This window comes from Janthinobacterium psychrotolerans, assembly GCF_001677885.1.
GTDB lineage: Bacteria > Pseudomonadota > Gammaproteobacteria > Burkholderiales > Burkholderiaceae_D > Janthinobacterium > Janthinobacterium psychrotolerans.
Genome location: NZ_LOCQ01000062.1, coordinates 399,038 through 455,706 on the forward strand (window position 1 = coordinate 399,038; position 56,669 = coordinate 455,706).

Genomic DNA, 56,669 nt, shown 5'->3' on the forward strand with positions numbered 1-56,669 from the left:
TTTTTTGGCACGGCCTCGGCCGCCAGTTTTTTCTTCTGTTCTTCCGGCAACTGCTGGTATTGTTCCCATTGCGCGGACTTCTGGCCTGGATCAATCTTTTTGGCGCGCGCGTAGTTTTCGCGCACCGTGCGGCGCTGTTCGGGCGTGAGCTTGACCCATTCGCGCATGCGTTCGTGCACGCGCGCCTGTTCATCGGGTTTCATTGCGGCAAAGCGGTTGGCGATATCGAGCCATTTCTGCTTGCGCGTCGCGTCGAGCTTGTTCCATTCGCCGGCCAGCGGCTGCAAGGCTGCCTGTTGCGCCCGCGACAGATTGGCCCACTGCGACTTGCCGGCATTGTTCACCAGTGCGGCAGGCGCGGCAGCTTTGGCGGCGGGCGCGGCAGTGGCGGCAGGGGCCGGCGCATCCTGATTGGCGTAGACCCAGGACGCACCGGCCAGCGCGCAGGCGCCCAGGGCGGTGCCGCCGATGATCCAGCCCTTGCGGGCCTTGCTGGTGGTGGCGTCAGCCATTATTGCGCGCTTTTCGTCAGGTAGGCGTTGAAGCCATGGTCCATATACGCCGACAGCGGCAATTCGTCCGACAGCACGGCCGCGTCGAGTTCGGCCAGTTCGGCGACCTGCTGCTCCTGCTCGAACTGGTAGATGCCGACGCCGCCCAATACCAGCACCAGCAGCGGAACCATCACGCTCATGCGGCCCAGCCATGACAGCGGCTCGGCAAACAAATGGGTGCCGATACCGGCCAGCACGTTCTGTCGCGCCGACACGCGCGCAGGCGCGTCGGCCTTCTTGCGCGCCATGGCCGCCTTGCGCGCGGCCGCCAGGCGGTCGGTGGTCGAGGCAGGCAGCTCGTCGAGCTTTTCGTTGAGCGCGTGGCGCACTTTGTAGGCGAAATTGAGGTCGTCGGTATTCATAGTTGTATTCCCTTGGCTTTCAGCGATTCGGCGAGCGCGTGGGTAGCTCTTGAACAATGTGTTTTCACGCTGCCTTCGGAGCAACCCATCGCCAGTGCCGTTTCAGCCACGTCCATATCCTGCCAGTAACGCATGAGGAAGGCTTCGCGTTGACGCGCGGGCAGCTTTTGTACCTCTTCATCAATCAAATCAAGCATTTGCGCGCGTTCGACCTGATCGGCCGACGATTCTGCGGCGCTCGAGCCCTGTTCCGATTCATACGTCTCCAGTATATCAAAGTCCTCATGCTCGTCGCCCGCTGGTTTCATGCCTGAAAACAGGCTGACCCAGGTGTTGCGCACCTTTTCACGGCGGAAATAATCGAGGATGGTGGTCTGCAGGATGCGCTGGAACAGCATCGGCAGTTCGGCCGCCGGCTTGTCGCCGTATTTTTCGGCCAGCTTGATCATCGCGTCCTGCACGATGTCGAGCGCGGATTCTTCCTTGCGTACGGCGTAGGCGGCCTGCTTGAAGGCGCGCCGCTCCACATGTTCGAGAAAATCGGATAGTTCTTTGTCTGTTGCCATGCGGTAGGGAACGAGCCGGAGGCTGCGTGGGCTGTGGGCGGGGAAGGTGGCCTGCTTGGTGCAAACTGAGCGCATGCTAGCAAAAAATGTGCATTTCCGCATGATTTTTGCGCCTCGGGCGCGCAAATAGCGTGTTTGGAAGACATTTTCCTTGACCGGCATGGTGCGACGCGATAACGTATGGGACGCTTTGAACACCCCAAAGCTCTATGGTCAAGTTGCAACTGGCACACAACGCCACCAGCGACAAGACGCGCTTTCATTTGTAGGCAGTTTGTTCTAACCCGCGCCACAAGCGCGAGCGGTTCGTACAGTCGCCACAGAAACTCCGGCCAAACGAGTTGCGTTAAGCGTTGTTTTGCAAGGTATCTATGGGTGCCCGAAGAAATGTCGTGACCGCATGAAAAGGGAAGCAGGAAGACTGTAGCGTCAGGCGTACCTCGTCAGGAAAGAACATCCGATCAATCTCCAATGGACCTTGAAAGGAATGTTTCATGAATACCGAAGCAAGAGGATCTGCCTCGGGACCGGCCATCGGTCCCATCACTGGCGCGGAAATCGTCGTGCGCTGTCTGGCTGAAGAAGGCGTCGAGCACGTCTTTGGTTACCCGGGCGGAGCCGTACTGTATATCTACGACGCCATTTTCCAGCAAAACAAATTCCAGCATATTCTGGTTCGCCATGAGCAGGCCGCCGTGCACGCCGCCGACGCCTATTCGCGCAGCTCGAATAAAGTCGGTGTGGCCATTGTCACGTCCGGCCCCGGAGTGACCAATGCCGTGACCGGCCTGTCGACCGCTTACATGGACTCCATCCCGATGGTTGTCATTTCCGGCCAGGTGCCGAGCCATGCGATCGGCCAGGATGCGTTCCAGGAATGCGACACCGTGGGCATCACGCGCCCGGTCGTCAAGCACAATTTCCTCGTCAAGGACGTCAAGGATCTGGCGGCGACGATCAAGAAAGCCTTCTTTATTGCCCGCACCGGCCGTCCCGGCCCCGTGCTGGTCGATATCCCGAAGGATATCAGTATGCACAAGTGCAATTTCGACTATCCGAAGGAAGTCGAGATGCGCTCCTACCGTCCGGTCGACAAAGGCCATTCGGGCCAGATCCGCAAGGCCGTGCAGCTGCTGCTGCAAGCCGAACGTCCGATGATCTATACGGGCGGCGGCGTGATCCTGGCGCATGCGGCGCCCGAGCTGAACAAGCTGGTCGACCGCCTCGGTTTCCCTTGCACCAACACCTTGATGGGCCTGGGCGGCTACCGCGCCTCGAGCGAGCAGTTTGTCGGCATGCCCGGCATGCATGGCACCTACGAAGCGAACATGGCGATGCAGAACTGCGACGTGCTGATCGCCATCGGCGCCCGTTTCGATGACCGCGTGATCGGCAACCCGAAACACTTCGCCTCGCATCCGCGCAAGATCATCCACGTCGACATCGATCCATCGTCGATCTCCAAGCGCGTGAAAGTCGATATTCCCATCGTCGGCAACGTCAAGGACGTGCTGATCGAGTTCCTGGCGCAACTGGACGCGGCCGAAGCCAAGCCGAATGTCAATGCCTTGAGCAACTGGTGGAAGCAGATCGCCGAATGGCGTGGCCGCGACTGCCTGAAGTATCCAAGTTCCGACCTGGTGATCAAGCCGCAATCGGTGGTGGAAAAAGTCTTCCAGATCACCAAGGGCGACGCCTTCATCACGTCCGACGTGGGCCAGCACCAGATGTGGGCCGCGCAATACTATCGCTTCGACAAGCCTCGCCGCTGGATCAATTCCGGTGGCCTGGGCACCATGGGGGTCGGCTTGCCGTACGCCATGGGCGTGCAGATGGCCAATCCGGACGCCACCGTGGCCTGCATCACCGGCGAAGGTTCGATCCAGATGTGCATCCAGGAGCTCGCCACGTGCAAGCAGTATCACCTGACGCCGAAGATCATCATGCTCAACAACCGCTTCCTCGGCATGGTGCGCCAGTGGCAGGAAATCGATTACGGTTCGCGCTATTCCGAGTCCTACATGGATTCGCTGCCCGACTTTGAAAAGCTGGCCGAGGCCTATGGTCACGTCGGCATGAAGATTGAAAAACCGGGCGACGTCGACGGCGCCCTGAAAGAGGCGTTCGCCATGAAAGACAGGCTGGTATTCATGAACTTTATTACCGACCAGTCCGAAAACGTGTGGCCGATGGTGAAGGCCGGCAAAGGCTTGTCCGAAATGATGCTCGGCTCGGAGGACCTGTAACCATGCGCCATATTATTTCTGTCTTGCTGGAAAACGAAGCCGGTGCGCTGTCGCGCGTGGTCGGCCTGTTCTCGGCCCGTGGCTACAATATCGAAACCCTGACCGTGGCGCCGACCGAAGACGCGACCCTGTCGCGCATGACCATCGTCACCAGCGGCTCGGACGACATCATCGAGCAGATCACCAAGCACCTGAACCGTCTTATTGAAGTCGTCAAGGTGGTGGACCTGACCGAAGGCCAGCATATCGAACGCGAACTGATGCTCATCAAGGTCCGGGCGGTCGGCAAGGAGCGCGAGGAAATGAAGCGCACCGCCGACATCTTCCGCGGCCGCATCATCGACGTGACCGAAAAGACGTACACGATCGAGCTGACCGGCAACAAGGTCAAGCTCGACGCGTTCATCGATTCGATCGACCGCGCTTCGATCCTGGAAACCGTCCGTACCGGCGGCTCGGGCATCGGCCGCGGCGAGCGCATCCTCAAAGTATAAGAAACGCAGCATGCGGTCTTGGCCGCACCCCCATACAACGCAGTTAATTGAAAATAGGAAATACCATGAAAGTTTTTTACGACAAAGACGCCGACCTGTCCCTGATCAAAGGTAAAAACGTTGCCATCATCGGCTACGGTTCGCAAGGCCATGCCCACGCACAAAACCTGAACGATTCGGGCGTCAACGTCACCGTCGGCCTGCGCAAGGGCGGCGCTTCGTGGAACAAGGTCGAGCAAGCCGGCCTGAAGGTGGCGGAAGTCAATGACGCCGTGAAAGCGGCCGACGTCATCATGATCTTGCTGCCAGATGAAAACATCGCCCAGGTCTACAACGAAAACATCGCCCCGTTCGCCAAGCAAGGCGCGGTACTGGCCTTCGCCCACGGTTTCAATGTGCACTACGGCCAGGTCGTGCCACGCGCCGACCTCGACGTGATCATGATCGCACCGAAAGCGCCAGGCCACACCGTGCGCGCCACCTACACCCAGGGTGGCGGCGTACCGCACCTGATCGCCGTGTACCAGGACAAATCGGGCGTGGCCCGCGATATCGCCCTGTCGTACGCGTCGGCCAACGGCGGCGGCCGTGCCGGCATCATCGAAACGAACTTCCGCGAAGAAACCGAAACCGACCTGTTCGGCGAGCAGGCCGTGTTGTGCGGCGGCGCCGTGGAACTGATCAAGGCCGGTTTCGAAACCCTGACCGAAGCTGGTTACGCTCCGGAAATGGCTTACTTCGAGTGCCTGCACGAACTGAAACTGATCGTCGACCTGATCTATGAAGGCGGCATCGCCAACATGAACTACTCGATCTCGAACAACGCCGAATACGGCGAATACGTGACCGGCCCGAAAGTGGTGACCTCGGCCACCAAGGACGCGATGCGCCAGTGCCTGAAAGACATCCAGACCGGCGAATACGCGAAGAGCTTCATCCTGGAAAACAAGGCCGGCGCACCGACCCTGATCTCGCGCCGCCGCCTGACGTCCGAGCACCAGATCGAAGAAGTCGGCGCCAAGCTGCGCGCCATGATGCCTTGGATCGCCAAGAACAAAATGGTCGACCAGTCGAAGAACTAAGCAGTCTGTTACACAGCAAAGCCGGCGCGAGCCGGCTTTTTTTTCGTGCGCGCGGCCCCGTATATGGGTGATCCGCTACAATCACTGCCATTCAATAGACCGGTTCAGTCATGCTTGTTTTTTCTAAAGTTTTTGTTGGGAATCTTCATGTCGTCAGGCGCCCGGTGTCGGTGGCCATCAGCTGCTGGTTTCTGATCTTCGGCTCGCTGTCCTCGATGGTGTCGGCTATTCAGGGCCGCAACGACCCCGCCATGCTGGCATGGATGTCGCGCAGCGCGATACCGGCCGAGGTGCAATATGCGATCGTGCTGGCCACGCTGGCCATCACCCTGGCGACGGCGCTGGCCATGCTGCAAAGGCATCGCGGCGCGCGCATGCTCTACGCGGTGTGGGGCCTGATCGATATCGCGCTCAGCCTGGCGACCGTGCCTGACAAGACCGTGGTGCTGCCAGGCACGATGGTCTTTGCCGTGATTTGCGCCTTCCTGTTCAGCCCGAAGTCGAATGCGTATTTTTCGCCGCGCAAGGCGGCCAACGATGCGTCGATGATGGCGGCCTGAGCACGGCTGCCTGCTTGCGCACGCTTTTGGTGCGTTTGCTGTAAAATTGCGCCCTTCCTTTGCCGTTGCGCTCGCAACTGCATCTGTTTCGGTTTCTGCCGACCGCAACGCGCATTACCGCCAGTTAGCTGGCACGCCGGGCATTTGACATGATCGCCTGCGCAACCCGAGGTACCCACATGACTGACCGTTTGACCGCCACAGTGCCTGTTCCAGGCTCTGCAGGCACAGCCATTTCCCGACGTTTTCCGCTGGCCGCCTTGCTGGCGCTGGCGATGACCAGCTTTATCGCCATCCTGGCCGAAACCCTGCCTGCCGGCCTGTTGCCGCAGATTTCGCTGGGCCTCGGCATTTCCGAAGTCATGACGGGCCAGCTCGTCACGGTGTTTGCGATCGGCTCCATCCTGACCGCGATTCCCCTGACCGCCCTGACCAGCGGCTGGCGCCGCCGCAAGGTGCTGCTGCTGGCCGTCGGCGGCTTCCTGGTGTTCAACACCATCACGGCGCTGGCGCCCAATTACATGGTGGCGCTGGCGTCGCGCTTCCTGGCCGGCATGGCCGCCGGGCTGGCCTGGGGCCTGATGGCCGGCTATGCGCGGCGCATGGTCGGCGTGGCGCAGCAGGGCAGGGCGATGGCGGTGGCCATGATCGGCACGCCGCTGGCCCTGTCGCTGGGCGTGCCGCTCGGCACCCTGATGGGCGGCGTGCTGGGCTGGCGCAGCATCTTTGGCGTGCTGTCGGGCCTGGCGATTGTCCTGGTGGCGTGGATACTGGTGGCCGTGCCCGATTATCCGGGCCAGCAGAACGGCGAGCGCCTGAGCATCGGCCAGGTCTTCATGACCCCCGGTGTGCGGCCCATCCTGGCCGTGATCGTCGCCTGGATGCTGGCGCATAACATTTTATATACCTATATCGCGCCCTTCCTGGCGCCGTCGGGCCTGCGCGCGCGGGTCGACCTGGTGCTGCTGGTGTATGGCGTCGGTTCGCTGGCCGGCATCTGGCTGATCAGCCAGTTGATCGACCGCTGGCTGCGCAAACTGGTGCTCGCCTGCATCGCCGCGTTTGCCCTGGTCGCCATTGCGCTGGGACTGGCCATGGACAGCCCTGCGGTCATTTATATCAGCATGGCGGTGTGGGGCGTGACCTTCGGCGGCGCCGGCACCCTGCTGCAAACGGCCTCGGCCGACGCCGCAGGCGAGGGCATGGATGTGGCGCAATCGATGGTGGCCACCATCTGGAACGTGGCCATTGCCGGCGGCGGGGTAGTCGGCGGCGCGCTGTTGGGCGGCTATGGCGTGGCCGCGTTTCCGTGGCTGGTGCTGGGCTTGCTGCTGGTGGCGCTGGGTGTGGCGTGGACCGCGCGCGGCAGCTTCAAGCCGGGCCGACGTACGGGTGGTGTTGTCGCAGGGCACTAAAGTGTGTCCGGATGTGAGCAGCAGGCGGGAAGTGTGACGATTTGTTAATTTGCGCCACAGCAAATGTGTGGGCGTTAGAATCAGCCTGACTTGCATCATTTTATAAGCAACAGGGCGTACCACGACCCTGCTTGCATCCAACCACCGAGGAGTCCTATCCATGATCAAATCCGTACTGCTTGCCGCCGCAGCCACCGTTGCCCTTTCCGCCCAGGCGCAAACCTTGCCGACCACCGGCACCCTGGTGGTCGTGCCCGCCTTTGGCGAAGTCAGGCATGCCAATGACCAGGTGGTCGCCACCCTGGCCATCGAAGAGCAGGACAAGGACAAGGCCGCCGCCGCCTCGCGCGTCAACCAGAAGATGAACAAGGGGCTGGCCATCGTCAAGCAAGCTGATCCCTCGGCCGTGCTGAAATCGTATGGCTATTACACCTACCCGGTGTATCCGGAAGACCGCCCGCTGCCAGCCGGCGCCGTGGCCAAGCCGCGCGTGCCGACCGCCTGGCGCGTGGGCCAGTACCTGGAAGTGACGACCGCCAACCTGGCCGCCTTGCCGAAAACCGTGTCGGCGGCCCAGGGCGTGCTGACCCTGAACGGGCTGAACTTCGGCCTGAAACCGGAAACCACCCGCCAGCTCGACGACCAGCGCATTGCCGCCACGTATAAAAACCTCAACGAGCGCATCGCGTCGATCGCGCGCGCCATGGGCCGCAATGTGTCCGACGCCGTGCTCGAGACGGTGGACTTCGAAGGCTCCGGCAACTATGTCGGCGAGAATCGTGCCGCCGCCGCGCCGATGATGATGCGCAGCGCCAAGATGACCGAGGATAGCCAGGTCGCCGAGCCGAGCTTCGAGCCGGGCGAAACCACGCTCGACATGCGCCTGGTGGGCAAGGTCAAGTTCAAGTAAATCCTGGTGTGGTGATGTTTGCGACGAAGTAAATATTTCCGCGTTAGAATGAATTACTAAAAAACCATGGGGCTTGTCGGCCCCATGGTCGTTTCTGCCGCTACCACTGAAAGGATTTTCATGACTGTCCTGCATTCGATGCTGTTTGCCGCTGTTGCCACCGTTGCCGTTACCGCCCAGGCGCAGGGCCTGCCCACCGGCGCTACCCTGGTGGTGGTGCCCGCCAGCGGGGAGGTGGTCCATGCGAATGACCAGGTTACCGTCACCCTGGCGATCGAGGAGCAGGACAAGGACAAGGCGGCGGCCGCCTCGCGCGTGAACCAGAAGATGAACCAGGGCGTGGCCATCGTCAAGAAGGCCGATCCGCAGGCCGTGCTGAAAACCCAGGGCTATTACACCTACGCCGTCTACCCGGAAGTGGCGCCATTGCCGGCAGGCGGCGTGGCCAGGCCGAGGGTGCCGACCGGCTGGCGCGTGGGCCAGTACTTGCAGGTGAAAACGACGAACCTGGCCGCCTTGCCGAAAACCGTATCGGCCGCGCAAGCCGTGTTGACCCTGAACCGCCTGAACTTCGGTCTGGCGCCCGAGACTATCCGCAAGCTCGACGATGAACGCATCGTGGCCGCCTATAAAAACCTGAACCAGCGCGTGGCGTCGATTGCCGGTGCCATGGGCCGTAATGTCAACGATGCCGTGATCGAAACCATCGATTTCGAAGGCTCGGGCAATTATGCGCAGCGCGTCAATGTTACCGGATCGGCCAATCTGCGCGCCGCCCCAGGGAGCGGGGGCTTACAGGTGGAAGAGCCGAACTTTGAACCGGGCGAGACCAGTTTGAGCCTGGGACTGGTCGCCAAAGTGAAGTTCAGGTGAAGGCGGCAGGGGCCACACGGCTTTTCTTTGGCCTTGTCTCCTCTATAATGGCAATACCGGCGCCGCCACGCAGCAAGGTGCGCGCCTTTCGGTTCCGATTACCCTGCAGCACACAAGAAATGGATCAACATGGCAAACTTCCCCCGTCGTCGAGGCAAGAGCGGCAACCCGGCAACGTCCAAGGCATCGCGCTTCAGTAAATTCGTGCGGGTGCCAGCGGCCGATGCCGCAGGCAAGAAAACCTTGCGCCGCCGTGGCATCTATTTGTTGCCCAATGCCTTTACGACGGCCGCCCTGTTCTGCGGTTTCTACGCCATCGTGATGGCCATGAACCAGAAATTCGAACATGCGGCCTGGGCCATCTTTATCGCCATGATCCTCGATGGCCTCGATGGCCGCATCGCGCGCCTGACCAATACCCAGAGCGAGTTTGGCGCCCAGTACGACAGCCTGTCCGACATGGTCTCGTTTGGCGCCGCGCCGGCCCTGGTGATCTATGAATGGTCGCTGCGCGGCATGGGCAAGCTCGGCTGGCTGGCCGCCTTCGTGTATTGCGCCGGCGCCGCGCTGCGCCTGGCGCGCTTCAACACCAATATCGCGGTGGTCGACAAGCGTTTCTTCCAGGGCCTGCCCAGCCCGGCGGCGGCGGCCATGGTGGCCGGCTTTATCCTGATGATGAACGACCTGCAATTCGCCGGCAATCAATTGGCCTGGGTCTCATGGGCGATCGCCCTGTTCGCCGGCCTGACCATGGTCACCAACGTGCCGTTCTACAGCTTCAAGGACGTCAACTTCCGCAAGTCGGTGCCGTTCATCGTCGTGTTCCTGCTGGCCCTGTTCTTTGCCCTGATCTCGATCGACCCGCCGAAAGTGCTGTTCCCGATCTTTGTCGCGTACGGCCTGTCGGGCTATGCCGTGTTCTTCTGGCGCATGGCCAAGGGCAAGCCGGTTTCCATCGTGCAGACCGATCACGAGCATTGATGTTGCCAGGGCCGGGCCTGCCGGTCTGGCCCTGATCTTTTCCTGTCACCAAAAAAACCGCCGTTCCTCCCTGTCCGGATCCGGCCCGTTCATCATCTGCCGCACGATGCCGGCCTGGTCGAAATGCACGTGCATCATCGAGTCCCATACCCCTGACTCCTTGTAGCGGTAGGACCAGACGTATAGCTTGGGCAGCGCCAGGTAGGACGTTTCGGTCGGCCGGCCCAGCAGGTGCAGCACGTCCTGCCGCGTCGATACGCCGATCCTGACCCTGGCAAAGCCGGGCGTGTCGAGCACCTGTTCGAATGATGTCAGGCGCTGGTCGGGGCCGAAGCGGGCCATGTAGGTGACCTGGCCGTAGGGGCCATGGGCGTATTCGAGTTCCGGGCCTTCCGGCAACTGGTAGACATTGGTCGGCAGACCCAGCCTTGCCTCGATGGCGGCGCGCGATTCGCCCGGCTGCGGCGGCGGACCGCCCATGCCGGCGCAGGCGGCCAGCAGCAAGGGCAGCAGAAGCGTTGCTATTTTGAATGCTTTTTTCATCGTATGACTCCCGAAAGACAGGAAAATCCTATCATGCGCCGAGAAAAGAGCGCACGACTGGATACAGCCAGGCATTTTTCCGATATACTTGCGCGTCTGGTTTGAGCTCAAGCCAGTTTTTTCAATCGTAGTTCACGGTGGATAGGGTTCAGACTCTGTGCACCGCATGTGAAAGGTTTATCATGACAGTAGAAAACATCAACAAAGCCGCTATCATCGCGGACAACGCACGTGGTCAAAACGACACCGGCTCCCCTGAAGTGCAAGTTGCACTGCTGACCGCTCGTATCAACGAACTGAACGGCCACTTCAAAGCCCACTCGAAAGATCACCACTCCCGCCGCGGCCTGATCATGATGGTCAACCGTCGCAAGAGCCTGTTGTCCTACCTGAAGGCCAAAGACGCTACCCGTTATCGCGACCTGATCGCTAAACTTGGTCTGCGCAAGTAATTTTTGCCGTACAAGGTTTATACAGAAATGCCTGCGCCAGTTCGCTGTCGCGGGCATTTTGTCATTTGAAATTCCAAATTGAAAGCCGTAGATGCAGTATTCTATGTGGCTGAGCATGTTTTAAAAGCAAAATAGCAAAGGCGGCAAGGATGAATCCGCTGCCTGTGGTGAGGTGAACGACAGCCCCTGAAAATCTGTCGGCAAATAGAAAAGGGTACCCCAATGTTTAATAAAGTTACGAAAACCTTCCAGTACGGTCAACATCAAGTGACCCTGGAAACCGGCGAGATCGCACGTCAGGCATCCGGCGCAGTGCTGGTGTCGATCGAAGATACCGTCGTGCTGGCAACCGTGGTGGCGCGCAAAGATGCCAAGCCAGGCCAGGATTTCTTCCCTTTGACCGTGGATTATGTTGAAAAAACTTACGCTGCCGGTAAAATCCCGGGCGGTTTTTTCAAGCGTGAAGGCCGTCCTTCCGAAAAAGAAACCCTGACGTCGCGTCTGATCGACCGTCCTATCCGTCCTTTGTTCCCTGAAGGCTACCTGAATGAAGTGCAAGTCATCATTCACGTGCTGTCGGTCAACCCTGAAATCGATCCGGACATCGCCGCCATGATCGGCGCCTCGGCCGCCCTGTGCGTGTCGGGCGTGCCATTCAATGGCCCGATCGGCGCCGCGCGCGTCGGTTACGCCAATGGCCAGTACATCCTGAACCCGACCGTCCAGCAACTGAAAACCTCGGAAATGGACCTGGTTGTCGCTGGTACCGAAACGGCCGTACTGATGGTCGAATCGGAAGCGAAGCAGCTGTCCGAAGAAATCATGCTGGGCGCCGTGGTGTTTGGCCATGACCAGATGAAAGTCGTCATCGACGCGATCCACGACCTGGTGCGTGACGGCGGCAAGCCGGAAGTCGAATGGGCGCCCGCGCCGAAAAACGAAGCGCTGATCGCGCGCGTGGCCCATTTCGCCAACGCCAAGATCAATGATGCGTATCAAACCAAGGACAAGCAAGAGCGTACCGCCAAGCTGAAATCGGCGACCTCGGAAGTGATCGCCGACCTGACGGCCGAAGCGGCCGCCAACGGCGGCGCAGCGATCGACAGCGCCGAAGTGAACAACATCCTGTTCGACATCGAAGCGAAAATCGTCCGCACGCAAATCCTGGACGGCGAGCCACGCATCGACGGCCGCGACACGCGCACCGTGCGTCCGATCTCGATCCGCACCAGCGTGCTGCCACGCACCCACGGTTCCGCCCTGTTCACGCGCGGCGAAACCCAGGCGCTGGTCGTGGCAACGCTGGGCACCGCCCGCGACAGCCAGAAGATCGACGCGCTGATGGGCGAGTTCACCGATTCGTTCATGCTGCATTACAACATGCCACCGTTCGCCACCGGCGAAACCGGCCGTGTCGGCACCCCCAAGCGCCGCGAAATCGGCCACGGCCGCCTGGCCAAGCGCGCGCTGATCGCCGCCCTGCCAGCGGCCGAAGAGTTCAGCTACTCGGTACGCCTGGTGTCGGAAATCACCGAATCGAACGGCTCCTCGTCGATGGCGTCGGTCTGCGGCGGCTGCCTGGCGCTGATGGACGCCGGCGTGCCGATGAAAGAACACGTGGCCGGTATCGCCATGGGCCTGATCAAGGAAGGCGGCAAGTTTGCCGTGCTGTCCGACATCCTGGGCGACGAAGATCACCTGGGCGACATGGACTTCAAGGTAGCCGGTACCCGCAACGGTATCACCGCGCTGCAGATGGACATCAAGATCATGGGCATCACCAAGGAAATCATGCAAGTGGCGCTGGCGCAAGCCAAGGAAGGCCGCGAGCACATTCTGGGCGAAATGCAAAAAGCCATGCCGCACGTGAAAACCGAACTGTCCGATTTCGCACCGCGCCTGATCACCATCAAGATCAACCCGGAAAAAATCCGTGACGTGATCGGCAAGGGCGGCGCCGTGATTCGCGCGCTGACCGAAGAGACCGGCACCCAGATCGACATCAGCGACGAAGGCGTGGTCACCATCGCTTCCGTCGATGCCGCCGCCGGCCAGGAAGCCAAGCGCCGCATCGAAGAGCTGACGGCGTCGGTCGAAGTGGGCAAGACCTACGAAGGCACCGTGCTGAAACTGCTGGACTTCGGCGCCATCGTGCAAGTGATGCCAGGCAAGGATGGCCTGCTGCACATTTCGCAGATCGCCAACGAGCGCGTCAACGCCGTCGCCGACTACCTGAAAGAAGGCCAGCTGGTGCGTGTAAAAGTGCTGGAAACGGACGACCGCGGCCGCCTGAAACTGTCGATGAAAGCTGCCGAAGGCGGCGAAGCGCCAGCGCTGTAACAGGCAGTCTCACGCGCCATATCAAGTAACGCCGGGATCGCCTGGCAAGCTTGTCAAAACCGCCAGTGCGCAAGCCCTGGCGGTTTTTTTATCGCCGTTTTTGTTGTTTCACGGTAATCGATAGTCAGTATTTCTTGACGGCAAAATAGTAATCGCTGACGATGGGGCATCCCTTTGATTTCCCTTTTTATTGGATGCTCCCATGTTGTCCTCCCTCAAGGCGCGCTTGATCGCCATCGCCGTCTCCATCGTCGTGCTGGCCATGCTGGCGGTTGCCATCGCCAACTTCTTTACCACCCGCAGCAGTACCCTGGCCGCGCTAGACACGCAGATGCAGCAGCTGTCACACAGCCATGCGCAAGCGATCGCCGAGTGGCTGCGCTCGAAGCAGGCGGTGGTGGCGTCGATGAAGGCCGGCGCGCAGGCTGAAGATCCGCTGCCGTCCTTGAAGGCGGCCGAGCAGGCCGGCACCTTCGACATGGCCTATGTTGGCTTTGCCGACAAGCATGCTGTGTTTTCGCAGGAGCGCAAGCGCGCCGCCGATTATGATCCGACCGCGCGCCCCTGGTACAAGAAGGCGGTGTCCACTGGCGGCCCCATCATTACCACGCCGTATATCGGCGCCAGCACCGGCAAGCTGGTGGTGACGTTTGCCGAGCCACTGGGCGACAAGGGCAATCCGGCGGGCGTGATGGCGGCCGACGTGATGATGGATGTGGTCGTCAAAAACGTCGCATCGATCAAGCCGACGCCGTCCAGCTATGCCTTCCTGGTCGATGGCGGCGGCAAGATCATCGCCCACCCGGACGACAAGCTGACCCTGAAGCCGCTGGCCGAACTCGACGCCAAGCTGACATCGCAAGCGCTGGCCGGGATTGAAAAGAGCGGTGACAGCGAGACCATCCGTATCGGCGAGCGCGAAGGCATCTTGCACGTCAGTAAAGTCCCGGGCAGCGACTGGCTGCTGGCGACCGTGCTTGACCGTGCGGAAGCGACGCATGCGCTGACCTCGATGCTGCGCGCCTCCGCCCTGACCGCGCTATTGGTACTGGCGCTGGCCGCCACCGTGCTGAGTGTGCTGGTCGCGCGTGCCTTGCGCCGCCTGGGCCTGGTGCGCGACGCGCTGGACGCGATCGCCACTGGCGACGGCGACCTGACCAGCCGCCTCGATGCGGACGGCACCGATGAACTGGCGCAGATCGCCAAGGCCTTCAATCTGTTTGTCGAAAAGATCGCCACCGTGCTGGTACAGATCCGCAGCATCAGCACCCTGGTGCGCAGCGAGTCGGCCGATATCGCGGCCGGCAACGCCGACTTGTCGTCGCGCACCGAGGCGCAGGCCGGTGCGCTGGAAGAAACGGCCAGCTCGATGGATGAGCTGACCTCGACCGTCAAGCAGAATGCGGAAAACGCGCATGCGGCCAATGAACTTGCCGTGTCCGCTTCGCAAGTGGCGGCCAAGGGCGGCGAAGTGGTGCAGCAGGTGGTCGGCACCATGGCCGGCATCCAGGAAAGCTCGCGCAAGATCGTCGACATTATCGGCGTCATCGACGGCATCGCGTTCCAGACCAATATCCTGGCGCTGAACGCGGCGGTGGAAGCGGCGCGCGCCGGCGAGCAGGGCAGAGGGTTTGCGGTGGTGGCCTCGGAAGTGCGCAGCCTGGCGCAGCGTTCGGCCGGTGCGGCCAAGGAAATCAAGGAGCTGATCGGCGACTCGGTGGAAAAAGTCGGCGCCGGTGGCCGCCTGGTCGATGAGGCGGGCCAGACCATGGGCCAGGTGGTGGCGTCGGTGCAGCAACTGGCGACCATCATGAGCGAGATCACGGTGGCCAGCCGCGAACAGAGCGCCGGCATCGGCGAGATCAATACGGCGGTGACGCACATGGACACCATGACGCAGCAAAACGCGGCCCTGGTCGAGCAGGCCGCGGCGGCCGCCGAAAGCCTGCAGGAGCAGGCGGTGGACCTGGCGCAGGCGGTCGGCATGTTCCGCCTCGGCGACACGGTCGCCGCCAGTGCGCCGGCCAGGCCAGTCAAGGCGCGCACGACCGGCGTGCCCGTCGCCAAGCCGCGCGCGCCGGCCAAGGCGCTGCCTGCCGCCCGTGTCACGCCGCCGGTGAAGGCGTCAAAACCTGCCGCCGACGAGTGGGAAGAGTTTTGATGTAGATCGAACGTTTGCGCGCTCTTGGCTTTTGCGCGCTCATCGGCGATTTTGTCCGGCCATGCCGCCAAAATCGCAGTTCGTCGCATTCGGCGCGTCTGGCGCAGACGGTATGGCTATAGTGGCTACATACCGCAATGACTGCCAGACACCCCGAGGAGAACCACATGAACGTCGCCAAACACATGGAAGCCATCGTCATCGCCGCCGCCGTCCTGCTCGGCGCCAGCTGCTACGCGCCGGCACCGGCCTTGCAAGTGGCCAGTTCCAGCTACCAGGGCGCGGCCATCGGCAAGACGCCCGACGCACATATCGTGCAGGTCAAGGCCAAGCGCCTGACTGCCGCCCAGAAAGCGTTCTTCGCATAAGTGATTGCCAGCCATATTGGCCGCTGCTAGAGTGGCCGCCTGCTGTCGCACATAAAAACAAGATACCGAGGAATGCAATGAAAAAATCCCTGCACTTTGCGCTGGCCTTCCTGGCCACGTTCGGCCTGCTGCGCGGCGTGTCCGCCGAAACGCGGCAGCTGGAAATGCGCACGGTCGATGCGCGCGTGGTGCGCGTCAAGCTCGACGGCGTGATGGAGGTGCGCATCCGCCAGGGCAGCGTGGCCTCGCTCAGCATTACCGCCGACAAGCGCTATATTGCCGATGTCAGCACGGCGCAAAGCGGCGACACCTTGCATATCGAAACGGAAGTGCGCGGCTTCAAGCTCAATCCGGGTTCGATCCGCGCCGACCTGGTCTTGCCCAGCCTGCGCGCAGTGAGCTCGGAAGGCTTCGGCAGCACCGACGTATCCGGTTTTACGGGCGACGAGCTGACGCTGTCGCTGGAAGGGGCGGGCAGCGTGAAGGTGGTCGGCGATTTTCGCAAGCTCAATGCCACCCTGGGCGGCGTGGGCAGCATGCAGCTGTGGATCGGCAATAACGACAAGGCCGAGCTCGACCTGCAAGGCGCCGGTTCGGTGGTGCTGGGCGGGCGCGGACGCGTGCTCAAGGCCTCGCTCGGCGGCCTGGGCAGCCTCAATGCGCAGCAGTTCGAAGCCGACGCGGTCAACCTGGAGCTGAGTGGCCTGGGCAACGCCATCGTCAACGCGCGCAGTAACGCCAAGCTGAACCTGAGCGGACTCGGTTCGGTGGTGGTATATGGCAAGCCTGCCAACCGCGATGTCAGCGTCGACGGCCTAGGCAAAGTCAGCTGGAAATAGGGGAGTCCCCGGGTGTCCCGCCCTTGGGCCGGATAATAAAAAGCAGTCATACCACATCCCATTCCGATGAAAAAACTGATCATTGCACTCTGCATGCTGTTTGCGATACAGCTGCCGGCCAAGGCCGGTTTCAGCGAAGGCGCCAGTGCCTACAACAACAAGAATTATGCGCTGGCCTACAAGGAAATTTTGCCGTTGGCTAAGTCCGGCAACGCCGACGCCCAGCACTTGCTGGGCCTGATGTATTACATGGGGCGCGGCTTGCCGCAGGATTACAAGCAGGCCATGTTCTGGCACCGCAAGGCGGCCGACCAGGGCAAGGCCGATGCGCAATACGTGGTGGGCGCCATGTATTACACGGGCAACGCCGTGTTGCAGGACCACAAGCAGGCCGTCAGCTGGTTCCGCAAGGCGGCCGAGCAGAACCATGCCGAGGCGCAGCAGGTGCTGGGCCTGATGTACCGTTATCACATGGGCGGTGTGGAGCAGGATAATGTGATCGCCTATATGTTGTGGAACCTGGCCGCCGCCAATGGTTCGGCCAATGCGGCCGATCAGCGCGCCGCCGTGGTGCGCAAGATGACGCCGGAACAGGTCGAGGAAGGGCAGGCCTTGTCGGCCAGATGGAAGCCGGGCATGCCCTTGCCGCGCACCTCCAAAACCGGCTCCGAGTAGGCGCGCGGCAATACCTGTGCGCGTCTGCAGGGCGCGCAAGCTTGACGTACAATCGCACTTTCCCTTTGAAAGTGTCTTGCCATGCGCGCAGTTGAAATCAGCCAGCCCGGTCCCTCCGATGTCCTGAAAGTCGCCGAACGTCCGCAGCCGGCCTGGAAGGCGGGCGAGGTGCTGATCAGGGTGCATGCGGCCGGCATCAACCGTCCCGACGTGCTGCAGCGCCTGGGCAAATATGCGCCGCCAGCCGGCGCCTCCGACCTGCCGGGCCTGGAAGTGGCGGGCGAACTGGTCGATGGCGATCTGGACGGCACCGGTTTCAAGGTGGGCGACCTGGTCTGCGCGCTGGTGCAGGGCGGCGGCTATGCCGAATACTGCGTGGCACCCGCCGGCCAGTGCCTGCCGTTGCCGAAAGGCTTGACAGCGCTCGAAGGCGCGTCCCTGCCGGAAAACTTCTTTACTGTCTGGAGCAATGTGTTCGACCGCTGCGCGCTGTCGGGCAGCGACACCCTGCTGGTGCAGGGCGGCAGCTCGGGCATTGGCGTGGCGGCGATCCAGCTGGCCAGCGCCCTGGGCCACCGCGTGTTCGCCACCGCCGGCAGCGACGAAAAAGCGCGCGCCTGCGAGCAGCTGGGCGCCGAGCGCGGCATCAATTACCGTACCGAAGATTTCGTTGCCGTCGTCAAGGAACTGACCGGCGGCAAGGGCGTCGACGTGATCCTCGACATGGTCGGCGGCGATTACCTGCCGCGCGAAATCGACTGCCTGGCCGACGACGGCCGCATCGGCCTGATCGCGGTGCAGGGCGGCACCAGGGCCGAACTTGATCTGGGTCAAATGCTGCGCCGCCGCCTGACGGTCACCGGCTCGACCCTGCGCCCGCGTTCGGTCGAATTCAAGACGGCCGTTGCCCGGCATCTGCGCGACACCGTCTGGCCGCTGATCGAGGCGGGCAGAATCAAGCCGGTGATCTATAAAACCTTCCCGCTGGACAAGGCGAACCAGGCGCATGCGCTGATGGAGGCGAGCACCCACATCGGCAAGATCATGTTGCAAGTTGCTTGAAAGCAGCGGCCAGCGGTTTGACCGCCAACAGTGGTAGCGTTAGAATGACGGGTTATTAAAATTTAGGCTACCATGCGTCGCAAACTCGTCGTCGGAAATTGGAAAATGAACGGCAGCCGCACCTCGAACGCGGTGCTGTTGTCTGAAATCGTTGCTGGTCTGGGCGCCACCGGTGCTGCCAGTGCCGTCTGTGTGCCCGCGCCTTACCTGGCGCAGTGCCAGACGCAATTGACAGGATCAAGCCTGGCCTGGGGTGCGCAGGACGTTTCCGTGCACGCCAGCGGCGCCTACACCGGCGAAGTCTCGGTGGCGATGCTGCAGGATTTTGCCTGCAACTACGTCATATTGGGACACTCCGAGCGGCGCGCCTACCATGGCGAGACCGACGCGCAGGTGGCGGCCAAGACGGTCGCGGCACTGGCGGCGGGCATCACGCCCATCGTCTGCATCGGCGAGCATCTCGACGAGCGCGAAGCAGGGCAGACCGACGCGGTGGTGGCCAAGCAGTTGAATGCGGTGCTCGCTGTCCTCAGCGAAGCCGATGTGGCAAAACTGGTGCTCGCTTACGAACCGGTCTGGGCGATTGGCACGGGCAAGACGGCCACGCCGCAGATGGCGCAGGAAGTGCACCAGGTATTGCGTGGCCATCTGGCGGCAAAGAATGCGGTAGCGGCCGCCGGCGTGCAGATCCTGTACGGCGGCAGCATGAAGCCGGAGAACGCGAAAGAATTGATGGCAATGCCGGATATCGATGGCGGTCTGATCGGTGGGGCGGCATTGAAGGCGGCGGATTTCCTGGCGATTATTCACGCCGCTGATTGAATTACTTTAAACTGAGAATGGAATTGCAATGAACATGATGTTCAATCTGGTAGTCGTGGTACAGGTAGTGTCCGCTTTGTCGATTATTGCGCTGGTATTGCTGCAGCATGGCAAGGGCGCCGACATGGGCGCCGCATTCGGTTCCGGCGCGTCCGGCAGCCTGTTCGGTGCCACGGGTTCGTCGAACTTCATGTCGAAGTCGACCGGCGTGGCCGCCGCCATCTTCTTCGGCGCCACGTTGGCGCTGTCGCTGATGGCCAACCAGCGCGCCACCACGGTGGGCGGCGGCGTGATGGACAAGGTCGTCAAGCCTGTGCCGGTGACCGGCGCCGGCGCCATTCCTGGCGCCGCTCCGGCCGCGCCAGTGGCGCCAGCGACGGGCGTGCCTGCGGCCACCGTGCCGGCGACGCCAGCGGCTGACGCCCCGGCAAACACGATTCCGAAATAATCGGCGGCGCTTGTCGAGAGTAATTCTCATTACGGGCAGAATATTGCTCAATGTTTTGGCAGTACGGTAGGAAAACGCAGTACAGAGTCATTAGATGTAAAAATTTATCGTTTTTATCTGTGTTTTGATGCATTTGTGCATTAACTTTGGCAGCAAAGCAGAGTAGAATACGGGCCTTACCGCCGACGTGGTGAAATTGGTAGACACGCTATCTTGAGGGGGTAGTGGCGAAAGCTGTACGAGTTCGAGTCTCGTCGTCGGCACCAGAAATCAGAAGCCAGCAACGGCGCACGAGCCATGGCTCGTTCAAAGTTGCTGGCTTTTTTTACGAGGATGTGTTCGATCCTGATCGTAGCCCTGATTGGGATCGCGCGTTAGATACGCCGCAAATCACCGCGGCGTCCTCATTTAACCGATCGTTCAATATAAGCTCATCAAATCGTGAACCTCGAAAATTACTTCCCCGTCCTGCTGTTTATTCTTGTCGGCCTTGGTGTCGGCATCGCGCCCCAGGTCCTGGGCCGCATCCTGGGTCCTCACCGGCCCGACGCAGCAAAACTCTCCCCGTACGAATGTGGTTTTGAGGCATTCGAAGACGCGCGCATGAAATTTGATGTGCGCTACTATCTGGTTGCAATCCTGTTTATTTTGTTCGATCTGGAAACGGCATTCTTTTTCCCGTGGGGCGTGGCAATGCGCGACCTGGGCTGGGCCGGTTTCGTCACGATGATGGTGTTTATCGCCGAATTCGCGGTCGGATTTTGGTACATTTGGAAGAAAGGTGCCCTTGACTGGGAATAAGCCATGGCTATTGAAGGCGTATTAAGCGAAGGTTTCATCACCACCTCGGCCGACAAGCTGATCAACTGGGCGCGCACCGGGTCGATGTTCCCGATGACGTTCGGTCTGGCCTGCTGTGCGGTCGAAATGATGCATGTGGGCGCAGCTCGCTACGACATGGACCGTTTCGGCGTCGTGTTCCGTCCGTCGCCGCGTCAGTCCGACGTGATGATTGTTGCAGGCACTTTGTGCAACAAGATGGCGCCGGCACTGCGCAAGGTCTACGACCAGATGGCCGAGCCGCGCTGGGTTATCTCGATGGGTTCCTGCGCCAATGGCGGCGGCTACTATCACTACTCGTACTCGGTGGTGCGTGGTTGCGACCGCATCGTGCCCGTTGACGTGTATGTGCCTGGCTGCCCTCCGACTGCCGAAGCGCTGCTGTACGGCATCATGCAACTGCAGAACAAGATCAAGCGTACCAGCACGATCGCACGCTAACCGGGCCGCTTCAGATTATGACAACACATTTAGAAGTATTGCAAAACGCCCTCGGCACTGCCCTGGGCGAACGCGTTGGTACCAGCGTTGCGCTGGGCGAAGTCACCCTGACCGTCAAGGCAGAGGACTACCTGGCCGTGATGCAGACCCTGCGCGACGATCCGTCCCTGCATTTCGAGCAGCTGCTCGACCTGTGCGGCGTCGACTACCTGACCTATGGCGACGGCGCCTGGACTGGCCTGCGGTATGCGGCCGTGTCGCATTTGCTGTCGGTCAAGCACAACTGGCGCGTGCGCGTGCGCGTGTTCGCACCCGACGACGAGATGCCGCTGCTGCCGTCCGTGATCGGCATCTGGCGTTCGGTCAACTGGTACGAGCGCGAAGCGTTCGACCTGCTGGGCATCTTGTTCGAAGGCCATAACGACCTGCGCCGCATCCTGACCGACTACGGTTTCATCGGCCATCCGTTCCGCAAGGACTTCCCTGTCTCCGGCTATGTCGAGATGCGCTACGACCCGGAACAGAAACGCGTGATTTACCAGCCCGTGACGATCGAGCCGCGGGAAAACGTGCCGCGCGTGATCCGCGAAGAACATTACGGGATGAAATAATGGCTGAGATTAAGAACTACACCCTGAACTTTGGGCCACAGCACCCGGCCGCGCACGGTGTGCTGCGCCTGGTGCTCGAGCTCGATGGCGAAGTCATCCAGCGTGCCGACCCCCATATCGGCCTGCTGCACCGCGCCACCGAAAAGCTGGCCGAACAGAAGACTTATCTGCAATCGGTGCCGTACATGGACCGTCTCGACTATGTGTCGATGATGTGCAATGAACACGCCTATGTGATGGCGATCGAAAAGCTGCTGGGCCTGGAAGTGCCGCTGCGCGCGCAATATATCCGCGTGATGTTCGACGAGATCACCCGCGTGCTGAACCACCTGATGTGGCTGGGCGCGCACGCGCTCGACGTCGGCGCGATGGGCCCGTTCCTGTACTGCTTCCGCGACCGCGAAGACCTGTTCGACTGCTACGAAGCGGTGTCGGGCGCGCGCATGCACGCGGCCTACTACCGTCCGGGCGGCGTCTACCGCGACCTGCCGGACGCGATGCCGCAGCACAAGGCGTCGATCATCCGCAACGCCAAGGCGATTGCCAAGCTGAACGAAAACCGCCAGGGTTCGCTGCTGGACTTTATCGAAGACTTCACGCGCCGTTTCCCGACCTATGTCGATGAATATGAAACCTTGTTGACCGACAACCGTATCTGGAAACAGCGCACGGTCGGCATCGGCGTGGTGTCGCCGGAAGATGCGCTGGCGATGGGCTTTACCGGCGCCATGCTGCGCGGCTCGGGCGTGCAGTGGGACTTGCGCAAGCAGCAGCCGTACGAAGTGTACGACCTGATGGACTTCGACATTCCTGTCGGCACCAACGGCGACTGCTACGACCGCTACCTGGTGCGCGTGGAAGAGCTGCGCCAGTCGAACCGCATCATCAAGCAGTGCGTCGAGTGGCTGCGCAACAATCCGGGTCCTGTCATGACCAGCAACCGCAAGGTGGCGCCTCCGGGCCGTGTCGACATGAAGACCAACATGGAATCGCTGATTCACCACTTCAAGCTGTTTACCGAAGGATTCCACGTGCCGCCGGGCGAAGCCTACAGCGCGGTCGAACACCCGAAAGGCGAGTTCGGCATTTACCTGGTGTCCGATGGCGCCAACAAGCCGTACCGCATGAAACTGCGCGCACCCGACTATGCCCATTTGCAGTCGCTCGACGAAATGGCGCGTGGACACATGATTGCCGACGCCGTGACCATCATCGGTACGCAAGACATCGTGTTCGGCAGTATTGACCGCTAAGAGGCAAAAAGTATGTTGTTATCAGAGCAGTGCTATAAAAAAATCGACCGCGAGCTGGCCAAGTATCCGGCCGACCAGCGTCAGTCGGCCGTGATGGCCGCGCTGGCCCACGCCCAGGATGAACTGGGCTGGCTGGCGCCGGAAACCATGAAGGAACTGGCGAACTACATCGGCATGCCGGCCATTGCCGTGCAGGAAGTGGCGACGTTCTACAATATGTACAACGTGAAACCGGTCGGCAAGCACAAGATCACCGTGTGCACCAACCTGCCATGCGCCCTGTCGGGCGGCGTGCGCGCGGCGGAACACCTGAAGCAGAAGCTGGGCATCGGTTTCCGCGAAACCACCCCGGACGGCCAGTTCACGCTGGTCGAAGGCGAGTGCATGGGCGCTTGCGGCGATGCGCCTGTCCTGCTGGTCAGTAATAAAACCATGTGCAGCTGGATGTCGAACGAGAAGATCGACGCCATGCTGGAGGAACTCAAGAAATGACGTCACTTCACAACCGCCATATCGATCCATTGATCCTGAAGGATCTGGATGGCAAGAACTGGCATTTGCAAGATTATGTGAACCGCGGCGGCTATTCGGCCCTGCGCCGCATCCTGGAAGAGAAGATCACGCCGGAACAGATCATCGCCGACCTCAAGGCCTCGTCCTTGCGCGGCCGTGGCGGCGCGGGTTTCCCTACCGGCCTGAAGTGGAGCTTCATGCCGCGCCAGTTCCCGGGCCAGAAATACCTCGTCTGCAATACAGATGAAGGCGAGCCGGGCACTTTCAAGGACCGCGACATCATTCGTTACAATCCCCATGCCCTGATCGAAGGCATGGCGATCGGCGCTTACGCGATGGGCATCACCGTCGGTTACAACTATATCCACGGCGAGATCTGGGCTGAATACGCGCGTTTCGAAGAAGCGCTGGAAGAGGCGCGCGCCGCCGGCTTCCTGGGCGACAAGATCATGGGCAGCGAGTTCTCGTTCCAGTTGCATGCGCACCATGGTTATGGCGCCTACATCTGCGGCGAAGAAACCGCGCTCCTCGAATCACTGGAAGGCAAGAAAGGCCAGCCGCGCTTCAAGCCGCCTTTCCCGGCCTCGTTTGGCCTGTACGGCAAGCCAACCACCATCAACAACACGGAAACCTTTGCGGCCGTGCCGTTCGTGCTGAACATCGGCCCGGAGAAATACCTGGCGATGGGCAAGCCGAACAACGGCGGCTCGAAGATCTTCTCGATCTCGGGTGACGTGGAATTGCCGGGCAACTACGAAGTGCCGCTCGGTACGCCGTTTGCCAAACTGCTGGAACTGGCAGGCGGCATGCGCGGTGGCAAAAAGATCAAGGCCGTGATTCCTGGCGGTTCGTCCGCGCCAGTGATCCGCGGCGACATCATGATGCAGACCGACCTGGACTACGACTCGATCGCGAAAGCCGGTTCGATGCTCGGTTCGGGCGCCGTCATCGTGATGGACGAAACACGCTGCATGGTCAAGGCGCTGGAACGCCTGTCCTACTTCTACTTCGAGGAATCGTGCGGCCAGTGTACGCCTTGCCGTGAAGGCACAGGCTGGATGTACCGCATGGTGCACCGCATCGAGCAGGGGCAGGGTCGTCCAGACGACCTGGACATGCTCAACTCGATCGCCGACAACATCCAGGGCCGCACCATTTGCGCGCTGGGCGATGCGGCTGCCATGCCGGTACGGGCCTTCATTAAGAATTTCCGTGAAGAATTTGAATATCATGTCGAGCACAAGCATTGCTTAGTGCCCGCTTACATCTAAGCTGCGTCAGGTAACGATCACCATGGTTGAAATCGAAATAGACGGCAAAAAAGTCGAAGTCCCTGCTGGTAGCATGGTGATGGACGCCGCCAACAAATTGGGAACCTACATCCCGCACTTCTGCTATCACAAGAAATTGTCGATCGCAGCGAACTGCCGCATGTGCCTGGTCGAAGTGGAAAAGGCCCCCAAGCCTTTGCCCGCTTGCGCGACCCCGGTCAGTGCCGGCATGATCGTGCGCTCGGCCAGCGATAAGGCTGTGCAGGCGCAAAAGTCGGTCATGGAATTCCTGTTGATTAACCACCCGCTCGATTGCCCTATCTGCGATCAGGGCGGCGAATGCCAGTTGCAGGATTTGGCAGTCGGCTACGGCAAGAGCGAATCGCGCTACAAGGAAGACAAGCGCGTCGTGAAACCGAAGGAAGCCGGCCCGCTGGTCTCGATGCAAGAGATGGCGCGCTGCATCCAGTGCACCCGCTGCGTACGCTTTGGCCAGGAAGTGGCCGGCGTGATGGAGCTGGGCATGATCGGCCGCGGCGAACACTCGGAAATCGTGTCCTTCGTCGGTCAGACGGTCGACTCCGAACTGTCGGGCAACATGATCGACCTGTGCCCGGTTGGCGCACTGACCTCGAAACCGTTCCGCTACAGCGCCCGTACCTGGGAACTGTCGCGCCGCAAATCGGTCAGCCCGCATGACGGCCTGGGCGCCAACCTGATCGTGCAAGTGAAAGCTGGCAAGGTCAAGCGCGTACTGCCGCTGGAAAACGAAGCTGTCAACGAATGCTGGATCTCGGACAAGGACCGCTTCTCGTATGAAGCGCTGGATAGTGCTGAACGCCTGACCTCGCCAATGCTGAAGCAGGGCAACGAGTGGAAAGAAGTCGATTGGCAGACCGCGCTGGAATACGTGGCGCACGGCCTGAAAAACATCAAGCACGAACATGGCGCCGACGCCATCGCCGCGCTGGCCACGCCGCACTCGACCGTGGAAGAACTGGTGCTGCTGCAAAAAGTCGTCAACGGCCTCGGTTCCGGGCACGTCGACTTCCGCCTGCGCCAGACCGACTTCGCGCTGGGTGCCGACGTCAAGCCTTGGCTGGGCATGCCGATCAACGACTTCGGCCAGATCAAGCGCGCCTTCGTCATCGGCTCCTTCCTGCGCAAGGATCATCCGCTGCTGGCCACGCGTTTGCGCGCCTCCGTCAAGAGCGGCGCCAAGCTGTCGATCCTGCACGCGTCCGACGACGAGCAGCTGATCAATATCGCCAACAAGATGATTCTAGCGCCAGGTGACTGGCTGGCCGCCTTGTCGGAAGTGGTGGTTGCCGTGGCGAAAGCCAAGGACATCGCCGCCCCTGCCGGTTTCGACGCCGTCAACGCCTCCGACGTGGCCGTCAATATCGCCGCCAGCCTGATGGCCGGCGACCATGGCGCCATCCTGATGGGTAACGCGGCAACGCAACACCCGCAGGCGTCGCAATTGCACGCTGCCGCGCAATGGATCGCCGAACAGACCGGCGCCACCCTCGGTTACCTGACGGAAGCGGCCAACACGGTCGGCGCGCACCTGGTGCTCAAGCCAGGCAGCAATGTACAAGCCGCGTTCGCCGTACCGAAGAAAGCCTACGTGCTGCTGCACGCCGAGCCGGAATTGGATAGCGCCAATCCACAGGCGGCCCGCGCCGCTCTGCATGGCGCCGACATGGTGGTGGCCATGTCCGCCTTCAAGCACGGCATGGAGTACGCCGATGTGCTGCTGCCGATCGCGCCGTTCGCCGAAACCTCGGGCACTTTTGTCAACTGCGAAGGCCGTGTGCAAAGCTTCAACGGCACTGTGAAACCGCTGGCCGAAACCCGTCCAGCCTGGAAAGTGCTGCGCGTACTGGGCAATATCCTGGGCCTGCCAGGTTTCGACTACGACACCTCGGAAGCGATCCGCGACGAAGCGTTTGGCGCCGGCGTGCTGGACCTGTCGGCACAGCTGAACAATATCGCCAAAAACGCTCCGGCAGCGGCCAGCTACGCCCCGGCGTCGCCTGCGCTGCAACGCATCGCCGACGTGCCGATCTACTTTGCCGACGCGCTGGTACGCCGTTCCGAACCGTTGCTGCGCACGGTCGACGGCGCCACGCCGCAAGCCCATCTGTCGCCAGCACTGGCCGAACAGCTGGGCGTGAAGGCCGGCGACAAGGTCAAGGTCGCGCAAGGCGCGGGCAGCGCCATCCTGGTGGCGGCCATTCATGCCGGCCTGCCAGCCAATGTGGTGAAAGTGTCGGCGGCGCATGCCTCGACCGCCCAGCTTGGCGGCATGTTCGGTGACATCACCGTAGAAAAAGCAGAGGGGAACATCTGATGGCGCTGCCTGAATTTGTAAACGTCATCAATACCGGCGGGCAGAACCTGCTGGGCGCGACCTGGCCGTTCTTCTGGACCCTGATCAAGATCCTGTGCGTGCTGTTGCCGCTGATGGGCCTGGTTGCTTACGCCACCCTGTGGGAGCGCAAGCTGATCGGCTGGATCCAGATCCGCGTCGGCCCGAACCGCGTGGGTCCCTTGGGCCTGCTGCAGCCGATCGCCGATGCGCTCAAACTCTTGTTCAAAGAGATCATCATCCCGTCCAAGGCCGCCAAGGGGCTGTTCGTGATCGGTCCGATCATGACCATCATGCCGGCCCTGGCCGCCTGGTCGGTGGTGCCGTTCGGCCCGGAGGCGGTGCTGGCCAACGTCAACGCCGGCTTGCTGCTGCTGCTGGCGATCACGTCGATGGAAGTCTACGGCATCATCATCGCCGGCTGGGCCTCGAACTCGAAGTACTCGTTCATGGGCGCCATGCGCGCTTCGGCACAGATGATCTCGTATGAAATCCCGATGGGTTTCGTGATGGTCATCGTGCTGATGGTGTCGGGCAGCCTGAACTTCATCGACATCGTCGGTGGCCAGCAGATCGGCTACTTCGCCGAAAAAGGCGTGAACTTCCTGTCGTGGAACTGGCTGCCGCTGCTGCCGATGTTCGTCATCTACCTGGTCTCTGGCCTGGCGGAAGCGAACCGTCACCCGTTCGACGTCGTCGAGGGCGAGTCGGAAATCGTGGCCGGCCACATGGTCGAGTATTCGGGCATGGCCTACGCCATGTTCATGCTGGCCGAATACGCCAACATGATCCTGATCGGCGCGCTGGCATCGATCATGTTCCTGGGCGGCTGGTCCGCACCGTTTGCCTTCCTCGAATTCTGGGGCGGTTTCGGCGGCTTCTTCTGGCTGTTTGCAAAAACCTTCTTCATCGTCTCGCTGTTCGTCTGGGTGCGTGGTACTTTCCCGCGCTACCGTTATGACCAGATCATGCGCCTCGGTTGGAAAGTGTTTATCCCGTTGACGCTGGTCTACCTGGTCTTCGTCGCTGCCTGGATGCAGACATCCTGGAATATTTGGAAGTAAGAGAGTGCATACGAATGGATAAGGTAAAAGATTTTTTCAGCAGCCTCCTGTTAGGCGAGCTGATCAAGGGCATGGCGCTGACCGGCAAGTACATGTTTTCGCGCAAGATCACGGTGCAATTCCCGGAAGAGAAGACACCGATCTCGCCGCGCTTCCGTGGCTTGCACGCGCTGCGCCGCTACCCGAACGGCGAGGAACGTTGCATCGCCTGCAAACTGTGCGAAGCGGTTTGCCCGGCGATGGCCATCACGATCGAATCGGAGCAGCGTGACGACGGTTCGCGCCGTACTACGCGCTACGATATCGATTTGACCAAGTGCATCTTCTGCGGTTTCTGCGAAGAATCCTGCCCGGTCGATTCGATCGTTGAAACGCACGTGCTGGAATACCACGGCGAGAAACGCGGCGATTTGTACTACACGAAAGAGATGTTGCTGGCCGTGGGCGATCGTTACGAAAACGAAATCGCCGCCGCACGCGCCGCCGACGCACCTTATCGCTGATGGAGGCGCCGTAGCCCAGGGCTGCGGCGCACCCCTCGTTCATCTGTACGTCTATTGGGTTTTTTATGGACTTTAAAACAATTTTGTTTTACGCCTTTTCGCTGATCTTGATCCTGGCAGCGACGCGCGTCATCACGGCCCGTAATCCGGTCCACGCAGTGCTGTTCCTGGTACTGTCCTTCTTTTCCGCGGCAGGCATCTGGATGCTGCTGCAAGCTGAATTCCTGGCCATCGTGCTGGTGTTGGTGTATGTCGGCGCCGTGATGGTGCTGTTCCTGTTCGTGGTCATGATGCTCGATATCAATATCGACCGCATGCGCGAAGGCTTCTGGGGCTACCTGCCCTTGTCGGTGACGGTGGGCGTGATCATCGTGCTGGAAATGGCGGCCGTGCTGTGGCATGGTTTCCGCAACTTTTCGCCGAGCATCGCACCGGCCAACATCAACCTGGGCGGCACCAAGGAATTGGGCCTGCTGATCTACACCGAGTATGTATTTGCCTTCGAGATCGCCGCCGTGGTGCTGCTGGTGGCCATCGTTGCCGCGGTTGCCTTGACCTTGCGCAAGCGCAAGGACACCAAGCATTTTGCTCCGGGCGACGCCGTACGTGTCAAGCGTAACGACCGCCTGAAGATCATCAAGATGGATCCGGTCGTCGAGCGTCCTGCGGCACCGGAAGTTAAGGAGACACCATGACACTGACGCTCACACACTTTCTGGTCCTGGGCGCGATCCTGTTCGCAATCTCGATCGTCGGTATTTTCCTGAACCGCAAGAACATCATCGTATTGCTGATGGCAATCGAATTGATGCTGCTGGCGGTGAACATGAATTTCATCGCGTTTTCCCATTTCCTGGGTGACGCGGCCGGTCAGATCTTCGTTTTCTTCATCCTGACGGTTGCCGCCGCTGAGTCGGCTATCGGTCTGGCTATTCTGGTGGTGATGTTCCGTAATCTGGATACCATCAACGTCGAAGACCTGGACAGCCTCAAAGGCTGATGTTTTTCAGACTCGATCTCTCGAATAATAACGATTAAGGTTCATCATGGCGGGGCAACTCCTCAACCCTAACCTCCTTCTTGCCGTACCGCTGGCGCCGCTGGCCGGTGCCGCGATTGCAGGTTTGCTTGGCACCCAGTTCCTGGGTAATTTGGTCGGTCGCAAGACGTCGCATACCGCGACGATCCTGGGCGTACTGATCGCTTTCATCCTGTCCGTGCAGACGCTGCTGGCAGTGATGGATGGCGCGACATTCAATGGCACGATCTACAACTGGATGACGATCGGCACCCTGAAGATGGAAGTGGGCTTCCAGATCGACTCGCTGTCGGCGATGATGATGTGCGTGGTCACCTTTGTCTCGCTGATGGTGCACATCTACACGATCGGCTACATGAAGGACGACGAAGGCTACAACCGCTTCTTCGCCTACATCTCGCTGTTCACGTTCTCGATGCTGATGCTGGTGATGGCCAACAACTTCCTGCAGCTGTTCTTCGGTTGGGAAGCCGTGGGCCTGGTCTCTTACCTCTTGATCGGTTTCTGGTACCAGCGTCCGACCGCCATCGTGGCCAACATGAAGGCCTTCCTGGTCAACCGCGTGGGCGACTTCGGCTTTATCCTGGGCATCGGCCTGCTGCTGGCTAACGCCCACACCATGAACTACCAGGAAGTGTTCGCGCAGAAAGATGCGTTGGCACAGATGACCATGCTTGGTAGCGACTGGCCGCTGCTGACGGTTGCCTGCATCTGCCTGTTTATCGGCGCGATGGGCAAATCGGCGCAGTTCCCGCTGCACGTGTGGCTGCCTGACTCGATGGAAGGTCCTACCCCGATCTCGGCACTGATCCACGCCGCGACGATGGTGACGGCCGGCATCTTCATGGTCTCGCGCATGTCGCCGCTGTTCGAACTGTCCGACACGGCCTTGTCCTTCATCCTGGTGATCGGTTCGATCACGGCGCTGTTCATGGGTTTCCTGGGCATGATCCAGAACGACATCAAGCGCGTGGTTGCTTACTCGACCCTGTCGCAGCTGGGCTACATGACGGTCGCGCTCGGTTCGTCGGCCTACTCGGTGGCCGTGTTCCACCTGATGACGCACGCATTCTTCAAGGCACTGCTGTTCCTGGGCGCCGGTTCGGTCATCATCGGCATGCACCACGACCAGGATATCCGCAACATGGGTGGCCTGCGCAAATACATGCCGATCACCTGGATCACCTCGCTGGTCGGTTCGCTGGCCCTGATCGGCACGCCGCTGTTCTCCGGTTTCTACTCGAAAGACAGCATTATCGAAGCGGTCGAAGCGACCCATATCTGGGGCGCGGGCTTTGCCCAGTTCGCCGTACTGGCTGGCGTGTTCGTCACCGCCTTCTACTCGTTCCGCATGTATTTCCTGGTCTTCCACGGCAAGGAACGTTTCGGCCAGGCGCATGCCCACGGCCATGACGATCATCACGCGCCAAAAGCGGCGCATGGCGCCCACGGCGACGCGCATGACGATCACCATGAAGAAGCAGAGGAAGACGACCATGGCCACCACGGCCTGGCGCCTGGCCAGAAACCGCATGAATCGCCATTCGTGGTCTGGTTCCCGCTGGTGATGCTGGCGATTCCTTCGCTGCTGATCGGTTATTTCACCATCGGCCCGATGCTGCATGGCGACTTCTTCAAGGGCGTGATCTTCGTCGGCGAAAACCATCCAGCGATGGAAGAGTTGTCGCACGAGTTCCACGGTGCGATGGCGATGGCGATCCACGGCCTGTCGACGGCGCCGTTCTGGCTGGCACTGTCCGGTGTTGTTGCCGCTTACTACTGCTATATGGTCAATCCGCGCGTACCGGCCTGGTTCTTCGCCAAGTTCCACGCGATCCATACCCTGCTGGACAACAAGTACTACATGGACAAGTTCAATGAAGTCGTGTTTGCCGGCGGCGCCCGTCTGTTGGGCAATGGCCTGTGGAACTTCGGTGACAAGAAGCTCATCGACGGTCTGCTGGTCAATGGCAGCGCCAAGCTGGTGGGCTGGATCTCGTCGCTGTCGCGCGGTTTGCAGACGGGTTACATCTACCACTACGCGTTCGTGATGATCCTCGGCGTGCTGGCCGCCCTGATCTATTTCCTGCCATTCTGGCCCGCTAAGTAAGCTGACCTGATAAAAGAATACTGAGAACCATGATGCAGTCTACGATTTCTACACTACCTCCCTACCTGAGTCTGTCGATCTGGGTGCCGATCATCTGCGGCGTCCTGGTCCTGGCTCTCGGCCGTGACAGCAAAGCGGGTTTTACCCGCTGGCTGTCGCTGGCTGGCGCGGTGCTCAGCATGCTGTGCACCTTGCCGCTGATCCAGCATTTCGACAATGCCGCGCACGGCATGCAGTTCGTTGAAAAAGCACCGTGGATCGAGACCTTCAATATCTGGTACTCGCTCGGCATCGACGGCCTGTCGCTGTGGTTCGTGCCGCTGACCGCCTTCATCACGGTGATCGTGGTGATCTCGGCCTGGCAGGTGATCGAGAAGCGCATCGCCCAGTACATGGGTGCCTTCCTGATCCTGTCGGGCCTGATGATCGGCGTGTTCTGCGCGATGGACGGCCTGCTGTTCTACTTCTTCTTTGAAGCGACCCTGATCCCGATGTACATCATCATCGGTATCTGGGGTGGTTCGAACCGCGTGTACGCCTCGTTCAAGTTCTTCCTGTACACCTTCTTCGGTTCGCTGCTGACCCTGGTCGCCATCATCTACCTGCGTTCTAAAACCGGTAGCTTCGACATCCTCGAATGGCATGCCTTCAAGCTGTCGATGCGCGAACAGATCTTTATCTTCATCGCCTTCCTGATGGCGTTTGCCGTCAAGGTGCCGATGTTCCCGGTCCACACCTGGCTGCCGGACGTCCACGTCGAAGCGCCTACCGGTGGTTCGGCCGTGCTGGCCGCCATCATGCTGAAACTGGGCGCCTACGGCTTCCTGCGTTTTTCGCTGCCGATCACGCCGGACGCCAGCCACTACCTGTCGGGCTTCATGATCGCGCTGTCGCTGATCGCCGTGATCTACGTCGGCCTGGTCGCCCTGGTGCAGACCGACATGAAAAAACTGGTCGCCTACTCGTCGATCGCCCACATGGGTTTCGTCACCCTGGGCTTTTTCATGTTCAACGACATCTCGGTGCAGGGCGGCATCGTGCAGATGGTGTCGCACGGCTTTATCTCGGGCGCCATGTTCCTGTGCATCGGCGTGCTGTATGACCGCATGCATACCCGTAACATCGCCGACTACGGTGGGGTGGTGAACCGCATGCCGAAATTTGCCGCCTTCTTCGTGCTGTTCTCGATGGCCAACTGCGGCTTGCCGGCGACCTCCGGCTTCGTCGGCGAGTTCATGGTGATCCTGGGCGCGGTGCAGTTCAATTTCTGGATCGGTCTGCTGGCTGCAACGGCACTGATCTGGGGCGCGGCGTACTCGCTGTGGATGGCCAAGCGCGTGGTGTTCGGCAAGATCAAGAACAAGCATGTGGCAGAACTGACCGATATCAACAAACGTGAATTCTTCATGCTTGCTGTGCTGGCTATCGCCGTGCTTGTGATGGGTCTGTATCCAGCCCCGTTCACCGACACGATGCAAACGTCGGTGACGGACCTGCTCAAGCATGTCGCCACCAGCAAGTTGCCTTAAATACGAAGATCCATAACATGACTAATGCACCTAACCTGGTCCCGCTGTACGCGGAGATCTTTCTGCTGATCGCCACGTCGGCGATCCTGCTGATCGATATGTTCTTGCCTGCGGCGAAGCGTTCGATCACCTATGCGCTGTCGCTGCTGACCCTGGCCGGCTGCACCTTGCTGACCGTGGGCGACTTCACCGCCGGCACCACCGTCTACACGTTCCACAATATGTTCGTGTCGGACCCGATGTCGAACTTGCTGAAACTGTTCTCGTATGGCGCCGTCGCCATGACCCTGATCTACTCGCGCAGCTATGCCACCGACCGCACCATGCTGTCCGGTAACCTGGGCGGCGAGTTTTATGTGCTGGCCCTGTTCGCACTGCTGGGCCAGATGATCATGATCTCGGCCAACAGCTTCCTGATCATCTATCTGGGTCTGGAACTGATGTCGCTGTCGCTGTACGCCCTGATCGCGCTGCGCCGCGACAACGCCAAGGCGACCGAAGCGGCGATGAAATACTTCATCCTCGGCGCTTTGGCCTCCGGCTTCATGTTGTACGGTATCTCGATGCTGTACGGCGCGACCGGCTCGCTGGACCTGGGCGTGGTACGCGCCGCGCTGGAGTCGGGCAAAGCCAACGGCACCATCATGGTGTTCGGCCTGGTGTTCCTGGTTGCCGGCCTGGCTTTCAAACTGGGCGTGGTGCCATTCCACATGTGGGTGCCCGACGTCTATCAGGGTTCGCCGACGGCCGTGACGTTGCTGCTGGGCGCGGCGCCAAAACTGGCCGCGTTCGCCATCTGCCTGCGCCTGCTGGCCGAAGGCCTGCTGCCAATGGCACGCGACTGGCAGCAAATGCTGATGATCCTGGCCGTGATGTCGCTGGCCATCGGTAACTTCACGGCGATTGCGCAGACCAACCTGAAGCGCATGCTGGCGTACTCGACCATCGCACAGATGGGCTTCGTGCTGCTGGGCCTGATGTCGGGTACCTTCACCGATGCGACCGGCGTGCTCAACGCCACCGGCGCGGCCACCGCCTACGGCGCGGCCATGTACTACGTCGTCACCTATGTGTTCACCACGCTCGGTACCTTCGGCGTGATCATGCTGCTGGCCCGCCATGGCTTCGAAGCGGAAGAACTGGCCGACTTCAAGGGCCTGGGCAAACGCAGCCCGATCTTCGCACTGGTGATGACCCTGTTCATGTTCTCGCTGGCCGGCGTGCCACCGCTGATGGGCTTCATGGCCAAGTACTCGGTACTGGCCGCCGTGCTGGGCACGGGCCAGATCTGGCTGACCATCGTTGCCGTGCTGTTCTCGCTGATCGGCGCCTTCTACTACCTGCGCGTCGTGAAGATGATGTGGTTCGACGAGCCGACCGACAGCCACGCGCTGGTGGTGCATGGCGACATGCGCATCGTGCTGGCCGCCAACGGCGCCATGGTACTGGTCCTGGGCGTGCTGCCACAGAGCATCCTGGCTGCCTGCGCCACGGCGATTTCCAAAACGCTGGTATCGTAAGCGCATGGACGCCACGGTATCGAGCTGGCTGGTGATCGCCATGGGCATCCTGGCGGCCAACCTGCCGTTCTTTAACGACAAGCTGTTTGCCGCCGTGCCCTTGAAAAAGAGCGCGGCGCCAGCGGACGGCAAGGGCTGGCGCAAGCCGCTGGCGCTGCGCCTGCTGGAGATGGTGGTGTTGTACTTCATCGTCGGCGGCGTGGCCTTCATGCTCGAAGCGCGCCTCGGTAATGCTTTCCCGCAAACCTGGGAGTTTTATGCCATTACCGGATGCTTGTTTCTGGTCCTGGCATTTCCGGGATTCGTGGCACGCTACCTGCGCAAACGCCGCTAAACACCACTGCAAAAGCGGCGCCTCAGGCGCCGTTTTTTATTGAATAAGGACTACGCATGGACACGCATCTGCTTGAAACCAAAGTCGACGGCGAGACCGTTTTTACGGGCGGCTTCCTGCAAGTGCGGCGCGACCGCGTCAGCCTGCCTGATGGCAAGATCACCAGCCGCGAATACATCCTGCACCCGGGCGCGGTGGTGATCCTGCCGCTGCTCGACGACGGCACGGTGCTGATGGAGCGCCAGTTCCGCTATCCGCTGAACCAGGTCTTTATTGAATTTCCCGCCGGTAAAATCGATGCGGGCGAAGCGCACCTGGCCTGCGCCCAGCGCGAACTGCTGGAAGAGACCGGCTATACGGCCAGCGACTGGCAATTTGTGTCCACCATCCACAACGCCATCGCCTATTCGGACGAGCACCTGGAACTGTTCCTGGCGCGCGGCCTGGTGGCCGGCGAACGCCAGCTTGACGAAGGCGAATTCCTGGAGACCTTCACGGCCACCGTGCCGCAATTGCTGGACTGGGTGCGCGACGGCACGATTACCGACGTGAAAACCGTGATCGGCATCTTCTGGCTCGACAAAATCACCAGCGGCGCCTGGCAGCCGGCCTGAGCGCAGGAGCAAGTTTCGCATGCGCGCCGCCGTCTGCCTGATCCTGGCGCTGGCTTCGGCCAGCGGCAGTGCGTTGGCGCAAACGCGTACGCCATTCCAGGTGCGCTGCGAAGACACCATCAGCAAGACGGTCTCGGTGCTGACGGCGCAGCAGAATGGTTATTCCATCGACACCCATCTGCCGTACCGCGCGCTGACGGCCATGAAGGGCGTGGCGCGCAGCAATGCCTTCGTGCTCGGGCTGACCAGGACCGATTCGCAAGTGAAGATCGCGCTGGCCGGCCCGATGCTGTTCGATCCGGTCAGCGGCTACGAATGCGTGGCGCCGCAGATCGGCGTGAGCCTGACCTACGCGCCCGTGATCATCTATATCGGCCGTGAATTTCCGCCCGGTACCTGCGCGTATGATGAGATACTCAAGCATGAACTGCGGCACATGAAAACCTATATGGACCATCTGCCGCGCGTGGAAAGCACCGTGCGCGCGGCGCTGGCCAAACGCTTCGAGGCGCGCCCCCTGTATGCGCCGCGCGGCACGGCCAAGGCGGCGCTGGCGCGCGAAATCGACACCGGCTGGCTGCCCTATATCAAGGCGGAAATGCGCAAGGTGGAAACCCTGCAGGCCGCCATCGATTCGCCGCAGGAATATGCGCGCCTGGGCAAGGCCTGCAACGGCGAAATCCAGACTATCCTGGCCGGCAAGGCTGCGCCGGCCGGCAAATGACGAAAGCAACAATGAACGGACAAGAACATACGGCCCGCCATATTGCGCTGATCCCCGCCGCCGGCGTGGGCGCGCGCATGGCAGCAAACAGCCCCAAGCAATACCTGCACATCGCCGGCAAACCAATGCTGCGCCACGCGCTCGACGCCTTTCTGGCCAGCCCGCTGATCGCCCACACCTATGTGGTGGTCAGCCCCGATGACGGCTGGATCGACGGCGTGATCCCCGAGCACGGCGTGACGGTGCTGCGCTGCGGCGGCGCGACCCGCATGGAGAGCATTTTGAACGGCCTGCACGCGCTGCAGGACGTGCTGCAGGGCGTGGATCAGATACTGGTGCACGACGCGGCGCGGCCCGGTCTCACGCCTGCCTTGATCGCCAAGCTGATCGCGGAAGTGGGCCAGCACCCGGCCGGCGGCCTGCTGGGCTTGCCGGTGGTCGATACCGTCAAGCGGGCAGGGCAGGGCAATGTGTCGGCCGCTACGGTGCCGCGCGACGGCCTGTGGCTGGCGCAGACGCCGCAGATGTTTTCCTATGCGCTGCTGCGCCGCGCCTTGTCCGAAGCGCGCGATCCGGCCGCCATTACCGACGACGCCTCGGCCATCGAAGCGCTGGGCCTGTCGCCGAAACTGGTCGAGGGCCATCCGCGCAACCTGAAAGTGACCCTGCCGCGCGATATACAGACGGCAGAGATGTACCTCGCCCACCCCGATTTCGTCTCCTGAACAGAAAGACCGCATGACCACCACCACTCCCGTTTTACCGTTCCGCATCGGCCAGGGCTATGACTGCCACGCACTGGTGGAACACCGCGACCTGATCATCGGCGGCGTGAAGATTCCGCACCACCTGGGCCTGCTGGGCCACTCCGACGCCGACGTGCTGCTGCACGCGATCACCGACGCCATCTTCGGCGCGGCCGCCTTGGGCGATATCGGCCGCCATTTCCCCGATACCGATGTGCGCTTCAAAGGCGCCGACTCGCGCACCCTGCTGCGCGAAGCCGTCTCGCGCGTCAAGGCCGCCGGTTATGTGATCGGCAATATCGACGCCACCATCATCGCCCAGCGTCCGAAAATGGCGCCCCATATCGGCGCCATGTGCGCCAACGTGGCGGCAGACCTGGGCGTGACGGTGGGCCAGGTCAATATCAAGGCCAAGACCAATGAAAAACTGGGCTACCTGGGGCGCGAGGAAGGGATTGCGGCCGAGGCGGTGGCGCTGCTGCTGAAAGCCTGATCGCGCATCACGTCGTCTGGCGCGGCACCGCCAGGCATAGCACTACCCGCAATCCCGGCTCGTTGTCTTCGAGGCGCAAAATGCCGCCATGCAGGCGCGCCACGGCCGATACCAGCGCCAGGCCCAGGCCGACACCCGGCGTGCCGCGGCTGGTGTCGCTGCGATAAAAACGTTCGACCACGCGCGCGCGTTCGCCTTCGGGCACGCCGGGGCCGTTGTCGGCCACCGTCAGTTCGATATCGAGTTCGCTGGCGCGGCGTGCGCCGATGGCGATATGGCCGTGGGCCGGTGCGTATTTCAAGGCGTTTTCCACCAGGTTGCCCAGCGCTTGCGCCAGCAGCAGCGGGTCGCCCACGGTGTGCAGCATGCCCTGCGGCAAGAACGTCAGGCTGACGTCGTTCAGTTCGGCCACCGGCAGGTAAAACTCCGTCACTTCGGCCGCCAGTTTCGCCAGGTCGACTGGCACGAAGCCGCCGCGGCGCGTGCCGCTGTCGATTTCGGCCAGGCGCAGCAGGGCGTTGAAGATCGCCATCACGCGGTCGACGTCGTTGATGGCAGCCTCGATTTCGGCGTAAGTGTCGGCTTCCGGTGGGCGCGTGACCGACAATTCTTCCAGCCGTGCGCGCAACTCCGACAGCGGCGTGCGCAGGTCGTGGGCGATGGCGTTCGACACGTCCTGCACGCTGTGCACCAGGTGCTCGATCTGGTCCAGCATGCCGTTCACCGTGTGGGTCAGCCTTTCCAGTTCGTCGCCCTGGCGCGGCGTGGGCAGGCGCTGCGTCAGCTTGCCGGCAATGATGGCGGCGGTGGTCTGGCTGATGCTGTCGACCTTGCGCAGCAGCACGCGGCGGATCAAGAGGGCGCCCAGCACCGCCACCAGCAGCACGGCGCAAGCGCAGCCGAGCAAGCCGCGCACGAACAGTTTTTCCAGTTTTTCAAAGCGATTGAGGTTGCTGGCCAGCAGCAGCCGGTAGCCGCCCGGCAGCACCGTGTGGATCAGTTCGACGCGGCGTTCGATGCCATCGACCAGGATGGTGGCCGCGCAGGGGCTGGTGTGGTTCGGTGCGCCGGTGGGCCAGGCGTCGAGGTTGCCGGCCAGCTTGACGCCATTGGGTGCCATGAACAGCATCAGCCGGCCCACGCCCTGGTAGGTGCCGCTGGTCTGCGCTTCGATGGCCACCGACAGGGCGCCGGGGCCATTGCTGGCAAACAGTTTCGACAGGCGCTCGGTATCGGTTTGCAGCAACTCCGTGCGCACCTCTTCCACATTGGTTTTCCAGGTGTACCACAGCGGGCCGGCAAACATGGCCAGCACCAGCAGGCTGACGGCCACGTAGCCGGTGGCGATGGTGCGCGCCGAAAAGGCCGGCACCCGCAACAGCGGCAGCGGTTCAGGCATGGTCGCTCAGCATGTAGCCGGCGCTGCGCACCGTGCGCAGCAGCTGGGTGGGAAAGCCGGCGTCGATCTTCTGGCGCAGCTTGCTGATATGCACGTCGATCACATTGGTCTGCGGATCGAAATGGTAGTCCCAGACATTTTCCAGCAGCATGGTGCGCGTAACGATCTGGTTGGCGTGGCGCAGCAGGTATTCCAGCAGCTTGAATTCGCGCGGCTGCAGAGTCAGCTGCTTGCCGTCGCGCATCACCTTGTGCGTCAGCAGGTCGATCGACAGGCCGCCCAGGGCCAGGCTGGTCTCGACGCTTTTTTCTTGCGAGCGGCGCAGCAGGGCGTCCAGTCTCGCCAGCAGCTCGCCAAACGCAAACGGCTTGATCAGGTAATCGTCGCCGCCGCTTTTCAGGCCGCGGATGCGCTCGTCGACGCCGTCGAGGGCGCTGAGGATCAGGATCGGCACCCGGTTGCCGCTCTTGCGCAGGGTTTCCACGATGGCCAGGCCGTCGATGCCGCCCGGCAGCATGCGGTCCATGATGATGGCGTCGTAGGCGGCGCTGACGGCATGGTACATGCCGTCGCGGCCGTTGTCGGCATGGTCGACCGTGTGGCCGGCCTCGCCCAGTCCCTTGATGACAAAGCGCGATACGCGCTCATTGTCTTCCACTAATAATAATTTCACTGCCAGCCTCGTCTCGATTCAGGTCGCGCCATGTTCGCGCCAGCCGCCACCGAGCGCACGGTACAGTTCCAGCAGGCTGTTCCAGCGGTTCAGGCGCGCCGTGACCAGGGCGATTTGCGCATTGTACAGGTCGGTCTTTGCGTTCAGCACGCTCAGGTAATCGTCGACGCCGTTGTCGTAGCGCAGCTCGGCCAGCGCCAGGCGGCGCTGCTGGGTGTCGCTGTAGGCCTGCCGCGCCGCCAGTTCCGCTTCATACGTGCCGCGCGCTGCCAGGCCGTCGGCCACCTCGCGAAACGCCATTTGCACGCTTTTTTGATATTGCGCCACGCCGATATCTTTTCCTATGCGGGCCGCGTCCAGGTTGGCCTGCTTGGCGCCGCCGTCGAACAGCGGCAATAACAGTTGCGGCGCAAACGACCAGGCGCCCGAGCCGGCGCTGAACAAGTTGCCCAGGCTGGAGCTGGCGCTGCCGGCCGTGGCCGTGAGCGAAATACGCGGAAAGAAGGCGGCGCGCGCCACGTTGACGCGGGCGTTTTCGGCGCGCAGCAGCGCTTCGGCCTGCTGTACGTCGGGCCGGCGCAGCAGCAAGTCCGACGGCAGGCCGGCCGGAATATCGGCCATCAGGGCCAGGTCGCGCAGCGGCACGGGAGCGGCCAGGTCGGCCGGCAACGGCTGGCCCAGCAGCAGCACCAGCGCGTTTTTTGCCTGCGCCTGCTGGCGTGTCAACGCCGCCTGGTTGGCCTGCGCCTGCTGCACCACGCCTTGCGCCAGGGTGGCGTCCAGTTCGGAACCCGTACCCGTGTCGAAGCGCAATTTGGCGATGCGGTCCGATTCGCGCGCCGCCGCCTCGGTAGCGTTGCTGACCGCCAGCTGTTCGCCGAACGCCAGCATGGCCAGATACTGCTCGCTGACCTGGGCGACGAGCACGATCTGCGCCGCCTGGCGTGCGTGGCCGGTGGCCAGGTATTGCTCGCGCGCCACGTCGTCGAGCGCATTCAGCCGGCCAAAGAAATCGAGCTCCCACGAGGCCGACAGGCCCGCGCTGCGGTTGTAGCTGACGCCATGGTTGCGGTTCGCGTCATCGGTGCTGGAAGCGTTGTTCTTGCTGTTGCTGCCGGCGACGGCCACGCCGACTTGCGGCACGGTGGCGGCCTGCTGCAGTTGCAATTGGGCGCGCGCCTGTTCGACGCGCAGCATGGCCACGCGCAGGTCGCGGTTGTTGTCGAGCGCCAGGCGCACCAGGCGGCGCAGGCTGGCGTCGCCCAGAAACCCGGCCCAGCCGGTGTCGAACGCCGACACCGCATGGTCCGTTTTTTCCACCGCATAGGCGGGGCCGGCGGGGTAGGCGGCGGGCGCCGCCTCAGGGCGCTGATACGGTTCGTTCAGTGCGCAGCCGGCCAGTGCCAGGGCGCTGGCGGCGGCGAACAGGGTCTTCATATAAATCATCGGTGCGCTCCTTCGACAGCGGCGGTGGGCAGCGCGGCAGGCTGTTTCGCCTTGCCCGCCACCAGCACGTAAAACAGCGGGATCATATAGGTGGCCAGGAACGTGGCGCTCAGCATGCCGCCGATCACGCCGATGCCCAGCGCCTTCTGGCTGGCCGCGCCGGCGCCGGACGCCAGCGCCAGTGGCAATACGCCCAGCACGAACGCCATCGAGGTCATGATGATGGGACGCAGCCGCAGCTTGGCCGCCTCCATGGCGGCCCCCAGGGGCGTTGCGCCATGCTGCTGCAGCTCGCGTGCAAACTCGACGATCAGAATGGCGTTCTTGGCCGACAGGCCGATGGTGGTCAAGAGCCCCACCTGGAAGTACACATCGTTGGACATGCCGAACAGGCTGGCCGCGGCTAGCGCCCCCAGCACGCCGATCGGCACCACCAGGATCACCGACACCGGCACCGACCAGCTTTCATACAGCGCCGCCAGGCTCAAAAACACCACCAGGATCGACAAGGCGTACAGCAGCGGCGCCTGGGCACCGGCTTTCGACTCCTGCAGGGAGATGCCGCTCCATTCGTAGCCGATGCCTTGCGGCAGTTGCTGCGCCAGCCGTTCCATGGCGGCCATGGCCTGGCCCGTGCTCTTGCCGGCGGCCGGCTTGCCGAGGATCTCGGCCGATTCCACGCCGTTGTAGCGCTGCATGGCGGGCGAACCCCAGGCCCATTCGGCCGCGGCAAAGGCCGAAAAAGGCACCATGTCGCCCTGTTTGTTACGCACGTGCAGCAGCTTGATATCGTCCGGATTCATGCGGAACGGGGCGTCGGCCTGCACATAGACGCGCTTGATGCGGTTGTCGGTATCAAAGAAGTTATTGATGTATTTCGAGCCCCAGGCGGTGGAAAAGGTCTGGTCCACTTCGCTCAGCGACACGCCCAGCGCGGCCGCCTTTTCATGGTCGATATTGATCTTGTAGGTCGGGTTGTCGGCCTGGCCGGTAAAACGCACCTGCATCAGGTCCGGGTCCTGGCGGGCCAGCTCCAGCAGCTGGTCGCGCGCCTTGGCCAGCGCCGCGTGACCCAGGTTGCCGCGGTCCTGCAGCTGGAACGAAAAGCCCGAGGCGGAACCGAGGCCACGGATCGGCGGCGGCTCGATCGGCGTGATCAGCGCGCCCTGATAGGAGCCATAACGGGCGGCAATGCGCGCACCGAGGGCCGAGACGGCCAGCTTGGCGTCCTTGCGCTCGCCCCAGGGTTTGAGGCGCACGAACAGCCGGCCCAGGTTCTGGCCGCGGCCGCTGGAATTGGCGCCGTTGATGATCATGGTGGCGTCGACCATCGCCGCTTCGTCCTTCAGCAAATACGCGCTGATATCGTCAAGCACGGCGCCGGTGCGCTCCAGCGTGCTGCCGGCCGGGGTTTGCACCTGCACGAACATATAGCCCTGGTCTTCGTTGGGCAAAAAGCCGCCCGGCAGGCGCATGAACAGCCACAGCACCAGGGCGATCAGCGCGCCATACACCAGCAGCCAGCGGCCTTTATTGCGCACGATGCCGGCCACCCCACCCAGATAGCCGTCGCGGCGCGCATCGAAGGCACGGTTGAACCAGCCAAAAAAACCTTTTTTGTCGGCGTGTCCCGGGTCGGGGCGCTTCAAGACCATCGCGCACAGCGCCGGCGTCAAGGTCAGCGCGACAAACACCGACAGCAGCATCGAGGCCACCACCGTCAGCGAAAACTCGCGGTAGATGGCGCCCACCGTGCCGCTGGAAAACGCCACCGGCACGAACACGGCGCACAGCACCAGCGCCACGCCAATCAGCGCGCTGCTGATCTGGCCCATGGCTTTTTGTGTCGCTTCGAATGGCGCCAGGCCGTCCTCGTGCATCACGCGCTCGACGTTTTCCACCACCACGATGGCGTCATCGACCAGCAGGCCAATCGCCAGCACCAGGCCGAACATCGACAGGGTATTGATGGTAAAACCCATGGCCGACATCACGCCAAAGGTGCCCAGCAGCACCACCGGCACGGTGATCGACGGGATCAGGGTGGCGCGCACGTTCTGCAGGAACAAATACATCACGAGAAACACCAGAATGATGCCTTCGATCAGGGTTTTCACCACTTCATGGATCGACACTTCGATAAACGGCGTCACATCGTTCGGATATACCACCCGCAAGCCGTGCGGAAAATACGGCGCCAGTTCGATCAGGCGCGCGCGAACGGCCTCGGCCGTCGCCAGCGCATTGGCGCCCGGCGCCAGCTGGATGCCCAGGCCCGACGCGCTCTTGCCGTTGTAGCGCACGTCGACGTTGTAGTTTTCAGGCCCGAGCGCAATGCGCGCCACATCGGCCAGGCGCACCCGTGCGCCGTCGGGCAGCACTTTCAACAGGATGCGGCCGAACTGCTCGGGCGTGCGCAGCAGGGTCGCTTGCGTGATGGTGGCGCTCAGCATCTGGCCCGGCACGGACGGCGAACCACCGAGCTGGCCGCCGGAAATTTGCACGTTCTGCGTCTGGATCGCCTGGTTGACGTCCAGCGGTGTCAGCGCGTAACTCGTCAGTTTCACGGGGTCGAGCCAGACGCGCATCGCGTATTGCGTGCCGAACAGATTCATGCTGCCGACGCCCGGAATGCGGCTCAAAGGGTCCTGGATATTTGAGGCCACGTAGTTCGAGATGTCGAACTTGCTCATGCTGTTGTCGTCCGACACAAAGCCGGCCACCATCAGGAAGTCGCTGGTCGACTTCGTCACGCGCAGGCCCGACTGCTGCACTTCGGCCGGCAGGCGCGAGGTCGCCGATTGCAATTTGTTCTGCACCTGCACCTGCGCGATGTCCGGGTCGGTGCCCGGCGCGAACGTCAATGTGGTGGTCGACTGGCCCGTGTCGTCGCTGCTCGACGACATGTACAGCAGGTTGTCGATCGCGCTCATCTGCTGTTCGATGACCTGGATCACCGTGTTCTGCAGGGTTTCGGCCGAGGCGCCGGGGAAGGTGGCGGCGATCTGCACCACCGGCGGCGAGACGGGCGGGAACTGCTCGACCGGCAGCTTGAAGACGGCGATGCCGCCGGCCAGCATGATGATCAGCGACAGGACGATGGCAAAGATGGGGCGGCGGATAAAGAAATGCGACATGCGGCCGTCCTCAATTCTGCGCCACGGCGGGCGCCGCAGCTTGACTCAGCACCTTGACGGCGCTGCCGGGCTTGAGCTTCTGGATGCCGCTGACGATCACGCGCTCGCCATCTTTCAAGCCGCTTTCCACCAGCCACTGGCCGCGCAAGAGGGTCGTGGCGACCACCGTGCGCTGCTGCGCCTTGCCGGCGGCGTCGACCAGCATCACGGTCGCCTCGCCTTGCGGGTTGCGCGTGATGGCCGGCGCCGGCACCAGCATGGCATGTTCGCGCACGCCCTGTTTCACCTCGGCGCGCACGAACATGCCGGGCAGCAGCAAGTGTCTGGGATTCGGGAAACGCGCGCGCAGGGTGACCGAACCGGTGGCCTGGTTGACTGTTACGCCGGCAAACTCCAGCGTGCCCTGCTCGGCATAGCTGCGGCCGTCTTCCAGTTTCAAGGTCACGCTGGCCTGCTCCCTGCCGCCACTTTTGAGGCTGCCCTCGGCCAGCTGGCGTCGCAATGCCAGGCCTTCGGCGCTGGACTGCTGCAGGTCGACATACATCGGGTCGATCTGCTGCACCGTGGTCAGCAAGGTGGCCGCGCCGCCCTGCACGTAGGCCCCTTGCGTTACCTGCGACACGCTGGAACGCCCGGCGATCGGCGCCGTCACATTGGTGTAGGCCAGGTTGATGCCGGCGCTGGTCACGGCCGCTTTCGCGGCGGCGACGTCGGCGGCCGCCTGCAACTGCGCCGCCAGCGCGTTGTCGTAGGCCTGCTTGCTGACGGCGTTGCCCTTGATCAGCACCTGGTAGCGTTCCAGCTGCGCATTGTTGCTGACCAGGTTGGCCTGCGTGCGCTGCAACTGCGCCTCGGCGCTGGCCAAGGTGGCGCGGTAGGGCGCGGCGTCGATCCGGTACAGCGCCTGGCCGGCGCGCACGTCGGCGCCTTCCGTAAAGCTGCGTTTCAACACCACGCCATCGACCCGGGCGCGCACTTCGGCGATCAGAAACGGCGCGGTGCGCCCCGGCAATTCGACGCTGAGCGGGACGGCGCCATGGCGCACCGTCAGCACGGATACTTCCGGTGTGGCGCTGGCGGCCGGCTTGGGTGCGGGGCTGCAGGCGGCCAGGGCCAGCAGGCAAAGTGGAGCGTAAGGATACAGGCGGGACAGGGCAGGCATGGGGCGGTTTCCAGTAAGGCGGGCGCGGTGGATTGTTGCGGTGCACTATGCCAGCGTGCCGCTTACGCCAGCCTTTGCGGAACATTAAATTTTTTTAATGTTGTGCCAAGCTGGCGCTGACATCCTTGTTTTTGCGATAAACATGCATACTTGTCACAGCATTGCCTTCTACCCATGCCCTTATTCCTGGAGAACACCATGTCCCATTTTCGTTCCGTTCGCGCCACGGCGATTGCCGCCGCCATGCTGGCCCTGAGCTTGCCCGCCCACGCCGAACTGGCGGCCAGCGGCGAGCCGCCGGCCGCGAAACAGGCTTGGCGTGCCGTCACGGTGGCCGAAGGCGTGCGCCAGCCCTGGGGCATGGCCTGGCTCGGCGACGGCCGCGCGCTGGTCACCAGCAAACAGGGCACGCTGCATATCCTGAACGGCCAGACATTCGACGAGGTGGCCCTGGACGGCATGCCGAAAATCTTTACAGGCGGGCAGGGCGGCCTGCTCGATATTGCGCTGCATCCGTCGGATGCCAATAAAGCGAATCCACGCGTCTACATGACGGTGTCGACCGGTACCAGCGAGGCCAACCGCACGACCCTGGTCCAGGGCGTGTTCGACGGCCAGAAAGTGGCCGGCATCAAGACCTTGTTCCAGGTCTCGACCGACAAGAGCGGCGGCCAGCATTTCGGCTCGCGGCTGCTGTGGCTGCCGGACGGTACCTTGCTGATGAGCGTGGCCGACGGCGGCAATCCGCCGCTGCGCATAGGCGACCGGCTGGCGCGCGAGCAGGCGCAAAACCCGGCCACCCACCTGGGAGCTATACTGCGCCTGACCGACGAAGGCAAGCCGGCGCCCGGCAATCCGCTGGCGGCCAAGGGCGCCTTGCCGGAAATCTGGTCGATGGGGCACCGCAATATCCAGGGCCTGGCGCGCGACCCGGTGTCGGGCCGCATCTGGGCCACCGAACACGGCCCATACGGTGGCGACGAACTGAACCTGGTGGTGGCCGGCGGCAACTACGGCTGGCCGCTGCAAAGCTATGGCGCCGACTATAAAACTCATGCACCGGTGGGCAAGCACGCGGTGGCCGGCATGATCAACCCGAGCGTGGCCTGGGTGCCGTCGCCGGCGCCATCGGGCCTGGCCGTGTATTCGGGCGACAAGATTCCCGCCTGGCGCGGCAGCGTCTTCAGCGGTGGCCTGGCGGCCAGGGATATCCGCCGCGTGGCGGTCGACGCCGCTGGCCAGGTGACGGGGCAGGATCGCCTGGCCATCGGCGAGCGCGTGCGTGACGTAAAGCAGGGGCCGGACGGCTACCTGTATGCGCTGACGGACGAGAGCAACGGCAAGCTGCTGCGCATCGTCGCGCAATAATTGCCTGCGGCGCCGCCGCCTGCTTTAAGATGGCGCCTTTGTTCAAGACAAGGTGGCGCCATGGCCCGTGATACCTATGCATACCGGCATGTTGCCGTCGAATCGCGCGAGATTGGCGGCGCGGTGGAAATTCGTCCCGTGCCGGGCCAGGCGTTCTCGCCCGGGCTGGCTGTGCAATGCTCGCGCCGGCTGGCGGACGTGGAGCGCTACCCGCTGGGCAGCCGTTTTTTACTGTTTGCCAAATTGACCGACCGCCTCGGCGGCACGCCGTATCTGTATGCCTGGCATGGCGACGCCGACGTGCCGATGACGCCGGCCGACGTCAAAAAATTCCTCGGCGAATTCCGGCGCGGACGTATCTGAACCGGTCAGGAACCGGCCGAGATGGTTTTCGCCAGGTCGCTCGGCGCCTTGCGCCGCCAGGCCGCCGTCAGGGCCGCCGCCAGCATGTCCAGTTCGGCATCCGCCAGGCGCACCGTAATGCCGGCCAGCCGTTCGCCCCACAGCAGTTTTTCGCAGCCGGTAGGCGAGATGACGGTGGCGATATGCGCCGCTTCCGCATCGAGCAGCACATTGATGTGCTCATCGTCGGGCAAGGTGGCGAAGATCTTGCCGCCAACGCGAAAAGCGGGGCGGTCATGGTGCTCTTCCTCGGTGGTATCGGGAAATGACAATGCCAGATAGCGTAGTTCTTCCAGGTCGACCATTTCCTCTTTCTCCCTCGTCGGACAGACAATCATGTCAGTGCATTTTGCCATGTTGCTACGCCGCGTGGGGCAGGCATGCACGAAAAGAACGGCGCGCGACGCGACACTTTACGGACGGGCTGTGGCGTTTTCGCGACACCCTGGCCGCCGCCACGGCGGCCGGCCACCGTCGTGCAAGCCGCATGTTTCCACGTTTCACTGCAACGAGAGGATTGCAATAATATTATCTTTGATGGCAAAAAGAAAAATTCTTTGCTTTTGAGAATTTTCAGCTAAAATAGCGTCATTGTCTTGCCTGACCCGTCTACCGTTTTGATCCTGTTCCGGAAACCCGACCCTTTTCCTGGACACTTGTGGCGCAATCGCGCTGCCGCAAGTCCGCCACCCGCGCGGGGTTCATGCCACCGGCCGTTCATCCCTGCTGCAGTTTGCAGCGCACCGCCGACACGCCTCAATGCAGCGTGAATTCAGCTGAAGCGCTCCCATGCCTTTATCACTGGATCCATCATGAAAAACTTGCCTAAATTTGCCTTGTCCCTGATCGCTGTCGCGGCTTTTGCCCACGCGAACGCCAGCACCGTCACCGTCTCGACCGGCTACTCCACTGCCGGCGCGCAAAAAAATGCCGATGCCTACAAGGCCGTGGTCGACGCCGCCGTCGCCCGGCCCGGCGTGGGCTATGGCAGCAAGACCGTTGCCAGTTATAACAGCCTCGACAGCAGCAGCCTGTTCGGCAGTTCGACCAACATCGCGTTTCGTTCGACCATCGATTTCGGCGTGACCGCTGCCCAGGCCGGCAGCTGGAGCTTTCGCACCGGCGTCGACTTCTCGCAAGGCGGCGCGCTGTTCCTGGACGGCGTGGCGCTCGATGTCGGCGCCAATGACATGTGGTGGAACGGCAATTACAACAACAGCAATGGCTTCCTGAGCGGCGGCAGCATCGTGGCAGCGGGCAACCACACCTTGAGCATCTATGGCCTGGAAAGCTGCTGCGACGGCTACCAGCAAGCCCAGTTCAAGGCTGGCAACAGCAGCTTCGCCAGCTTCAGCTCCACCGATGGCCTGGCCTCGGTCTCGCCGGTGCCGCAACCGTCGACCTACGCCATGCTGCTGGTCGGCCTGGGCTTGCTGGCCTTTACCGGCCGGAGCAGCGCGGAGCCGGTCAAGTTCCAGGCATAAGCGGCCAGACGACAAAAAACCCCGCTGGCGCGGCACCGCGCCAGCGGGGTTTTTCATGGCTATGTCAGCGAAAACGGTGGGAACGCGCCGCAGTTGCTGAGGTCTAACTGATCAGGTATTGCCTTTCAAGGAGCCGATCATGGACACCGCCCAGTGGCAGGCCTTCGCCAGGCAATTTCCGCAACTGTCGCATCGCCAGCGCCTTGCCAGCGGCGATCTATTGCACACCAGCGCGCCACAGGCTGCGGCCGTCATCCTGATCGAGCAAACAGCCCTGGCACAATTGCATTGCCCTGCTTGTGGCGCGACACGATTCCACCGGCATGGCCAGGCCCACGGCCTGCAGCGCTATCGCTGCGTGCCTTGCCGCAAAACTTTCAACGCGTTGACAGGTACGCCGCTGGCGCATCTGCACCACAAGGAACGCTGGCTAGCCTATGCCGATTGCCTGCTCAACTCGTTTTCGGTGCGCAAGGCCGCCGCGCAAGTGACTATTCATCGCAACACCAGCTTTCGCTGGCGCCATCGGTTTCTGGCGCTGGCCAAGACTGACCGGCCACGCTGCCTGCACGGCATCACCGAGGCCGACGAAATGTATATTCTTGAATCGCAAAAAGGTTCAAGACACATGACGCGGCCGGCACGCCAGCGCGGTGGCCGCGCCAGCCAGCGTGGCATTTCCAACGAGCAGGTGTGCGTGCTGGTGGCGCGCGACCGCACTGGCCAAACCGTCGATTTCGTCACCGGCATGGGCCAGCTGACCAAGGCCACACTGCACGCCTGCCTGCCGCCGGTGATCGACCGTGACATTTTATTGGTCAGCGATGGCCATCCGGCCTATCCCGCTTTTGCCAGGGAGATTGGCATCGAACATGCAGCGGTCAACTTGCGGGCCGGCATCCGCGTGCGCGGCACGGTGCATGTGCAGAATGTCAACGCCTATCACAGCCGGCTGCGTGGCTGGCTGCGTGCGTTTCATGGCGTGGCCACGCGCTACCTGCCCAACTACCTGGGCTGGCGCTGGATACTCGACGCCAGGAGAATATTGTCCCCCGAAAGCTTGCTCAGGGCCACTTTGGGGACGTTCCCACATTTGATGGTGACATAGCCTTTTTCATTGCGCGGCCGCTTTATTCACCGTCTTCTTCGCTGTCTTCATCGCCGCCGCCGCCCTTGCCGCGTTCGGCATCGACGCCTTTTTGCAGCGCCTGCGCGTCCTTGAACAGGGCGTCGGTCGTGTGGTCCGGGCTGATACGCAGCACCGGCGGATACAGCACCGGCATATACAGTTCGTCCGACAGGCGGCCATTGAGCTGCAGGTTGCTCAGAAGAATCAATGTCGAGCCGATGATGGCCAGCACCGCGCCCACCAGCGCGTAGCGGCGCGGGTGCTGCGGCCTGATGGTCCACAGGTGGAAGAAGATCATGGCGCAGACGATGACGATGAACATATGGCGTCCATAGCGCGTCAGCGACTCGAGCGACAGCGCATAGGCGGCCATGCTGCTGGCCAGTTCCCATACCTCCATCGCCACCAGGCCACAGCCGATGATGAACAGATGGCGGCCAAAGCGGGCCGTCTGGCCGAACAGCCGGTTGGCCACGGCCCAGATCGCGGCCCACACCAGGCCGCCGCCCATCGCATAGGCGATGATCATCAGATACGAAATCGGTTCGAAATTTTCCGCGTCGCCCAGCCAGTTGGAGAACGCGGCCGAGACGGCGATCATGGCCAGCCCCGCCACGGCCGGGCGCAAGCCCTCCCAGCCATGCATGGTGGTGTCGCTGCGTTCGGGCGCGACCGGCTGGTCGGCGCCGCGCACGCGCAGCCGGGTATGGCCCAGGCGCACCACGGTGTGGCCTTGCAGCGGCAAGGTCGGATGGCGCTTGCCCTGGTGGATCACGCCGTTATGGCTGCCCAGGTCGCGCAGCAGCAGGCCCCCCGCGCCGTCGTCCTCGACGATGGCGTGTTCGGGCGCCGTATGCGCGTCGTCCAGGATAAAATCGTTGTCGTAGCCGCGGCCGATGCGGATCGGCAAGGACTCCACGCGCTGGCGCTGCTGCACTTCGCCATTGTCGGCCAGGATCTCGATGTAATAGGGCGCTCTCATGGCGTGCCCGTCGCTTTGGTCGATGGTGTGCGCGTCAGCGCTTCGAGAAAGGTGCGCGTCACGCGCAGGCCGTTGGCGTAGGACACGCCGCGCGCATCGAGCCGGCTTTGCAGGTTCATCAGTGGCTCATCGGTACTGGCGGCCAGCAGGGCAAAATCATACAGGCCGGGAAATTTGCGGTAGGCGCGTACACACAGCACGGCGCGCAGTGGCAGGCTGGCGTTCCTGACGAACTGTTCGGTGCAGTGCGGCCCCGTCAGGTGGGCACTTTTGTAGCTGCCGAAGCTTTCGTTCTTGAACGAGGTGCTGGCCAGCTCGGCAAAGCGCAGCGCGCCCAGTTCGCTGCTGCGCAGAAATTCGTGGCGCATCGACACCTGTCCCGTTTGCAGGGCGCCGGAAATGAAGATCGCCGATTCCATGGCGCAGCTGGTGTTGTCGATGGTATAGGGCTTGTCGGCTTTCACATTTGAGCGGCCCCAGCAGCGCATCTGTTCCGATTCGCGCACCGGCACCCGGTACGGGCCCATGGCTTTCAGGCTCAATGGGGTTGCCAGCAAACGCGCCAGCATGGCGTCCTGATGCGCCAGCAGTTGCGCCGTGATCACCGCCTTGAAGTCTTTCGGCGGTTTGGCCAGGCGCGATGCCTGCTCCAGCAACTGCTGGGCATAGCGGGCCGGCACCAGGAAGCTGACCAGTTCGCCATCGAGGCGTTTCGACACATTGATGCCGGCCACGTCGCCGCTGGCCGTCACGCTGGGCCCGCCGCTCATGCCGGAATTGATCGGCCCCGTAAACATCAGCTGGTCGTAAAAGCTGCGCGTCACCACGCCGTTGTAGGCGCCTTCGGAAATGGCAAATCCCAGGTCCAGCGGATTGCCCATCGAATACAGATACTGGCCCTGGGTCAGGGTCGCCAGTTGCGCCGGCATCTGGAAAAAGCCCGTGCCATGGCGGTTGACACGTATCACGGCCAGGTCGTGCAGCACGTCAACCGCCAGCAACTCCACATTGCCGCGCTGGCCGGCCGTGTCCACCCATTCGCCGACATAGGTGTCGGGGTCGAGCGCGAATTGCGACACCACATGGTAATTGGTGACCACCAGGTCGCCGGTGCCGATCAGGAAGCCCGAGCCGACCGACGATTGCGTGCGGCCGTTCTTCAGCAGCACGCGCACTTGCAGGATGTCGGCGCGCGCCGCCGTGTACAGCTTTTGCGCGGCCGAGGAGGGGGGTGGCAAGGCGGCGTGTTCGGTTGCGGCTGGCGCTGCCGTGGCAGCAGGCGGCTTGGCGGGTGCGATGGGGGCGGTGGCGGCAAGGGGTGCGGGCGCCGGGGCGGCGTGCGTGCCGGCGGCGGCAGAAATGCCGGCCAGCAACAAGGCAATATTAAATAATTTCATGCATCCTTGGGGCGTGAGGAAAGCGGTTGGCGCACCAGGCGCCACGCGCCCGGCCCGCGTGGCAACACTTACAGGGCGCCGTCTTCCAGCGCCGGCGCTTCGGCCGGTGTCATCATGTGGCCAAGCTTGCTTTCCTTGGTGTTCAGGTAGTGCTGGTTGAAGGCGTTGCGGTTGACCAGCAGCGGCACCCGTTCGGCCACTGTCACGCCCAGCGCTTCCATCGCCGCGATCTTGCGCGGGTTATTGGTCATCAGGCGCAGGCTATGGATGCCGAACTGCTCGAACATCGGCTTGCACAAGGTGTAGTTGCGCGCGTCGGCCTTGAAGCCCAGTTGTTCATTCGCCTGCACCGTGTCGGCGCCGGCTTCCTGCAGGCGGTAGGCGCGGATCTTGTTGATCAGGCCGATGCCGCGTCCTTCCTGGCGCAGATACAGCAGGATGCCGCGGCCTTCCTCGGCGATGCGTTTCAGGGCGCCTTCGAGCTGCGCGCCGCAGTCGCAGCGCTGTGAAAACAGCACGTCGCCGGTCAGACACTCGGAGTGCACGCGCGCCAGCACCGGCGCGCCGTCGCCGACATTGCCCAGCACCATGGCCAGGTGTTCCTTGCCGGTCGCGTGTTCGACAAAGGCGTGCAGGGTAAACTGGGCCCACGGCGTTGGCAGTGCACAGGAAGTCGTGTAATCCAGTTCGCCTGTCGCCAGGATGTCCGCGCCGCTTTGCATGGTTGTGCTCATATAAGTAAGTGTCAAAAATAAAAGGCGCGCCGCACCACTCCGGTGCCGGCGCGCCTTGCCATCATACCAAAAAGCAGGAAAACGGTTTCCGCCGCTGCTAGTTGGCTGATGCAATGCCTGGTGATGTACCCTTACTTCGGGGCACATCCTCCTTTTGCAAGGTGATCAGCTGCCGATGCGCCCGCCATCGTTCTTGGTGATCACGATGGTGGCCGAGCGCGGCCGCTTGCCGGCGCCGTAGCCGGCGTTCGACGGCCACTGGCTGGTGTACTTGCTCGGGTCCGCGATGTTGGCCAGCGAGGTGGTCTCGCCCGGATGCTGGATATTGATGAACATGGTCTTGCCGTCGGGCGTTTCGCTGATGCCGGTGATTTCCGAGCCGACCGGGCCCACCAGGAAGCGCTTGAGCGTGTCGGCGGTGGGTTTTTTGCCGATAAAGGTGTCCACCGCCAGGTTGCCGCCGGCCGCCGTGGCGTAGTTCAGGGTGCTCTTGGCGCCGTCGCCGACCTTGCCCGGTATGGCGGCGAGCATCATGCAGTTGGTGACATCGGTATACGCGCCATCGTCGGTCTGGATCCAGCAGATGCCGGTGTACGGACTGAAGGCCAGGCCGTCGGGGCTCGAGAAATCCTGGTCGGCCGTCAGGCTCGACAGGTTGATCTTGCTGGCGTCGGCGCCGCTCTCGGCGCCGAACAGGTAGACGTCCCAGGTAAAGCTGGTGGCGGCGGCCGCGCCCGTGCCTTCCTTGAAGCGGATGATATGGCCGTTCGGGTTGCCGTTCTGCGCCGTCGTGCCCTTCATGTCGGTATAGGCGCGCGGATTGGCGCTGTCCGGCGCCAGCTGCGACGAGCCGCTCGGATTGACGGTGCGGTTCGAGTTGTTGGTCAGCGTGTAATAGATCTCGCCGTTGGCCGGATTGACCGAGCACCATTCCGGACGGTCCATTTTGGTCGCGCCGACGGCGTCGGCCGCCAGGCGGGCGTTGACCAGCACGTCGGCCAGGTCGGCAAATTTATAGGCAGTGTAAGCCTGGATCAGCGCGTTCGACATGGCCAGTTCGATCCACTGGCCAGTGCCGTCGGCGGCCAGCTTGGCCACGTACAGCTTGCCCGAATCGAGGTATTTGTCGCCGGTGGCGATGCGGTCCGCCGGCGTCGCATCGGCGGCGGCCCAGACGGCGGCCGTGACGAATTTGTAGATGTACTCGTTGCGCGAGTCGTCGCCCATGTAGATGGCCAGCTGCTGGCCCACGGCCGGCACGCTGAAGGCGGCGCTTTCATGTGCGTAGCGGCCCAGCGCGGTGCGCTTGCGGATCGCTTTGGTCTTGTCGTACGGGTCCATCTCGACGATGTAGCCCATGCCGTTCAGTTCGTTACGGTAGTCGTCGCTGCCGTTGGTCGACGCGCCAGTCTTGCTCAGATTCCAGCGTGCGTATTTGTCGTCCGTGCCACCGGTTTCCCAGCCGTGGCGCGAGGCGCTGCCCTGGGTGCGGCCGTAGCGGTTCAGCGATGCGACCGATTTGTCGTTGCCGCGCGCGGCGTTGTCGGTGGCCGAGCGCGTGTAGTAGCCGGCCCAGTTTTCTTCGCCGGACAGATAGCTGCCCCACGGCGACTTGCCGGTGCCGCAGTTGTTGATGGTGCCGCGCGTTTTGGTGCCGGTCGGCGAGAATTTCGTCACCAGCAGGGCGTTGCCGCGTACCGGGCCCGACAGTTCGACTTCGGTCAGCGGCGTGACGCGGCGGTTGAAGGCCGAGTCGTTGACGGTGGCCCAGCGGCCGGCCGTCTTTTTCACTTCGACCACGCTCAGGCCGTGCACGGCCACTTCCTTGTCGACTTCGGCCGCAGGGCGTGGCAGCGAGGTGGTGCCGCCATTGACGTGCAGGAAGTGCGATGACAGTTTTTCGTCGGTGGTCGCTTCGTGGTTCATCGCCAGGATGCCGCGTTCGGCGCCCGAAGCGAGCGGCGTGCCGGTGGCGGACAGGCCGTAGTATTCCATGCCGTCATGATGGTCGCCGGCGCGGTTCTCGAAATCGGTATCGCTGCCGTCGTTCTTGTAGGCGGGCGTGGCCGGGCGCAGCGAGTCGCCCAATGCGTACAGCGCGGTGGCGGTGTAGCCGGCCGGCACCGAGACGACATCGGCCAGGCTTTTTGGCACGGCCGTAAACGCCAGCAGTTTTTCAGCCGGCGCAGGTGGCACCACCGCCACCGGGTCGCTGTCGCCACCGCAGGCCGACAGGCCCATGGAGCCCATGACGGCGGTGGCGGCCGTGACGGCGCTGCCGCGCAGCCAGTTGCGGCGGCTCAGGCGTGCGTTCAGGATGCTGTTGAAATGGTTGTCGTGGGACGCGTTGCTGTCGATGTCGTTCAGATCGGTGGCGCTGATGGCCAGATCGTTGGGCTTGTTCATGGGCTGCGATGTCCTGTGGTTGCGTGATTAAATGGCAACCGGATGATAGACAGCCAATATGACAGCTTCGTGACAATTGCGTGTCAGTTTGATGACAGGCCGTGGCGCGCCCGCGGATCGGGCGTGCCACGGCCTGGTGCATGTACATCGGTTTAGTACGGCAGGTCGAACAGCAGCAATTCGGCTGCTTCGGCCTGGGTGAAGCTCACTTTCGCCTCTTGCGTCAGTTTCAGCGCATCGCCGGTTTTCAGCGGCGTGCCATTGACCACCAGGCTGCCGCGGATCAGGTGCACATAGGCGGTGCGGCCTTCGTCCAGAGCATGTTCCAGGACGTCGCCTTCTTTCATGATGCTGGCGTAGATCGATGCGTCCTGGTGGATCAGTACCGAACCCTGGCGACCATCGGAAGACGCCACCAGGCGCAGCTTGCCCAGTTTGCTTTCCGGTGCGAAGTGTTTCTCTTCGTAGCTGGGCGCGATGCCCGTCACGTTCGGCTGGATCCAGATCTGCAGGAAATGCAGGCCATCCGTTTGCGAGTGGTTGAACTCGCTGTGACGCACGCCGCTGCCGGCGCTCATGCGCTGGACATCGCCGTAGTGCAGCACCGAACCGGTGCCCATGCTGTCCTTGTGTTCCAGCGCGCCGTCGAGCACATACGAGATGATTTCCATGTCGCGGTGGCCGTGGGTGCCGAAACCCTGGCCCGGCGTGACCCGGTCTTCATTAATCACCAGCAAAGGACCAAAGCCCATGTGTTTCGGATCGTGGTAGCTGCCGAACGAAAAGCTGTGGTGGGAATTGAGCCAGCCGTGGTTCGCTGCGCCGCGTTCTTCGCTATGACGGATTTGTAACATGGTGAGGCTCCATTTCTTGATAGGTTAATGTGCGATAATTTCGAAGGACCGTTGCCCGCCTTTGTGTTCCTTGCCGGGCCAACTTCGTCTTTCGTAGTGCGATGAAGAGAGTATAGGCCCGCCTGCAGAGAAAGAAAAACGGAAAGATTACCGTGCTATGATCGAAAAAATCGAATGTTAAGACTCAGCCTGGAAGCCCTGCAAATCGTCGACGCCATCGACCGCCGCGGCTCGTTCTCGTCGGCCGGCAAGGAGCTGCACAAAGTGCCGTCGACCATCTCGTATACCGTCGCCAAGCTTGAAGACGACCTGGGGGTGCAGGTATTCCAGCGCAATGGCCCGAAAGTGGTGTTGACGGCGGCCG

Annotated in this window: 56 protein-coding genes and 1 tRNA gene (2 of these 57 running past the window's edge); 42 read left to right on the forward strand and 15 right to left on the reverse strand. The window is 62.2% G+C overall.

Going from position 1 to position 56,669, the window contains the following annotated elements; translation table 11 throughout:
• The 3 genes in view from ASR47_RS25795 to ASR47_RS25805 are tightly spaced (each overlapping or abutting the next) and all read right to left on the reverse strand, a layout consistent with a single transcriptional unit that may run on beyond the window.
• Positions 1–512: the 5' portion of a DUF3106 domain-containing protein gene (locus ASR47_RS25795; RefSeq protein WP_065310635.1), read on the reverse strand. It extends 160 nt beyond the left edge of the window; only the first 512 of its 672 coding nucleotides appear in the window; its start codon is at positions 510–512; its stop codon lies off the left edge, out of view.
• Positions 512–916 carry a DUF3619 family protein gene (locus ASR47_RS25800; protein WP_065310636.1) on the reverse strand — a complete coding sequence of 135 codons (405 nt, stop codon included), beginning with the start codon at positions 914–916 and terminating at the stop codon, positions 512–514. Before ASR47_RS25800 ends, ASR47_RS25795 begins: the two co-directional genes overlap by 1 nt.
• The gene (locus ASR47_RS25805; protein WP_065310637.1) at positions 913–1,482 is read right to left on the reverse strand and encodes an RNA polymerase sigma factor; all 570 of its coding nucleotides are present in this window, start codon (positions 1,480–1,482) and stop codon (positions 913–915) included. Before ASR47_RS25805 ends, ASR47_RS25800 begins: the two co-directional genes overlap by 4 nt.
• 494 nt (positions 1,483–1,976) lie before the next feature.
• Between ASR47_RS25805 and ASR47_RS25810 the strand changes: the two genes are divergently transcribed.
• From ASR47_RS25810 to pssA, 8 genes are all read left to right on the forward strand, one after another.
• Complete coding sequence (locus ASR47_RS25810; RefSeq protein ID WP_171899040.1) at positions 1,977–3,728, forward strand: acetolactate synthase 3 catalytic subunit; 1,752 nt, start codon at positions 1,977–1,979, stop codon at positions 3,726–3,728.
• Positions 3,729–3,730: 2 nt separating this feature from the next.
• Positions 3,731–4,222 (forward strand): acetolactate synthase small subunit, encoded by a 492-nt coding sequence (gene ilvN, locus ASR47_RS25815; protein ID WP_065310638.1) that lies wholly within the window; start codon positions 3,731–3,733, stop codon positions 4,220–4,222.
• 65 nt (positions 4,223–4,287) lie between these two features.
• Positions 4,288–5,304: a ketol-acid reductoisomerase gene (gene ilvC, locus ASR47_RS25820; RefSeq protein WP_065310639.1), complete on the forward strand. Its 1,017-nt coding sequence runs from the start codon at positions 4,288–4,290 to the stop codon at positions 5,302–5,304.
• 164 nt (positions 5,305–5,468) lie between these two features.
• Positions 5,469–5,864, forward strand: a complete 396-nt coding sequence (locus ASR47_RS25825; protein WP_065310640.1) for a hypothetical protein — start codon at positions 5,469–5,471, stop codon at positions 5,862–5,864.
• Positions 5,865–6,043: 179 nt separating this feature from the next.
• Positions 6,044–7,279: an MFS transporter gene (locus ASR47_RS25830; RefSeq protein ID WP_065310641.1), complete on the forward strand. Its 1,236-nt coding sequence runs from the start codon at positions 6,044–6,046 to the stop codon at positions 7,277–7,279.
• A gap of 160 nt (positions 7,280–7,439) precedes the next feature.
• Positions 7,440–8,189: an SIMPL domain-containing protein gene (locus ASR47_RS25835; protein ID WP_065310642.1), complete on the forward strand. Its 750-nt coding sequence runs from the start codon at positions 7,440–7,442 to the stop codon at positions 8,187–8,189.
• 120 nt (positions 8,190–8,309) lie between these two features.
• Positions 8,310–9,062: an SIMPL domain-containing protein gene (locus tag ASR47_RS25840; RefSeq protein ID WP_065310643.1), complete on the forward strand. Its 753-nt coding sequence runs from the start codon at positions 8,310–8,312 to the stop codon at positions 9,060–9,062.
• 129 nt (positions 9,063–9,191) lie between these two features.
• A complete protein-coding gene (pssA, locus tag ASR47_RS25845; protein WP_065310644.1) occupies positions 9,192–10,043 on the forward strand; it encodes a CDP-diacylglycerol--serine O-phosphatidyltransferase in 852 nt (283 codons plus the stop codon).
• Positions 10,044–10,088: 45 nt separating this feature from the next.
• Here the strand turns inward: pssA and bamE are convergent, their stop codons facing one another.
• Complete coding sequence (gene bamE, locus ASR47_RS25850) at positions 10,089–10,586, reverse strand: outer membrane protein assembly factor BamE domain-containing protein (RefSeq protein WP_065310645.1); 498 nt, start codon at positions 10,584–10,586, stop codon at positions 10,089–10,091.
• A gap of 182 nt (positions 10,587–10,768) precedes the next feature.
• On the opposite strand from bamE, the gene rpsO reads away from it, so the two are divergent.
• The 29 genes from rpsO (at position 10,769) to ispF (ending at position 37,732) form a co-directional block, all read left to right on the forward strand.
• Positions 10,769–11,038, forward strand: coding sequence for a 30S ribosomal protein S15 (gene rpsO, locus ASR47_RS25855; RefSeq protein ID WP_010399743.1), 270 nt, complete (start codon positions 10,769–10,771; stop codon positions 11,036–11,038).
• 222 nt (positions 11,039–11,260) lie between these two features.
• Positions 11,261–13,378, forward strand: coding sequence for a polyribonucleotide nucleotidyltransferase (pnp, locus tag ASR47_RS25860; RefSeq protein ID WP_065310646.1), 2,118 nt, complete (start codon positions 11,261–11,263; stop codon positions 13,376–13,378).
• Positions 13,379–13,580: 202 nt separating this feature from the next.
• Positions 13,581–15,539 carry a methyl-accepting chemotaxis protein gene (locus ASR47_RS25865; protein WP_245714469.1) on the forward strand — a complete coding sequence of 653 codons (1,959 nt, stop codon included), beginning with the start codon at positions 13,581–13,583 and terminating at the stop codon, positions 15,537–15,539.
• A 167-nt stretch (positions 15,540–15,706) separates the two neighbouring features.
• Positions 15,707–15,907 carry a hypothetical protein gene (locus tag ASR47_RS25870; protein ID WP_065310647.1) on the forward strand — a complete coding sequence of 67 codons (201 nt, stop codon included), beginning with the start codon at positions 15,707–15,709 and terminating at the stop codon, positions 15,905–15,907.
• 77 nt (positions 15,908–15,984) lie between these two features.
• Positions 15,985–16,746, forward strand: coding sequence for a GIN domain-containing protein (locus ASR47_RS25875; RefSeq protein ID WP_065310648.1), 762 nt, complete (start codon positions 15,985–15,987; stop codon positions 16,744–16,746).
• Positions 16,747–16,812: 66 nt separating this feature from the next.
• Entirely contained in the window at positions 16,813–17,421 is a 609-nt protein-coding gene (locus ASR47_RS25880; protein ID WP_065310649.1) for a tetratricopeptide repeat protein, read from the forward strand.
• 81 nt (positions 17,422–17,502) lie between these two features.
• The gene (locus tag ASR47_RS25885; protein ID WP_065310650.1) at positions 17,503–18,483 is read left to right on the forward strand and encodes an NAD(P)H-quinone oxidoreductase; all 981 of its coding nucleotides are present in this window, start codon (positions 17,503–17,505) and stop codon (positions 18,481–18,483) included.
• A 72-nt stretch (positions 18,484–18,555) separates the two neighbouring features.
• A complete protein-coding gene (gene tpiA, locus ASR47_RS25890; protein ID WP_082989172.1) occupies positions 18,556–19,305 on the forward strand; it encodes a triose-phosphate isomerase in 750 nt (249 codons plus the stop codon).
• Positions 19,306–19,333: 28 nt separating this feature from the next.
• Complete coding sequence (gene secG / locus ASR47_RS25895; RefSeq protein WP_065310652.1) at positions 19,334–19,753, forward strand: preprotein translocase subunit SecG; 420 nt, start codon at positions 19,334–19,336, stop codon at positions 19,751–19,753.
• A gap of 181 nt (positions 19,754–19,934) precedes the next feature.
• Positions 19,935–20,019, forward strand: a tRNA-Leu gene (locus ASR47_RS25900).
• Between the two features lie 175 nt (positions 20,020–20,194).
• Entirely contained in the window at positions 20,195–20,554 is a 360-nt protein-coding gene (locus tag ASR47_RS25905) for an NADH-quinone oxidoreductase subunit A (RefSeq protein ID WP_065310653.1), read from the forward strand.
• 3 nt (positions 20,555–20,557) lie between these two features.
• Complete coding sequence (locus ASR47_RS25910) at positions 20,558–21,034, forward strand: NuoB/complex I 20 kDa subunit family protein (RefSeq protein ID WP_010399733.1); 477 nt, start codon at positions 20,558–20,560, stop codon at positions 21,032–21,034.
• A 17-nt stretch (positions 21,035–21,051) separates the two neighbouring features.
• Positions 21,052–21,645 (forward strand): NADH-quinone oxidoreductase subunit C, encoded by a 594-nt coding sequence (locus tag ASR47_RS25915; RefSeq protein WP_065310654.1) that lies wholly within the window; start codon positions 21,052–21,054, stop codon positions 21,643–21,645.
• Positions 21,645–22,898 (forward strand): NADH-quinone oxidoreductase subunit D, encoded by a 1,254-nt coding sequence (locus tag ASR47_RS25920; protein ID WP_065310655.1) that lies wholly within the window; start codon positions 21,645–21,647, stop codon positions 22,896–22,898. The genes ASR47_RS25915 and ASR47_RS25920 overlap by 1 nt, the downstream gene beginning before the upstream one ends.
• 12 nt (positions 22,899–22,910) lie before the next feature.
• Positions 22,911–23,390, forward strand: coding sequence for an NADH-quinone oxidoreductase subunit NuoE (gene nuoE, locus ASR47_RS25925; protein WP_065310656.1), 480 nt, complete (start codon positions 22,911–22,913; stop codon positions 23,388–23,390).
• Positions 23,387–24,682, forward strand: a complete 1,296-nt coding sequence (gene nuoF, locus ASR47_RS25930) for an NADH-quinone oxidoreductase subunit NuoF (protein ID WP_065310657.1) — start codon at positions 23,387–23,389, stop codon at positions 24,680–24,682. The genes nuoE and nuoF overlap by 4 nt, the downstream gene beginning before the upstream one ends.
• A 22-nt stretch (positions 24,683–24,704) precedes the next feature.
• Positions 24,705–27,038 carry an NADH-quinone oxidoreductase subunit NuoG gene (nuoG, locus tag ASR47_RS25935; protein ID WP_065310658.1) on the forward strand — a complete coding sequence of 778 codons (2,334 nt, stop codon included), beginning with the start codon at positions 24,705–24,707 and terminating at the stop codon, positions 27,036–27,038.
• Positions 27,038–28,120, forward strand: a complete 1,083-nt coding sequence (nuoH, locus tag ASR47_RS25940) for an NADH-quinone oxidoreductase subunit NuoH (RefSeq protein WP_065310659.1) — start codon at positions 27,038–27,040, stop codon at positions 28,118–28,120. The genes nuoG and nuoH overlap by 1 nt, the downstream gene beginning before the upstream one ends.
• A gap of 14 nt (positions 28,121–28,134) precedes the next feature.
• Complete coding sequence (nuoI, locus tag ASR47_RS25945; RefSeq protein WP_065310660.1) at positions 28,135–28,623, forward strand: NADH-quinone oxidoreductase subunit NuoI; 489 nt, start codon at positions 28,135–28,137, stop codon at positions 28,621–28,623.
• A 65-nt stretch (positions 28,624–28,688) separates the two neighbouring features.
• Positions 28,689–29,318, forward strand: coding sequence for an NADH-quinone oxidoreductase subunit J (locus ASR47_RS25950; protein WP_065310661.1), 630 nt, complete (start codon positions 28,689–28,691; stop codon positions 29,316–29,318).
• A complete protein-coding gene (gene nuoK, locus ASR47_RS25955; RefSeq protein ID WP_065310662.1) occupies positions 29,315–29,623 on the forward strand; it encodes an NADH-quinone oxidoreductase subunit NuoK in 309 nt (102 codons plus the stop codon). The genes ASR47_RS25950 and nuoK overlap by 4 nt, the downstream gene beginning before the upstream one ends.
• Positions 29,624–29,669: 46 nt before the next feature.
• Positions 29,670–31,772, forward strand: coding sequence for an NADH-quinone oxidoreductase subunit L (gene nuoL / locus ASR47_RS25960; protein WP_065310663.1), 2,103 nt, complete (start codon positions 29,670–29,672; stop codon positions 31,770–31,772).
• Between the two features lie 29 nt (positions 31,773–31,801).
• Entirely contained in the window at positions 31,802–33,301 is a 1,500-nt protein-coding gene (locus tag ASR47_RS25965) for an NADH-quinone oxidoreductase subunit M (protein WP_065310664.1), read from the forward strand.
• A gap of 17 nt (positions 33,302–33,318) precedes the next feature.
• Complete coding sequence (gene nuoN / locus ASR47_RS25970) at positions 33,319–34,821, forward strand: NADH-quinone oxidoreductase subunit NuoN (RefSeq protein ID WP_065310665.1); 1,503 nt, start codon at positions 33,319–33,321, stop codon at positions 34,819–34,821.
• A gap of 4 nt (positions 34,822–34,825) precedes the next feature.
• On the forward strand, positions 34,826–35,155 hold the full coding sequence (locus ASR47_RS25975) for a DUF2818 family protein (protein WP_065310666.1): 330 nt from the start codon (positions 34,826–34,828) through the stop codon (positions 35,153–35,155).
• Between the two features lie 56 nt (positions 35,156–35,211).
• Positions 35,212–35,769, forward strand: a complete 558-nt coding sequence (locus ASR47_RS25980) for an NUDIX domain-containing protein (RefSeq protein WP_065310667.1) — start codon at positions 35,212–35,214, stop codon at positions 35,767–35,769.
• A 19-nt stretch (positions 35,770–35,788) separates the two neighbouring features.
• On the forward strand, positions 35,789–36,493 hold the full coding sequence (locus ASR47_RS25985) for a hypothetical protein (protein ID WP_065310668.1): 705 nt from the start codon (positions 35,789–35,791) through the stop codon (positions 36,491–36,493).
• Between the two features lie 11 nt (positions 36,494–36,504).
• Positions 36,505–37,218 (forward strand): 2-C-methyl-D-erythritol 4-phosphate cytidylyltransferase, encoded by a 714-nt coding sequence (ispD, locus tag ASR47_RS25990; RefSeq protein WP_065310669.1) that lies wholly within the window; start codon positions 36,505–36,507, stop codon positions 37,216–37,218.
• A 13-nt stretch (positions 37,219–37,231) separates the two neighbouring features.
• Positions 37,232–37,732, forward strand: coding sequence for a 2-C-methyl-D-erythritol 2,4-cyclodiphosphate synthase (gene ispF, locus ASR47_RS25995; RefSeq protein ID WP_065310670.1), 501 nt, complete (start codon positions 37,232–37,234; stop codon positions 37,730–37,732).
• A gap of 7 nt (positions 37,733–37,739) precedes the next feature.
• Here ispF and ASR47_RS26000 read toward each other — a convergent pair whose 3' ends face one another.
• Genes ASR47_RS26000 through ASR47_RS26020 form a run of 5 tightly spaced genes read right to left on the reverse strand, consistent with a single transcriptional unit; the run spans position 37,740 to position 45,549 of the window.
• Positions 37,740–39,131, reverse strand: coding sequence for a sensor histidine kinase (locus ASR47_RS26000; protein ID WP_245714470.1), 1,392 nt, complete (start codon positions 39,129–39,131; stop codon positions 37,740–37,742).
• Complete coding sequence (locus ASR47_RS26005; RefSeq protein WP_065310671.1) at positions 39,124–39,804, reverse strand: winged helix-turn-helix domain-containing protein; 681 nt, start codon at positions 39,802–39,804, stop codon at positions 39,124–39,126. The genes ASR47_RS26000 and ASR47_RS26005 overlap by 8 nt, the downstream gene beginning before the upstream one ends.
• Positions 39,805–39,822: 18 nt before the next feature.
• Positions 39,823–41,250: an efflux transporter outer membrane subunit gene (locus tag ASR47_RS26010; protein ID WP_065310672.1), complete on the reverse strand. Its 1,428-nt coding sequence runs from the start codon at positions 41,248–41,250 to the stop codon at positions 39,823–39,825.
• Positions 41,247–44,387 (reverse strand): efflux RND transporter permease subunit, encoded by a 3,141-nt coding sequence (locus ASR47_RS26015; protein WP_065310673.1) that lies wholly within the window; start codon positions 44,385–44,387, stop codon positions 41,247–41,249. The genes ASR47_RS26010 and ASR47_RS26015 overlap by 4 nt, the downstream gene beginning before the upstream one ends.
• Positions 44,388–44,397: 10 nt before the next feature.
• A complete protein-coding gene (locus ASR47_RS26020; RefSeq protein WP_065310674.1) occupies positions 44,398–45,549 on the reverse strand; it encodes an efflux RND transporter periplasmic adaptor subunit in 1,152 nt (383 codons plus the stop codon).
• Positions 45,550–45,747: 198 nt separating this feature from the next.
• On the opposite strand from ASR47_RS26020, the gene ASR47_RS26025 reads away from it, so the two are divergent.
• Positions 45,748–46,917, forward strand: a complete 1,170-nt coding sequence (locus tag ASR47_RS26025) for a PQQ-dependent sugar dehydrogenase (protein WP_065310746.1) — start codon at positions 45,748–45,750, stop codon at positions 46,915–46,917.
• A gap of 60 nt (positions 46,918–46,977) precedes the next feature.
• Positions 46,978–47,280, forward strand: coding sequence for a hypothetical protein (locus ASR47_RS26030; protein WP_065310675.1), 303 nt, complete (start codon positions 46,978–46,980; stop codon positions 47,278–47,280).
• 5 nt (positions 47,281–47,285) lie between these two features.
• Here ASR47_RS26030 and ASR47_RS26035 read toward each other — a convergent pair whose 3' ends face one another.
• A complete protein-coding gene (locus tag ASR47_RS26035) occupies positions 47,286–47,675 on the reverse strand; it encodes an MmcQ/YjbR family DNA-binding protein (RefSeq protein WP_245714471.1) in 390 nt (129 codons plus the stop codon).
• 456 nt (positions 47,676–48,131) lie between these two features.
• Here ASR47_RS26035 and ASR47_RS26040 point away from each other — a divergent pair, with 456 nt between their 5' ends.
• A complete protein-coding gene (locus tag ASR47_RS26040) occupies positions 48,132–48,803 on the forward strand; it encodes a CCXG family PEP-CTERM protein (protein ID WP_065310677.1) in 672 nt (223 codons plus the stop codon).
• A gap of 139 nt (positions 48,804–48,942) precedes the next feature.
• Positions 48,943–49,911: an IS1595-like element ISJsp4 family transposase gene (locus tag ASR47_RS26045; RefSeq protein ID WP_065310678.1), complete on the forward strand. Its 969-nt coding sequence runs from the start codon at positions 48,943–48,945 to the stop codon at positions 49,909–49,911.
• Positions 49,912–49,933: 22 nt separating this feature from the next.
• Here ASR47_RS26045 and ASR47_RS26050 read toward each other — a convergent pair whose 3' ends face one another.
• From ASR47_RS26050 to ASR47_RS26070, 5 genes are all read right to left on the reverse strand, one after another.
• Positions 49,934–50,914, reverse strand: coding sequence for an FHA domain-containing protein (locus ASR47_RS26050; protein WP_065310679.1), 981 nt, complete (start codon positions 50,912–50,914; stop codon positions 49,934–49,936).
• Positions 50,911–52,311, reverse strand: a complete 1,401-nt coding sequence (locus ASR47_RS26055) for a S1 family peptidase (RefSeq protein WP_065310680.1) — start codon at positions 52,309–52,311, stop codon at positions 50,911–50,913. The genes ASR47_RS26050 and ASR47_RS26055 overlap by 4 nt, the downstream gene beginning before the upstream one ends.
• A gap of 68 nt (positions 52,312–52,379) precedes the next feature.
• Complete coding sequence (ribA, locus tag ASR47_RS26060; protein ID WP_065310681.1) at positions 52,380–53,033, reverse strand: GTP cyclohydrolase II; 654 nt, start codon at positions 53,031–53,033, stop codon at positions 52,380–52,382.
• 177 nt (positions 53,034–53,210) lie between these two features.
• Positions 53,211–55,451: a PhoX family protein gene (locus ASR47_RS26065; RefSeq protein WP_065310682.1), complete on the reverse strand. Its 2,241-nt coding sequence runs from the start codon at positions 55,449–55,451 to the stop codon at positions 53,211–53,213.
• A 152-nt stretch (positions 55,452–55,603) separates the two neighbouring features.
• Positions 55,604–56,305, reverse strand: coding sequence for a pirin family protein (locus tag ASR47_RS26070; protein ID WP_065310683.1), 702 nt, complete (start codon positions 56,303–56,305; stop codon positions 55,604–55,606).
• Between the two features lie 174 nt (positions 56,306–56,479).
• Between ASR47_RS26070 and ASR47_RS26075 the strand changes: the two genes are divergently transcribed.
• Positions 56,480–56,669: the 5' end (the start) of a LysR substrate-binding domain-containing protein gene (locus tag ASR47_RS26075; protein WP_065310684.1), read on the forward strand. Its footprint extends 749 nt past the window's final position; 190 of the gene's 939 nt are visible here — the first part of the coding sequence; it begins with the start codon at positions 56,480–56,482; its stop codon lies off the right edge, out of view.

Coding starts and splice junctions, on each gene's coding strand:
- ASR47_RS25800 (WP_065310636.1), bottom strand. CDS start 916: ATGAATACCGACGACCTCAATTTCGCCTACAAAGTGCGCCACGCGCTC.
- ASR47_RS25805 (WP_065310637.1), bottom strand. CDS start 1,482: ATGGCAACAGACAAAGAACTATCCGATTTTCTCGAACATGTGGAGCGG.
- ASR47_RS25810 (WP_171899040.1), top strand. CDS start 1,977: ATGAATACCGAAGCAAGAGGATCTGCCTCGGGACCGGCCATCGGTCCC.
- ilvN (WP_065310638.1), top strand. CDS start 3,731: ATGCGCCATATTATTTCTGTCTTGCTGGAAAACGAAGCCGGTGCGCTG.
- ilvC (WP_065310639.1), top strand. CDS start 4,288: ATGAAAGTTTTTTACGACAAAGACGCCGACCTGTCCCTGATCAAAGGT.
- ASR47_RS25830 (WP_065310641.1), top strand. CDS start 6,044: ATGACTGACCGTTTGACCGCCACAGTGCCTGTTCCAGGCTCTGCAGGC.
- ASR47_RS25835 (WP_065310642.1), top strand. CDS start 7,440: ATGATCAAATCCGTACTGCTTGCCGCCGCAGCCACCGTTGCCCTTTCC.
- ASR47_RS25840 (WP_065310643.1), top strand. CDS start 8,310: ATGACTGTCCTGCATTCGATGCTGTTTGCCGCTGTTGCCACCGTTGCC.
- pssA (WP_065310644.1), top strand. CDS start 9,192: ATGGCAAACTTCCCCCGTCGTCGAGGCAAGAGCGGCAACCCGGCAACG.
- bamE (WP_065310645.1), bottom strand. CDS start 10,586: ATGAAAAAAGCATTCAAAATAGCAACGCTTCTGCTGCCCTTGCTGCTG.
- rpsO (WP_010399743.1), top strand. CDS start 10,769: ATGACAGTAGAAAACATCAACAAAGCCGCTATCATCGCGGACAACGCA.
- pnp (WP_065310646.1), top strand. CDS start 11,261: ATGTTTAATAAAGTTACGAAAACCTTCCAGTACGGTCAACATCAAGTG.
- ASR47_RS25865 (WP_245714469.1), top strand. CDS start 13,581: ATGTTGTCCTCCCTCAAGGCGCGCTTGATCGCCATCGCCGTCTCCATC.
- ASR47_RS25870 (WP_065310647.1), top strand. CDS start 15,707: ATGAACGTCGCCAAACACATGGAAGCCATCGTCATCGCCGCCGCCGTC.
- ASR47_RS25875 (WP_065310648.1), top strand. CDS start 15,985: ATGAAAAAATCCCTGCACTTTGCGCTGGCCTTCCTGGCCACGTTCGGC.
- ASR47_RS25880 (WP_065310649.1), top strand. CDS start 16,813: ATGAAAAAACTGATCATTGCACTCTGCATGCTGTTTGCGATACAGCTG.
- ASR47_RS25885 (WP_065310650.1), top strand. CDS start 17,503: ATGCGCGCAGTTGAAATCAGCCAGCCCGGTCCCTCCGATGTCCTGAAA.
- tpiA (WP_082989172.1), top strand. CDS start 18,556: ATGCGTCGCAAACTCGTCGTCGGAAATTGGAAAATGAACGGCAGCCGC.
- secG (WP_065310652.1), top strand. CDS start 19,334: ATGAACATGATGTTCAATCTGGTAGTCGTGGTACAGGTAGTGTCCGCT.
- ASR47_RS25910 (WP_010399733.1), top strand. CDS start 20,558: ATGGCTATTGAAGGCGTATTAAGCGAAGGTTTCATCACCACCTCGGCC.
- ASR47_RS25915 (WP_065310654.1), top strand. CDS start 21,052: ATGACAACACATTTAGAAGTATTGCAAAACGCCCTCGGCACTGCCCTG.
- ASR47_RS25920 (WP_065310655.1), top strand. CDS start 21,645: ATGGCTGAGATTAAGAACTACACCCTGAACTTTGGGCCACAGCACCCG.
- nuoE (WP_065310656.1), top strand. CDS start 22,911: ATGTTGTTATCAGAGCAGTGCTATAAAAAAATCGACCGCGAGCTGGCC.
- nuoF (WP_065310657.1), top strand. CDS start 23,387: ATGACGTCACTTCACAACCGCCATATCGATCCATTGATCCTGAAGGAT.
- nuoG (WP_065310658.1), top strand. CDS start 24,705: ATGGTTGAAATCGAAATAGACGGCAAAAAAGTCGAAGTCCCTGCTGGT.
- nuoH (WP_065310659.1), top strand. CDS start 27,038: ATGGCGCTGCCTGAATTTGTAAACGTCATCAATACCGGCGGGCAGAAC.
- nuoI (WP_065310660.1), top strand. CDS start 28,135: ATGGATAAGGTAAAAGATTTTTTCAGCAGCCTCCTGTTAGGCGAGCTG.
- ASR47_RS25950 (WP_065310661.1), top strand. CDS start 28,689: ATGGACTTTAAAACAATTTTGTTTTACGCCTTTTCGCTGATCTTGATC.
- nuoK (WP_065310662.1), top strand. CDS start 29,315: ATGACACTGACGCTCACACACTTTCTGGTCCTGGGCGCGATCCTGTTC.
- nuoL (WP_065310663.1), top strand. CDS start 29,670: ATGGCGGGGCAACTCCTCAACCCTAACCTCCTTCTTGCCGTACCGCTG.
- ASR47_RS25965 (WP_065310664.1), top strand. CDS start 31,802: ATGATGCAGTCTACGATTTCTACACTACCTCCCTACCTGAGTCTGTCG.
- nuoN (WP_065310665.1), top strand. CDS start 33,319: ATGACTAATGCACCTAACCTGGTCCCGCTGTACGCGGAGATCTTTCTG.
- ASR47_RS25975 (WP_065310666.1), top strand. CDS start 34,826: ATGGACGCCACGGTATCGAGCTGGCTGGTGATCGCCATGGGCATCCTG.
- ASR47_RS25980 (WP_065310667.1), top strand. CDS start 35,212: ATGGACACGCATCTGCTTGAAACCAAAGTCGACGGCGAGACCGTTTTT.
- ASR47_RS25985 (WP_065310668.1), top strand. CDS start 35,789: ATGCGCGCCGCCGTCTGCCTGATCCTGGCGCTGGCTTCGGCCAGCGGC.
- ispD (WP_065310669.1), top strand. CDS start 36,505: ATGAACGGACAAGAACATACGGCCCGCCATATTGCGCTGATCCCCGCC.
- ispF (WP_065310670.1), top strand. CDS start 37,232: ATGACCACCACCACTCCCGTTTTACCGTTCCGCATCGGCCAGGGCTAT.
- ASR47_RS26000 (WP_245714470.1), bottom strand. CDS start 39,131: ATGCCTGAACCGCTGCCGCTGTTGCGGGTGCCGGCCTTTTCGGCGCGC.
- ASR47_RS26010 (WP_065310672.1), bottom strand. CDS start 41,250: ATGATTTATATGAAGACCCTGTTCGCCGCCGCCAGCGCCCTGGCACTG.
- ASR47_RS26015 (WP_065310673.1), bottom strand. CDS start 44,387: ATGTCGCATTTCTTTATCCGCCGCCCCATCTTTGCCATCGTCCTGTCG.
- ASR47_RS26020 (WP_065310674.1), bottom strand. CDS start 45,549: ATGCCTGCCCTGTCCCGCCTGTATCCTTACGCTCCACTTTGCCTGCTG.
- ASR47_RS26025 (WP_065310746.1), top strand. CDS start 45,748: ATGTCCCATTTTCGTTCCGTTCGCGCCACGGCGATTGCCGCCGCCATG.
- ASR47_RS26030 (WP_065310675.1), top strand. CDS start 46,978: ATGGCCCGTGATACCTATGCATACCGGCATGTTGCCGTCGAATCGCGC.
- ASR47_RS26035 (WP_245714471.1), bottom strand. CDS start 47,675: ATGGCAAAATGCACTGACATGATTGTCTGTCCGACGAGGGAGAAAGAG.
- ASR47_RS26040 (WP_065310677.1), top strand. CDS start 48,132: ATGAAAAACTTGCCTAAATTTGCCTTGTCCCTGATCGCTGTCGCGGCT.
- ASR47_RS26045 (WP_065310678.1), top strand. CDS start 48,943: ATGGACACCGCCCAGTGGCAGGCCTTCGCCAGGCAATTTCCGCAACTG.
- ASR47_RS26050 (WP_065310679.1), bottom strand. CDS start 50,914: ATGAGAGCGCCCTATTACATCGAGATCCTGGCCGACAATGGCGAAGTG.
- ASR47_RS26055 (WP_065310680.1), bottom strand. CDS start 52,311: ATGAAATTATTTAATATTGCCTTGTTGCTGGCCGGCATTTCTGCCGCC.
- ribA (WP_065310681.1), bottom strand. CDS start 53,033: ATGCAAAGCGGCGCGGACATCCTGGCGACAGGCGAACTGGATTACACG.
- ASR47_RS26065 (WP_065310682.1), bottom strand. CDS start 55,451: ATGAACAAGCCCAACGATCTGGCCATCAGCGCCACCGATCTGAACGAC.
- ASR47_RS26070 (WP_065310683.1), bottom strand. CDS start 56,305: ATGTTACAAATCCGTCATAGCGAAGAACGCGGCGCAGCGAACCACGGC.